This window comes from Lacihabitans sp. CCS-44 (assembly GCF_024343735.1).
In the GTDB taxonomy this organism is placed as follows: Bacteria; Bacteroidota; Bacteroidia; order Cytophagales; family Spirosomataceae; genus Leadbetterella.
The window spans coordinates 57,033-114,703 of the sequence record NZ_RJUE01000063.1; the positions used below are offsets into that span (position 1 = coordinate 57,033).

Genomic DNA, 57,671 nt, shown 5'->3' on the forward strand with positions numbered 1-57,671 from the left:
GGAATTATTGCCAGTCGCAACCCGAATACAAAGACAAAACCACGTTTATCATCACGACCGATCACGGTAGAGGAGACAGAGACAAGTCGGAATGGACCAGCCATGGTCAGAGAATCAGAGATGCCGCACAGATTTGGATGGCAGTAATTGGGCCAGATACACCCGCGACGGGAGAAATAGCCACCAAACAAAATCTTTTCCAAAACCAGATTGCCAAAACATTGGCGGATTTACTCGGATATAATTTTGAAAATGGAAAAGAAATAGGCAAAGAAATTGAGAGTGTCAAATAGATACATTTAGCATAATGTTTTGACGAAAGAATTTAATTATACGCTTAAAGAATTATTTTTAAAATCAGAGGTTTTACCTCTGATTTTCCTTTCAATCTATTCTGCAAGCATGGTTACTCTCAATTCTTTTGATGGCTTCAAATGCCACTTGGTGCTCTACTACCCCTATAAGATTTTCTGGAATTCCTACACATGAGCAGTTTACTTCACTCAAAACATAAAGGTCTTTCCCCACATTATTTGTATCTAGAATAAAATCAGCCGTCCAAATTAGCGGTAATTGGCTCATTGCCAGTTCGGCTTTAATAGTAGGTAGGGACTTTATTAGTAATGTAGCCAAATCAATGTATTCTATTGGTGAGTGATAAGAATATGTTGCTCCAGAAAACAAGGTTGCTGAGAAAGCTCCCGTAGTGGCCACAGGTTTTTTGTGAATAATGTAGGATGGATGGTCACCGATCATTAATACTCTATACTCGCCCTCTTTTATGCGTGGCAAAAATGGCATATCTACCATTAAATCTTGTTCTCCAACAATGTATTTCTCACACATTTTCATAAAATAATCGAGCGTGTGGATTCTCGATTTGTTGTCTTTTGCTTCCGTATATTTCACTAACGTGTCTATCGGCAATTCCCCAATTGTATTTACTGTCGAATTGTCCCAAACCTGAACTTTCCAGATACCTACACCAGTAGAACCCCTGTTTTGTTTCAAAACTCTTTCGCCTTGGGCTAATGCAAAAGGAAATTTTTTTCTAAATTCTTCGATGGTAAAATATGCATGCGTGTCATTTTTAACAAGTGGCGTATTTTTTAGCTTTAGAAGAAAATATTTAGAGCCAAAGTTGAGCATTTCATCAGGATGCGACATGGCCGCAAGGCCTACCTTGTGTAGTGCCCTGAGGGTTTCGAGATATATTTTTTCGCCTTTGGGTAAGTTACCTGGGTTTATTCTGCTTATATAACCACTGAATATAGCTGATACATAGTCAAAGATTTCACTCTTCCATTCATCTCTAAAGTATATTATTTCACAGTCCCAGCCTTGTTTTTTTATGGCATTAACTATTGGCATTGTGTCTTTTCTTAGGCCATTGAGCCATTTATCAGAACCACCTTCTACTTCAAAAATCACAATGTTTTTTTTCATAATGTTTATAGTTTACCACTAGGCCGCAAAGACACAAGGAAATAATATTCCCTTGTATGTCTGTTTTACAGTACTTTCAGTTTATAGAGCAAAGTTTCTTTGAAAAAGGTAGTATTTTCCAGTTTCAAATTTTACGGTAAAACTATGCCGAGTTGTTGTGCAAAAGGTCCAAATGATGTTAACAAATCGTTAGTTGAGGGTTAAGTTTTTGGTACTGTTTTTTAGGTGCAGTGAAATATAATATTTAACAATACCATAATAGCCAAAGGCAACGTTTGTGTTCTATTTTATCGTTTATTTACCAAAACAAGCTAAACTCCTTTGATATGAAAATACACCTAGTTTCTTCCACAGATTTTATGGCTAAAGGCACAGGCGTACACAGTGCTTTTGTGGGTATGTTTGATTTATTAAAAGAGAAAAACGATGTTGAGGTTTTGAGAAATCAAGAAGGCTTCGGCGATATTTTTCACTCACATTCTTATGGTTTGTATTATTTTTTGAAGTCTCGCAAATACAAAGGCCGCCGAATTCATACCGTACACACCACGCCAGCAACCATTAAAGGCTCGGTGGTTTTTCCAAGTTTAGTATTGCCTTTTGCCAAGCTTTATTTTAAAAAGGTTTTTAACCATGCCGATGTCTGCATTGCCATATCGCCGATGGTAGAAAAGAACCTTAGGGAGTTGGGAGTAACTTCCAAAATTATAAACATTGGCAATCCAATAGATTTAGACAAGTGGTATCCAAGTGTTGAAAAGCGAGTTTTGGGTAGAAAACTCATTGAGCTTGATATAGATAAAAAAGTGGTGCTGGGTGTGGGTCAGTTACAAAAACGTAAGGGTGTGGAGGATTTTATAGAATTGGCTGAAAAACATCCAGATATATACTTTGTTTGGGCAGGAAGCAGGCCTTTTGGAGCGATAACGGAGGGCGTTAGACGTATCAATCAGAGAATAGAAGAAGCACCCGAAAATGTGAAATTTATCGGACAAGTTGACCTCGAAAATATGCCGAATCTCTATGCTGCTGCTGATGTGTTTTTGTTTCCTTCTTACCAAGAAAACAGTCCATTGTCGCCCATAGAAGCCGCGGCCACGGGTTTGCCTGTTTTGTTTAGAGACTTGAGCGAATATGAGATGTTGTATGAGTCGGATTATCTAAAAGCAAAAAACAACCTAGAATTTTCACGGTTGATTAGCAATGTTTTTGAGGATAAAAAATACATGCAATATGCTAAAGAATTATCGGCTACCTTGGTTAAACAATTCGATAAAAATGCTATCCGAAAAAAACTCATTTCGTTGTACGAGAATGTGTATAATGGGCTGGATATAGCGGTTTAAGGTGGAAATTTCTATGATTATGTTTTGCTACTCTTTAAGCATTGCATCTTAGCCAGAAAATGTAAAAAATGACAAAAAAGAGAATTTGGACTTGTGTTTTGCTAGGTATTTCGGTGTTACTGATGTATTATGTTTTGCGAGATGTGAAATACAAGGACTTTATAAAGCAAACCTCTAAAATTGACCTAAAAATGGCGGGTTTTGCTGGTATTTGCATGTTGCTTTCTGCTTGGTTTAGAAATCTACGATGGCTGATGCTTTTTTCACCTTTGGGCTATCAGATCAAAAAGAGTCAAGCATTTTCGGCACTGCTGTTGAGTTATCCTGCAAATCTCATCATTCCGCAATCCAGTTTTTTTGTGAGAGCCGGCTATTTGAGAAAAATAAGTGGAGTGCCGTTTACTGAGTGTTTGGGTACCATCATAGCTGAAAAACTTATGGACGGCCTAGTGGTTTTTGGCTTATTTTTCGTGTTTATGTTTTCTAACTTCTCTTTTCAAGTCTCAATTTTTCAGAATTACAAATTTTATTTAGGTATAATACTTTTTGGCTTCGTGGTTTTTAAGTTAGCCAGTTTTTTCTTTAAAACCTATCTTAATGTCCGTTGGCAAAGTATCATGACCGCAATAAAAAACCAGTTGTCCAATTTCAAAATTGGATTGATGACCGCCCAAAAAGTAGATAATAAACCCTTGTTTGTGTTTTACACTTTGGCCATTTGGCTACCTTATTTTGCGATATTTTATTTTCTGCTTAAAGGCTCGGTGGCAAGAGATTTCATAGATATAAAACTCCCTATAGAACTCGCCGTGATGGCCAATATTGGTTGGATATTCCCCACCCAAGGTGGTTTAGGGTCATATCATTTCCTTATTACTCAAATTATGCAATCTCACGGCTTTGAAAATCTCCAAGCTGTATTTTTTGCTTTTTTTAGTCACATATTTATTATTTCTAACGATCTTCTTTTAGGCCTTTATGTAATATTATTCAATTACAGAACTGTATTTGGTTTCTACAACGTAGTTCAAAACGTATAGGTTTTCGAATTTTATTTAACGGCAATCAATCTGATAGTATAAAATGCAAGCTTTTTGGCTTACATAGCTTGGTTGCTTTCGTCTATATTGTTTGATGAAAATTATCTATTTCATATACCCTTTAGTCGTTGTAAGTGGTTTAAAATTAGTTAATTGTATTTCTTTAAGATGCTTTTAGTTTATTAATTATAGTGTTTGTATTTCTTAATTTGTGATTCTTGAACTGCATTTCATTGAAAATATTAAATTTTGAATCAATTCAAATAAAAGTTCCTAGCTTGGATAAAGGCTTATCTGATTCTGTAGAGACGTTGGAACGAACCGATTTTATTATAATTTTCAAACTTAATTCTATGAAGACTTCAGGAATTTTGATTGCTTCATACTTTTTTACTTCATTTACTTAACTCTGCCATGAAAAAAAAAGCTATTTACGGGCGTCAATTCTTATTTGCTGTTTTGGGAATATTCTTGTTTTCTTTAAATCAAATTTTACTAAAACAGCCATAGACTTCAACCTATTTTTTTATTTCTAATTGCCTTATTTACTTTTAACTTTATCGAAATCAAAAAAATAAGTGAAACTATTCAGTTTCTAAGAAAAGCTAGTAATGATGGATTGTAGATTTGCTTAACATATAAGCAATAAGCGGTTGGTTTTTTCTTTTGGGGCACGGTGTACACAGGGTAGAACTTTACTTTCAGGATGATCAATCGCCAACCTCCATAGGTGGCCTAGTCCTAAGCTTGTAAGGTGTGCTTTGGGTTTAGCTTGATAGTGCAAATCAAAGAAATTTTCAACTAAAAAAGATTCAAAACCCTCATCATCTCCACCATATAGTTTTTTGAGTTCATCAAGAATTTCAGGTATCAATACTTTTTTTATGGCATCTGAGTTTGGTAATATTTCGCTCGGATCGCCATAGTAAGTACACAAAAAGGTGTCTGCAGGTACAGGTGAACGATCTACATGAAACGAATAAACATCTGTTGGGAAAAATGGATAATCCTCATCTCTATCATAATTTTTGATTAAGTTAAGAACAGGAGCAGCTCCATGAGCAGTCAGTAGTGTCAAATCATTTAAAAGAATTTCACGGGCAAGCTGTCCGTCAAAGCTCAGCGTAAGGTCACGAAGTTCTTCCTCGCTTATTACAGTTATGTTTTTGTTCAGCTCTACCTTATTCACGATCTCAGCAAAATCACCTATTAGATTACGTCTCCAACAAATAGCATTTGTTTCACCTTGGAATGGCTTTGATACGAGGTCTTGAAAATGTCCGACTTGTAGAATTTGACGGTCAGCATGAGATAATTTTATCATAGTGGCGAAAGTACGAATAAAATCAATTTAGGAATTTGAAGTAGTTAAATTTAAGCTATTATTTCTTCCAAAGGATTTCGGGTTTTTCTAAATAGTTTAAAACAATTACGATAATTACATTAATAAGGGGAAGTTTTTAAGAATTTCCTCACCTTATAGTTTATAATTTAGTAGAAACACTCAGACTGAACCCTCTACCATCTGATGACCAAATACCAGGACCTGGATAAAACTGAGGGCGTTTGGTAAAATACATTTTATTCAAAGTATTGTTTAGATTCGCCTTTATCAACACCATATTGGAAAGTCTGTATGAAGCATTTAAGTCTAAAACACCATAAGAGGGCACCAAACCAACGCTTCCATTTGCACTTGGTTTTTCGGTATTCAGAGCATCTGAGTAGCTTTTGGCTGTATAGCTATATAATGTGGTAAGACTAGCTTTTTTGTATCTAAGAGTCAGCCTGTTTCTTGATATAAGCCTTGGTGTACTTTCCACAAAATTGCCTTCAATATCCATATTTTTTTCACCTGCTCTCACAGTAGCCTTCTGATATCGGGCATCCATGATGGAGGTAGAACTGAATACAGAAAAGTTCAGCTTGTTGGTTATTTTACCATAATACTCTACAAAACTTTCAAGTCCTTTAGTAAAAGAAGTACCGATGTTGGTTCTAAGAATCTGGAAATTTCCGTTCTCGTCGGTTTGAGCCAATGTGCCTAATCTGTTTTTGTAAAGCAATTGAAAATAAGTAAATTCTACCTTCCATTTATCAAAATCGCCTCGATAGCCAGCTTCTAAATTATACCCAAACGCATCTTTTAGATTATCATCAGACTTCTCAAAAACAGAACCTGGAATGATGTCTTTGAATATCACAGGACGAAAAGCCTGAGAAAGGCCGGAATAGAATTTTTGATTCTGACTCAATTTATATTCGCCACTCAAGCCAAACAATGGAAACTTATGATGAATCTCATCAGGAAATTTACTCGAGTCATAGTAACTTATGGTACCACTCATCTGAGATTCACCAGACTCTAGCCTAAAACCGGGGTTTAAAGTAAGTCTTTTACCGATAGCCAGATGATTTTCGAAGAAAATAGCCAAGTTTTGGGTTTTAAAATGCAAATCTCTACCCCAGTTGCCTATTATACTCAAATCATAGTTAGAACCAGTGGTGCCTTTACCTTGCTGACGGCGATGTAGATCGTTGTTCATATACTGTACACCACCAACTAAAATTGATTTTACGCTTCCAATATTATAGAAATGCAACATCCTAAGCTCATTGGTATAGCTGTGATAATTATCAATATCCACTTGCCTGTTGGCATATTGGAGCGTTTGCGAGTTGATTTTATCCACGATATCAGCGGTTTTGTCAAACATCACGCTATTTCTACTTCCTAAAACCGCCGAACTGACAAAAGAGAACTTGGTTCTGCCAGAAAATTGATAGTTCAAGCTGATGGAAGGAACATAGATATCTGGACTATAGAAATTTCTGGACCTAGTAGCCATTCTTGGATTGGCATAAAACATACTGTCATTTACTTGACCGGCCAGTTGAATTACATATTTCGACTTTGAGAAATCAAATTTCGCACTCAACTTATCAGTCATTTGGTAATTGACAACCACCGAAAAAGCCTCATAGTCGGTTCTAGAATTGTCTCTGAAACCGTCAGAGCCTCTTTTGCTATAATATGCGTAATAATTGATTTTGCCTATTTGCCCGCCAACGGCGTTATAAGTGCTCAAAAGGCCGAATGAACCCATACTATTGATGCTTTCAAGCGAAAATTTACGAGTAGAATCGCCCGTCTTACTGATATAATTGAGCATACCACCAAACTGTGATCCATATTGGAGCGAGCCTGTTCCTCTTAATATTTCAATGTTTTGTACCGCCTCCATCGGCATCGAATAGTGGCTCGCTGGGTAACCATAAATATCCGTATTAGTTACTACACCGTCTTTTCTAACATTAAATTCCCATCCTCGATGTGGATCGAGGCCTCGTGTAGAAATGTTTACTTGGTTACCTGTGCCATCCATGTCATAAACAAATACCCCCGGCACTTTTGCAAAAATCTGTCTTGGCGTTTTTTCAGCAATATTGGCATCTAGACCAAGTACATTTATAACCTCAGTTTTTTTGCCAGAATATAAGTAAGTCCCCTTGGTTTGCGGTAAAGAAAGGGCATTGAATTTGTTTTTTTGTTCGCTCACATCAAGAGCTTTGAGGTCAAAAATCTTTGTAGAATCTAGAACTACCTGGCCAAAAGATTTTAGACAGATCACCAGACCTAACAAAGAAAAATATATCGTTTTCATCATTAAGTTTTGATTTTGAGTATTTTAAGAATGTTTCAGAGATTGTGCCAAATCAAAAAAGACTGATTCAGTACAATGAAAATATTAAGAAACTTTCAAAACAGGAGGCAACTTCCTGGCTTCAGGTTCAGGGTTTTTATAAAATGAAGCAACATAAAAGTATTTTTGAAGTTGATAATCATTCCAAAACCAACTATTTAAAATCATCTTTCCCGTGAAATAATTTTTGGATATTTTCTTGAAAAACTCTATGGTTTCTTGAGAAGAACGATTCTTTTCTTTTGAAAAATCAAGCGTTAAACTATCGCTAAAATTTCGAGCAATTTCCAGAACGTTTTCGCTTGTATAATTTACTTGTATATAGTAGGTTAGCAATGTGTCATTGCGGTATTCTACCTTTTGCGATTGGTAAAACTTTCCTTCAAAAATAGCAGTTTGACCATTAGGAAAATACCTTTCAAAACTGTTGCTGTAGGGAAGCGAAATTTGGTATTTATGAATCAAACTATCTCCTTTTATTTGTATTTGTTGGTTGGGAACAATCGTGTTTTCTGACTCCCAACTACTCAAAAAGGTCAACAGCATAAAACCCGCAACATGTAGTAGCAACAAGCCTAAAAACAATAAAGAGGAGAATTTTCTCAACAACTAATCAATAGATTTTAAGCACAAAGATACGATTTTCAAAAAGTAAAAAAATGATTATTGGCATCTTTAAGGTTTATTAAAGGAGTAAACCGTTAGGAGTTACTCTTTAATAGGTACAAAGATTTTAACTAATTTCTGTGATTTTATATGACGATGTGATTGGCTAAGTTCAATCAAAATGGTTGCATTTTGTTCAGTAGTGTTAGCCTTATTCATTTATTAGTTGGACAATCATATTCGAGTAAGCATTGCTTCCCCAAAACCGCATAAGTGGGTTATGAATGCATACACCATTGAGTTTGATGGTATGTGTACCCGCTCCGACAGTGGCCAAGTAAGTTCCACTTATGGTAGCCCATTCGCCATTCGGAATATTCTCTGTAAAACTCATCTGATATACATCGTTGAGAAACACTTGAACAGAGCCTCGGGAGAAACCGCAAGCAAAACAAGCAACAGACTCAGTGTCAATGTTGAAAGTGAGCAAGAGTTTGGCATTTCCTGTGACAGTGAATGTATGTGTCATGTTTGGCAGATCTATTCCACCACCATTTTGGTCGTCTTCAACAATCGCAGACTGGAATTTTTGTTCTATGTTATTGTAAAACGAATATGGAATTTTCCACTCAGGAATGGCATTGGCACCTTTACTTGTAAGTACTTGCCCATTATTACCCATGTTGCCATTTACGGCAATGGCACCATTGGCTTTAACAGAAAACCTATCGGTAAAAACACCAGCAGCATCATAACCAAGCGAAACTTGGGCATTCGGATTGTCTGAGTAAATTTTTAGTTGATTGCCACCTACTGCAAAGCCTACATCACCTGTGGCACCTGGATAAAGCGTTATTTTCTTTTCTAAATATGGCCCAAATGCCAAAGGTGCATTGGGGTTATGGTTGGCTATTCCTACCCTGCTATTGACTGCATCATACGTAAATCCCCACTCTCTAGTACCTCCATAAAATCCGATATTTTGATTATTTTGGGTACCCATAAAACCCAATGGAGCGGTATTGTCGCCGCGATATAACCACACACCAGGCCCATATGCAGGATTGTTGGGTACAGTTCCGTTTCTCAAAGTGATTCGGCCTTTTAGCAACATGCCTTCTCCACCAGTATTATAAATGGTCATTCTTTCGTTGAAAGAATTGCTACTGCCGGAGCCAAACGAAATATTGTCTGAAGGCTGATTGGCATACATCTGCAGCAAGCCTCCTTGAATACCAAACCCATAGTGAGCACCATTGGCGTCACCCCAAAGAGCTATTTTGTTTCCCGGCGTACTAGCAAAACTTAATGGAGCTGTTGGTGTGCTTATACCTATGCCTACTTGACCATTGCTGTAAGAAATATGAGAGCCATTTGTCGCCCACTGATTACCAGAGCTGGCTTCCTGCCACGACGTACCGTCATAGTAATTAAATTTGTTGCTATCGGTGTTGTAAATCATTAAACCTGATGCAGGACTTGCTACGCTGTTTCTTGTAACTGTCGACATTTTCGGAATCAAAATTCCCCTATCGGGTTCTATACTTAGGTTTTGGGCAAATAGCTCTGAATTGAAAAATAGAATAAAAGATAAGATGGTTAGTATCTTCATGACTTAAATATTTAATTGTTGATAATTAAATCTTTACCAAAGATATTATAATAATTTATTCAACAAAATGTAACGGTTTTGAAAATAAACGATTGGTAGAATTCTTTGTGTGAATGGTGCAGAAATACCTGCCAAGTACTTGTCTATTTGAATGAAGGTTTAGTAGTATTCTAATTGTATTATCTTGATCTAAGGAGGAGGAATATAGTTTGGGTATTCTGTTTGGTGAATAGATAAAAAATTCACAACCATGTAAAAAAACTAATAATAGGAGAACAAAAAAAGGTCACCAAAATGGTGACCTTCCAAAGAATTAAGCTGCGGCACTGGCTTGAATAACTCGCTTCGGTTTTTTCCTGAGCGATTTCTTAGTGCCTCCTGCCATCTGATACTGATTGGAGTCTTTGCCATACTTGGCACCGACACCTATGAGCATCCGCTCCGAAAAATCTTTGAGAACCGTTTCTTTTTCAGTGATACGGTTTCTCAATTCACCCAAAAGAGCCACTTGGGTGTTGAATGTATTTACCAAAGTGTCCACTTCTGAAATGGCAACTTGGTAACTTTCTACGGTAAGACCATTTCCAAGGTCTAAATCGGCCGCTATCGATCGCACTCCCGCGATTCTTGTAATAGCAGAGGTCAGAGTACTACTCTGAGTCGTTTTCATTTTAAATAAAATTTAAAATGTGATTTTTGGCCTCGGAACTTGATAAAACTCAAATAATGACATAAATTGAAATCGCAAAATTTATTCTATGTCATTGGGCCTCTCCTTTTTAGGGGAGGCCTTTTGATTTTTATGGTAGGCCCGAGAGCCTATCTAACTGTTAACCAGTTCTATCTCAATACTGTGCGAGCACAGTTCTTCCTGGTGGGTTCGCTATTTAAGGGCAAACTCGCCAAAGTTTTTTGCTTCTGACAAGGTGGGCTTCCCATTACAAAATCTAATTTGGGATAAATTAGATTTTATGAAGCCTTGTCTTTAAACCCAATAAGGTTTTACTAATTCAGAGGACGAAACAGGCAATGCCTGAAAAAAAATACTTATAGGTAGGGTTGTTTTGATTTCTTCTCTACAAAGCTAAATAAAAATCAAGGGAAAAACCAAAAAATGTGATTCTTGAATTCATGGATCATAAAAAGTATGTTTTTTTAATTGATTAAAAATCAATTGATTGTGTTTTTATTAGTTCATTTTCTGTGGAAAAGTTTTATTTATTTTAGATTTCGTTTGTATTGAATTGTTTAGAAGTTGTTTATTAAAGAGTTCTTGATAAGGAATCATTAAGTTTATCAACAAATAAATTTATGTTTTCAACTAAGTCCTTTTTGTGATTCTTGTTTTTAAGAGATATTTCCATCAACAGGATCTTCTTCATTGTCATGTTCATCATCTTCAAGAATAATTGAATTATCTTTTCTACGTCTGGAGATTCAAACTTTTTTTCAACCTGACTAATCTGCATGCAAATCTTGTATTCTTTCTTTCGAGTATGAAATTCCTTTTCAAAAAAATCAATAACAAGTTCAGGCATTATTTCAAGGTTTTGTAGTTTTAGCATCTAAAGCTCAAAAGGTTCCTTAGATCATTTTCTAAAAAGTAATCTTAATACTCGCCTATTGAATTTATTTTCGAATGAATCAAGGTATTTAGAAAAAACATTAATTTCTGCAATTCAAGGTATATGTTTTATAAAGCAACGTATGTGTCTTTCTTTGTAGCGTACATGTTTTGTAAAGCAACGTATGTGTCTTGCTTTGTAAGGTATATGTTTTATAAAGCAACGCATGTGTCTTTCTTTGTAACGCATATGTTTTGTAAAGCAACGCATGTGTTTTGCTTTGTAAGGTACATGTTTTGTAAAGCAATGCATGTGTCTTGCTTTGTAACGCACATGTTTTGTAAAGCAATTTATTTTGCAATCAAAGTTCGGTGTGGTTGAATCATTTCTTTATTGTGTGGAAATCAAGATGTTCTGTTTTTTTTGTAATTTTTTACGCACAGAATCTTGTGTCTACATCCTATCCCTTTGTGGATTTTGTGTCTTCTTTGTGCTTCTTTTGGAATAGCCATTTCACGGAATTCAAAAGTGGATGATGAAAAATTCATAAATTCTTATTTAAATATCACTTAAACCGTACTGAAAAATGGTTAAATTATGCTTAGTATTGCACAAAAAAACTCTTAAAACTATCGATTAAACCAAAGCGTGTAAGAAATATTATCAGCGTTTAGCTTAAAAATCCTGTTTCCAGAAACTACCACTTTCAGAAGAACAACGGGAAATGAAGCGATAAACGCCTGCGGTCAAGCGTGGGCGTTGCTTTATTTTGTTGTTCGGGCTGTGGTAGGCCTCTGGAGACGAATAAATGCGACGTTCCACGTTTTTTTATTTGTAATGACCGTATGACTAAATTAAAAGAAACCCTGCTCGACCTCCTCAGAAAAGATGAAAGACTGTTTGACGAAGAGGGAGAACTCAAAGAAAATCTGCTCAGGGAACTCATTGACCAACATGACCCTCAACTCATTGAGCTACTGTTAAACGACGAAACCGCCCAACAAAAATTCTTCGTACCTGTCGGTAAGGCTATGATTTTCAAAGGCAACGACCTTAAGTTTTTTGTAGACGAAAACAAACTGGACAATAGCTACACCCAATTTGAAAACAAAATCGGACTTAAAGTTGGAAGTAGACTACTGAGAGAATATAGGGATGTGGTATTGAATTTTCCATACAAAGACTGCGTGTTGGAAGGCGGACAAAGCACCGAGGAGGGTACAGATTCCTATTTTGAATACAACAAAGAAGCAGGCGACTATGATGAAAAGAAGGCTAGGCGAAAAGAAGTATTTTTTAACCAAATATTGGCTAAAGACGAAATAGACCAGCTTTTTGAGCCCAAGGCATTTGCTAAAGTACGGAAGTATCAAAAAGATGAGAATGACAGCATACTCGAAAGCGAAGCTAAAGAATTTTCCAGAAACGAAAATGGTGATATAAAAGATAACCTCATCATCAAAGGCAATAATTTACTGGCCTTGCATAGCCTGAAAGAGCAATTTAGAGGAAAAGTGAAACTGATTTATATTGACCCACCATATAATACGGGCAATGATAGCTTTGCTTATAATGATAATTTTAACCATTCTTCCTGGTTGGTTTTTATGAAAAATAGGTTTGAGGTTGCGAAAGAGTTATTAAAAAATGAAGGTACAATTGCCATCAGTATTGATCACAATGAACTTGGATATATGATTGGCTTACTCGATGAAATTTTTGGTAAAGAAAATAAAAAAAATATCATAACGATAAAACGTAGTTCAGTATCTGGAGCTAAAGTTATAAATCCTGGTGTTGTAAACGTTAGTGAATTTCTAGTATTCTATTCAAAAACTCCAAATGTTTGGACGCCCAATAAAGTTTTTCGGTCAAAGGATAGGGACGATCGATATAATAATTTTATCATAAATATAGAAAGCAATCCTGAAGACTGGAAATATCAAAGTGTTTTGGATGCTTTTTCGATATTCAAGGGAGTTCAGAAGAGTAAATTAAAAAATCAACTTGGATCTGAGTATGAAGTCGAATTAGAGAATTTTTTTATCGATAATAAAAATCGAATTATTCGATTTGCAGGGTTGGACGATAAAAGTATATCTGAAGGAGTTAAAAAGACCAAGTATTTATCAAAAATTGATACCTCAAAAACGTTTGTATTTGAGAGAGAAAATCATAATAATTACTATTTATTCAATGGCAATGCAATTTTATTTTTTAAGGATAGATTAATTAATGTTGAAGGTCAATGGAAATTTGGCGAAATGATTTCAGACATTTGGGATGATGTTTTACCAAATGATATACACAACGAAGGAAACGTTACACTAAGGAAAGGAAAAAAACCTGAAAGGCTTCTAAATAGAATATTGGATTTGTGTTCGAATGAAGGAGATCTTATTTTAGATTTCCATCTAGGAAGTGGTACAACAGCTTCGGTAGCACATAAAATGAATAGGCAATACATTGGTATTGAGCAATTAGATTACGGTGATAATGATTCCACAATAAGGCTTAAAAACGTAATAAATGGAGAGCAATCAGGCATTTCAAAGACTGTAAATTGGCAAGGTGGTGGTTCGTTCATCTACTTCGAACTTGCCAAAAACAACCAAAATGCTTTTGAAAAGATAGAGGCCGCAAGTTCTTACAAAGAATTGGCGACGTTTTTTGATGAAATGTATGAGAAGTATTTTCTGAATTATAATGTCAAAATCAAGGATTTTAAAGAAAAAGTATCACAGGAGGCCGCATTTAAAAGTCTTTCATTGGTAAGGCAAAAGCAGATATTTGGCAAAATGCTAGATCTCAATCAGCTCTATGTCAATCGTTCTGATATGGAAGACGGCCGCTTTCAACTCAGCGAAAATGATATTGTTGCCACCAATAATTTTTACGGTATCTAATCCCACATTACAATGAATCTTTTTCCTGAAAAATATCTGTTTGAAGAAATTAAATTAAAGGCCTATGAATTAGGCATAACCAAACTCAAACTTTCTGACTATGGCTATATTACAGACAATCTGAGATTTCCGCTTTTCAAATGGCAGGAAGATGCCTTGCTTAATTTTTTAACTTACGAGGCTATCAAAGAAGCTGAAGAGGATAGTGGTGCGACACACTTGTTGTTTAATATGGCGACGGGAGCAGGTAAAACGCTCGTAATGGCGGCTACAATTTTATATTATTATAAGAAGGATTACAGGCATTTCATATTTTTTGTGAACCAAAACAACATAGTGGGCAAAACTGAAGAAAATCTTTGTAACACAGCCCATAGCAAATATCTATTCCAGAAAAACATTGTCATAGATGACCGCCTAGTTAATATAAGACAAGTCAATACTTTCGATGACTTCAGCGACGATATTCAGATAAAATTCACCTCCATTCACACCCTCCATAATGATGTGTACAAAGTCAAGGAGGATAGTGTATTTTTAGAAGACTTGCAAAAACGCAAAATTGTAATGCTGGCTGACGAGGCCCATCACCTCAATGCAGACACCAAAAAGGCCAAGATTAACCAGCTTGATTTTTTCGGGGCTAATGAACTTAAACAAAATGCAGGTCAAGATGAAATTGAAAAAAGTTGGGAAAATACGGTAATACATTTACTTCTGCATAGAGGTAAGCCCAATCAACAACACAATGAAAACGTTTTGCTTGAATTTACAGCTACTATACCTGAGCATAAAGAGATATTAGCTAAGTATTTCAGAAAAACCATTATCAAGTTTGATTTAAAAGATTTTCTGAAAGCTGGTTACACAAAGGAAATCAATCTGGTGTCATCAAGTTTTGACAAAACCAAAAGAATTTTACAAGCTCTACTATTTAATTGGTATCGTCACAAAATAGCTTTGAAATACAATATTCCTCATTTTAAGCCAGTCATATTGTTTCGTAGCAAAACCATAGATGTGGCCGATAGCAACAATTCTAAGGAAGATTATATTTTCTTCAGGAATCTAGTGGAAAATTTGAGTGTTGTTGATTTTGACTTTCTGAAAGAAATAGATGAACATAAGTTTATGGACATCACAGAAACCTATCAAAAGGGACAAAGTCGTATTATAGATGTAAAGAGGTATTTGGCAGAAAATAGCTTGCAAATCAGGGAGATAATTGATTACATTCAGTATCATTTTGCTGAACACAATTGCATTATTACCAATTCGAAAACTAACAAGTCTAAAAAAGAACAAACAGATGCCGAAACAGAGCGGCTTCTCAATAGTTTGGAAGACAAAGAAAATCATGTAAGAGCCATTTTTACGGTGCAACGACTTACGGAGGGTTGGGATGTACAGAATCTTTACGACATTGTAAGGCTTTATGAGGGTCAAAATACAGGTGGGTCAAACAAGGGAAAAACCGGAGGAGCCACCACTTCCGAAGTTCAGTTGATAGGTCGAGGAGTGAGATATTATCCATTTGAATATGAAAATAAAGAAAGAAACTGCAGGAAATTTGACAATGACCTAAACCATGAACTGAGAGTATTGGAGGAGTTTTATTTTCATAGCGATAACGACGAAAGGTATCTCAGCGAACTCAAAAAAGAACTCAAAGACAAAGAGTGGCTCAGCGACAATAAGAAATTGAAGACATTTAAGGTTAAGCAGCCTTTTTTAAAAGAGCCAGCCTATCAAAATATTTTTGTTAACACCCGTCTTGATAACCCTAAAAGAAAGAAAAGTACTTTAGAAGAAATACGGAAAGATTTTAATTTTGAGTATAGAGTAGGTGCATTTAATCTCAATGAAACCGCACTAAATCTGGAACTAGGAGAGACTGACAAGACCAAATATGCTACTGTGGCTAGCGAATTAGGTACTTTGAAGATGAAATTGAAAGAATTTGATTTGCATCTAATCCGAAAAGCCATCAATAAAGTTTCGGTCAAAGAAAATGCTGTTTTTAGATTTCAGAATCTCAAAAATGAACTTAATATCAATTCCTTGGATGATATATTAAAGGAAGAGTTTTTGGGTGCATTTCCATTAAATCTTAAACTTCCTGTAGAATTGTATTCCCAAATATTGGAAGCAAAGAAAGACCTTTCCATAATCGAAGCTGATGAATTATTAAGAATCCTCATGAGGTTTTTTGAGAAAATTGCCTCAGAGCTGAAGCTAATTTCCAATCCTTATATTGGTTCTGAGTTCGGGCAAATTTCACTCGAAAAAGTTTTTGGTACTCCCAAAACCAAATCAATTATTGAGGATGAAAGAAACAAAGCGTTGGAATCATTAATTAAAGAAAAACATTGGTATGTTTTGGATGGATTTCATGGCACTACTGAGGAGCAGTCACTCATAGAATTTTTAAGTGGTATAATAGGCAACTTTGAAAGTCAATATGAAAAAGTATCGCTGCTAAGGAATGAAGAGGTTTATAAAATCTACGATTTTGAGCAAGGCCGTGGCTTTATGCCAGACTTTCTTTTGTTTTTGAAAGAGAAAGAAAAGAATCTACATTACCAAATTTTTATAGAACCCAAAGGCGACCAATTTAAGGATGCCCAAGGTGATTTTTTTGGCTCTAAAGAAGGCTGGAAAGAAGTGTTTTTGAGACAGATAAGTGAAAAATATGGAAATGAAGAAATAATTAAAGCTGAAAATAAAGATTTTAAATTATTTGGCTTGCCTTTGTACAATAAGAAAAATGAGACTTCTTTTTATTCTGAATTGGAAGTGACTTTGGAGTTGTGATTTTCTTCAGCTACCCTGTTGTATATTAAGCCTACTTAAGCCATCCGCATTTGTTCGATTGGTGATTTTACTCATTTAGATTTACCTTTGTTTGAAATTGTAAATTCATAAATAAAAATTACAAGGGCTGGTCAGACTCCTAGATAGAAACTCTACAGTTTTACAATGTAGGAACTTATGCTGTTTTAGGAAAAATGAGGCCACGAAGATTTTAGAACCGCATTATTATTTTCAGAAAATGAAACCAAAAGAAACCATTATAAAAAGAAAACAGTTTGAGTCGTTCATCTGGATTGACATCAGCCATCCAGATCTCAACAACCTCAACAAGTTGGCGGAGGAATATCAACTGGATTATTTTCAGATAAGGGATAGCCTAGAGCAAGGCCATTTGCCGAAGTTTGAAACCCACGGCGACTATAACTTTATGATATTGAGGGCTTTTACGGCAAATGTGAATGATAGAATTACCAATGTCAGCGAGCTTTCGAACAAAGTGGCGTTCTTTTTTAATGAAACCAAGCTCATAACGGTACATAGAAACGAGTTTGATTTTCTTAACAAACTTGAAGTAAACTGTAAAACCTCTGAGGAACTTTTGATAGCTATCATGCACAAGATGATAGATACCTTTGAGGAGCCATCTAGTTATTTGAGCTCACAAGTGGATAATTTTGAGAAGAACATTTTCCTAAAAAATGATGCTAAAATCTCGTTAGAAGATTTGTATTATCAGAAATCCCAAACTCGGATTTCGAAGAAACTTTTGCAGATAACTCAAGGTGTAATCAACGAAATGGTGGTAAGTCCAGCATCGAAGTCGGCTTTGCAAGACATAAAGGATAGACTGTTGAGCCTGATACTTACTTATGATGAGGTAGCAGACGACTCCGTGAACCTCATGAACACGTATTTGTCAGTCAGTGCCCAAAAAAGCAACGACGTTATGAAACTACTGACTATTTTCTCTGCTTTCTTTTTGCCATTGACATTCATAGCGGGTATATACGGCATGAACTTCGAAAACATGCCAGAGCTAACTTGGCAGTCTGGATATTTTCTTACTTTGGGTGTAATGGCTGCTGTGGCCGTGGTTATATTTGTGTGGTTTAAGCGTAAACGAATCATCTAAAGGATGTTTAGAATCATTTATTGGCTGTTTCTACTAGCATTGGGTGGATGTGCCACTTTGCAAAATCACTCAAAATATCAGCTTTCAAGCGGTGCGTACAAACTTAAAGTTGAAGGTAACAAGGGAAATTCTTATATTTATACTGAAAACGACACCATAAAAATATTTGATTTAAATAGTAAAACTACTAAACCAATACCGCCGTATTCGCCCACCAAACCTGTTTCTAATCTAAAAATAATAAAACCTTCGCTTGATATAGATGTATTGACAGCCCTGGTAAAACTCAGGCCAGCCGCTAAAGATATTGGCGTTCAGATGAACGGTAATATCAATGGCAACCTTTATTTGGGCTATAGAACAGACATTTATAATATTAGCTTCAAAGAAAACCCCGTCTACAAATATCAAAGACAAGTCAATCATTTTGGATTGAGCGGTGGTGTCTTTATGGGTTTTGGCAACTCCAGCATCAATGCTTCCACAGCTCCCGCCCAGGTTTTAGAGTACGACGGGATAGTTTTTCAAAAAGGTATAGCGGGCATAATTGCCATCAACAAGTTAACGGTAGGCTTGAGTATTGGATCGGATATACTCCTAGACAAAAACAAAATCTCATGGGAATATCAAAATAAACCTTGGTATGGCCTGATGTTGGGACTGAATTTGAATTGATTTTTTTGAATACATTGCACTAGAATTGAGTTTTTGTTTTTTAAATAAATAGAATTTATTATTAGTAGATATTACTAAAAATAGATTAGCAAAATAAGTTTTAGCCCTATAAATAGATAGATTACTTCACATTCTATTGAGCCCTCTTCTTCTCAGATTTTACCATAAATTCAGCTATCAAGTCGCCCAATTTTTTGGTTGATTTTAGGAGCATTTTGTCGAGTTCTTTGCTACTGTTATCGCCAATGATGGGCTCAATGGCTTCTTTGAGTTTGGCTTTAATGTCTTTTTTATTTGCTTTCATTGGCAAATAGGATGTTTCAATCTCAAAACTAGAACATTTTCGTTTAAAGTATGTTAAGTTATTGTAAATAAGTATCTTGATAGGTTAGTGCTTTGGATAGACCTCATGGTTTTGATAGTTCAGGCTCTTCACAATAATCATTTCTTCAAAAACTCCTTTATCCAATATCCCGATTTTTTAATGGTGCGTTTTTGAGTGGTAAAATTGTTGTAAACGATTCCAAAACGTGGTTTGAAACCATCTGCCCATTCAAAATTGTCTACCAAGGTCCATATAAAATACCCTTTGAGGTTTATGCCTCTTTTTATGGCTTTTCTGCAAATTTTGAAAGTTTTCTTGAAATACTGAATCCTGTTTTTGTCGTTTACTTTTCCGTCTATCAGTTCCTCGTCAAAACATACCCCTGATTCTGAAATGTAGATTTCTTTGACACCTTCGTATTGGCTAAATTTATCCAACATTTTCATCAGACCTTTGGGGTATATTTCCATGCCCATGTTGTTGGTTTTTACACTCCGATTTTTGGCAGGTATTTCATTTGCAAACAATACGGGTGGCCACAGGCTGTGCTGGGCTACAATTCGGAAGTAGTACTGAATGCCTATAAAGTCGAAATCAAACTTCATCCTTTCTTCATCACCGGGTTCGAAATACTTTTCGATCCGTTTCAAGCCAGGAATTATGTCTGTTGGATAACCCAAACCCAATGCAGGTTCTATGAAAAAACGATTCAAAAGTGCATCGAGGCGTTTTGCGGCATTTACATGTCTTCTCCAGATATTCTTTGGACGTACTACAGAACATGAGAAAGTTGTGCCTACTTGGGCATCTGCAATATTTTTTCGGAGAATTCGCCCTCCTTCTGCCTGACACAATGTGGCATGATGGGCAGCAGATAGGAAGTTCTTGAACCCTTTTTTGCTTGGTGCATGCATGCCCATAAAATAGCCGAGCCCCACAAAACTCATGGGTTCGTTGAGTACAAACCATTTTTTGACTTTTGGGCCATATTCTTTCGAACAAAACTCTGCATATTGGCTAAACCAATTCAGTATTTCTCTATTGGTCCAACCTCCAAGGTCTTGCAAAGCCTGGGGCAAATCCCAGTGATAGAGCGTTACCCAGGGTTCTATATCATTTGCTAAGCAACAGCCTATTACTTTGTGGTAGTATTCCACACCTTTTGGGTTGGGTTCGCCTATCCCCGTTGGAAAAATCCTCGACCAAGAAATGGAAAACCGAAAAGAATCGAGATTAAGTTCTTTTATGAGTTTTATATCCTTTTCGTATTTGTGATAAAAATCGGTGGCTTTGTTGCCATTGCCTTTTTTGAATTTCCTCGAATTGGTAAAAGTATCCCAAATAGAATCTTGTTTACCACCAAGATTTCTTGCACCTTCGGTTTGGTAAGCAGAGGTGGCAACGCCCCAAATGAATTTTTTCGGAAAATGTTTAGCTTTTACTTTGCCAAAATCCATTTCGTGAGATTGAGGTGTATTTTTGAATTTGCAAATTTACATCCATAATCTTCCTCAAGAAACCATGTTTTGTTTCCTGAATGTTAAGTTTTTGTGAAGAAACTGTTTTTTTCTGTATCAGAAAGGAATCCTTGAGCTATTTCGGTTTGCTTTTCTAAATTGAATACAGGGTAGGTGTTTACAAAATTGCTTTTCAGCAAAATAGAAATCAAGCTTTGTTTTTTACAAAGTCAAAAATTGCCCCTAAAGCCACACCAACAGCCAATCCTAAGGCTATACTTGAAGATATATTTCCAGAAGAAGTGCCATAAGCCGCACCGAATGCTACTCCCAGTGCTGCTCCTACACCGATGCCATTTCCTGATTTTTGGTTTTCTGCCATGACTAAGGTTGAGGTTATCAAAGGTTTCTTTTTTAAAGACGCATTGTCTCTACAAATATACCAGAATTAAATGCATAGCCTCCATGTTTTAAGATTAGTTTACCTAGTTATTTATCATTTTTTTTTTGGCCCAATCCCCTCAATAGGCTATCAACAATAGAAAAAAAGTACTTAGGATTCTTCCAAAAATAACCAAGTATTAACGCCTCCTTAACGCTATGATAACTTTCAACTCGGACTTTTGCGGCTCAATAAAACGCTTTATTATGAGATTGAAATTTTTACTTTTATTACTTATTACTCATTTTGCTTTTTCTCAAAAGGCAAGCATCGAAGGCAAAGTAGCAGATGCTGCGGGCTATTTGCCTGGGGTATCTATCTTACTTAAAAACTCATCAAGAGGCACAGCCACAGACCTCAACGGTGCTTTTAGATTTGAAAACCTGGCCACTGGTAAGAGCACGATTGTTATCACATACATAGGATATGCCATTAAAGAAGTTGAGCTTGAACTAAAAGAAGGAAAGAATGACCTCAATACCATAACGCTTACAGAACTAGACCAAACTTTGCAAGAAGTAGTGGTAAAAGCTGCCATGGCACCTTCGCAAATGAAAGCCATGAGCATAAAAAGAAACGCACTTGCCATTATGGAAGTGATTGCGGCCGATGCCATAGGTAAACTGCCCGATAGAAATGCCGCCGAGGCTGTTCAACGTATGCAGGGTGTTTCGGTGGCTCGCTACCATGGAGAGGCCGACCAAGCCACCGTAAGAGGTACGCCTTTTAGTTGGACATCGACTTTATTTAATGGCACTCGCATGCCTAGTGCCAGTGTTTATGGCAACAGAAATTCTATATTGGATGCGGTGCCTTCGGAGATGATTCAATATGTGCAACTTTCAAAGGCCATCACGCCAGACATGGAAGGCGATGCCATTGGAGGTTCCATAAATTTTGTGATGCGTACGGCTCCCGAAAACCGTACGTTTAGTATTTCGGGTGCTGGTGGATACAACCAAAGGTCCGAAAACGGCACTTACAATGCCTCATTGGTTTACGGCGATAGGTTTTTTAAGAATAAATTGGGTGTAATTGTAGCAAGCTCTATTTGGGATAGAAATTGGGCGACGGACGAGTTGGCGATAGCCTACAACACACAGTTGACTGGTAATCAGAGGAATTCTATCAATTCGGTCAATGCCAAAAGGTATTTTGGCAAACGCCGAACTTACGGAGTAAACGCTGGTTTGGAGTATAATTTTAATTCTTCAAACAAGATATATGCACGCACGCTTCTAGACAAATTCGATGATATCCGCCCCGTTTATGAGTCTTATTATGAGTTCAATGCCAACAGGTACAGGTTCAGTTATCGTTATTCTCAGTACGAAACTTCTATCAAAGGTTTCGAAATTGGGGGTAATCATCAAGTAAGTTCAAAATTAAAAATAGATTGGAAAGCTTCTGATTATATAATGAAGTTTGCCATTAATACTCCACCTAATTTTAAAAACAATGGCTTGCCGATTGCACAGTTTAATCAGTCCTTGGTGGGCAAATTTGGGAATCTTTCGAGCGATGGTAGAAAGTATCTCTCTTTTGATTCGCCAAATGGGGTGGGTGATGATCCACTGAATATCCAACCTGCACTTACCAATGCAACAGATATTTTAGACCCCAATAAACTATTGCTACAGCAATTGATAGTGTATGAACTTGATCAGCAAGAGCATGATAAAGTTGGACAACTGGATTTTACGATAAATGCAAATGATAAGCTGACCTTCAAAGCAGGGGGTAAATACCGCACCAAGGAGCGTTTTGGCGAGGCCACTCCCAATGTCTATTTGCCAGCTTTGGCTCTCAGAGTACCCAATGCACCGCCGTTTGTAAAATTGAGCGAATTGGCTACTGAGCAGTATCCTTTGGGCAATAATTTTTTCCCTGAGATTGGAAAGCCTTTCGACAATCTCATTTCTACACCTATTTCAAAACAACAGCTGTTTGATTTTTTTACAAATGATTTCTTTACCAAAAATGGTATTACAGAAGTGGCACAAGCCACAAACCCAACTACCAAACACGAGGGTACCGAAAACGTAGCTGCCGGCTATGCCATGGCGATTTTTGATGCCACGCCAAAACTGAAACTCATAGGTGGTTTTAGAGATGAATATACCAACTTGACAATGAAGGGCAAAAGTGTGGACATCAAAAACAAGACTGTGAAAGACGTAGTAACGGAGAACAAGTACAACGCCTTTTTGCCTATGTTTCATTTGAAATATGCCATCACGCCAAAATCTAATATCAGAGCGGCATTTACCAAAACTTTTGTAAGAGCAAACTTTACTGACCTAAATGTTTCAGAATCAGTTGACTTGTCAAAGGCTATTCCTACAATCACGAAAGGAAACCCAGCTTTAAAGCCTACTTTTTCAAACAATTTTGATTTGATGGGTGAGTATTTCTTTGATAATATTGGATTGATATCGGGTGGTGTTTTTCACAAAGAAATCAGCAATGTGATTTTCTCTGACATTGCCAACGAGAGTATCGACGGCATAAATTATTTGGTAACACAACCCAAAAACCTCAAAAACTCTAGCTTGACAGGGTTCGAAATCGGCATCACACGAAGGTTTAATAAACTGCCAGGCTTCTTGAGTGGCTTTGGAGTGGAGGTGAATTATTCGTTTGTAAACTCTTCAGTTGAAGTACCCCGACTGATTGACGGCAAAATCGTAATAGAGAAGTCAGGTCTTCCAAATCAATCAAAAAACATGGGCAATGCCATTCTGTTTTATGAAAAAAATGGTCTGAGTTTGCGTTTGGCTTCTAACTTTAGAGGCAAGTCTGTGGAAACCATCAATCAACAGTTGGGACCTGAGTTTTATGTTTGGTCAGACGATAACCTGACGCTTGATTTCTCAGGCTCTTACACGATTTCTAAAAAAATAAGGACTTTTGTAGAGTTAAATAACCTGACCAATTCTTATGTAGGATTGTATATGGGCAACAACAAAAATCGAATAACCTCACGTGAGTGGTATTCTATCAGAGGACAGGCAGGTTTCAAAGTAGACATCTTCTAATAAACCCTATACATATAAACTACGCTGGTTCTGATTTGTCGGAACTGGCGTTTGTTTGTTTTAAATATTTAAAAAAAATGAAAAAAATAGTATTATTTGTCTTAGTAAGTTTGGGAGCATTTTCTCAAAACGCCCACCTCAGCACCGAGGTGGTTTGGGCCGCGAGAGTTTCAGCATCAAAGTATGTATTGCACAATACCACAAAGAAAAAAATTAAGATTTTTGCAGGAAATACACAAAGAGAAATAAATTGGAAACAATCTTCTCGTATTTTGAAAGACAGCTTAATAGTCAATGTCAATGCGGATAACCGATTGTTTTTTGGCACAATCATAAAAAAAGATACGGTGGTTTTTTCAGAAAGAAGACTTTGGATGGAAAACGCCCCAAACTTCAGAGATTTGGGAGGACTAAAAACAACGGAAGGCAAAACGGTAGTCTGGGGCAAATTATTTCGTTGCGGAGATATGGGCAAACTTTCAGAAAGCGATTTGGCAGCCATAAAGCGTGAAAAAATCAGGAATGTAGTGGATTTTAGGAACGAACAGGAAATAAAACAAAGCCCTGATAAATACCCAGCTGAATATGAAATGAACCGGGTTTGGACATCGATTTCGCCAAGCAATGGAGAAGCTATGAAACAGTTCTATGCCATTATTGGTAACCCGAATACCACTAAAGAAGATGCCAGCAAAGTTTTTGAAGGTTTTTATGCCAAAATGCCCGAGAATATCAAAAACTACGAACCGTTCTTCAAAACTCTTTTAAATAGTAAAATGGACGAAGCATCGTTGTTTCATTGCACTGCTGGAAAAGACCGCACTGGGCTAGGTTCGGCATTGATATTGTCGGCATTGGGTGTGCCTGAAAATACTATAATCGAAGAATATTATCTTTCAAACCGTTACACGCAATATTTGGCAAAATCGGGCATGATGGGTCAGCTAAAGCCCGAAATAGCAGCTGTGTTGGCGGGAGTAGAGCCCAAGTACATTCAGTCGTCGCTGAATGCCATAAAGCTTAAATATGGCTCGGTACTGAAAATGTTGGAAACTGAGTTAGGAATTGATGAAGCTAAACTTAATACTCTGAAAGCTAAATATACCTATTGAAGCGTAAAGGATTGATATTCTTAAAGAGGTTAGACTATGTTTAGCCTCTTTTTTTATTCTATTTCTGTAATCAAATACCCATTTTTGGTTTCGAGTAGGGTGTTTTTTTGAAAAGTTTTGTCTCCTTTTTGTAATGTGGCTTTTATTGTAAACACCTTTTGTGCATAAAAAGAGAGGCTGGGATTGTAGTGGTCTTTCATGAATACTGTTTCATTGTTTTTTCTCAACTTTAGTCCTGTTTCTTTCACAAATCCTTGTTGCAGTGTAGCGAATTTGTAAATAAATAAAGTCGTGGCCATGAAATAAATAAGAACCAAAGGAAACATTTTTTCTTTTGAAAAACGAAATATACCAATGGCCGAAATCGAAAGCATGGTAATTGTTCCAAAATAATATTTGTCGAAAATTGTGGAGGAAGACGCTAGCATGGTTGTTACAAAAATGTCGTCTATCCTAATGTTTTTTATAAAAATAGGTGCTGCTAAAAACAATCCAAGCAAAATAATAATCTGAAAGAAAACTGGTGTGATTTTGAGGTTTTTCATTTGTCCCATCAAAACTATGAGCGGCATATAACCAATGCTTATATAGTGTGGCAGTTGGGTTTTTGAAAAGGAAAAAAGCACGAATGGAAAAAGAAACCAAATGAGGAGGAATAGGTTTTTCTTATCAAATTTCATGTCTTTGAAAGCAAAAAATAGCAAATGGCTAAAGGGCAAAAACGATAGCAGTAGAACAGGTAAATAATACCAAATATGTCCTCCGTGCGATTCCATGGTTTGAGAAAATCTGCCAAAATTGTGCTTGATGATAAAATCGGAAAACAAAAAATCACCCGATTTTTGATATGCCATATAAAACCATGGGAATGGAATAATGAACGCCCAGGCAACCAATAAAGGATGTAAGATTTTCAATAAGAGTTTTAGGTTTTTTGTCAATAGAAGAAATAGTAAAATAACTCCAAAAATGATAACAAATGCAATAGGACCTTTGGTTAGAAATCCTAAGCCTGCGAAAGTATATATCCAAAAAAGTGTCTTTATTTGGGATGTTTCTTGGTATTTGTAAAAACCAATCAATGCTCCAGCCACTAGTAAGTTTAGTAGATTGTCGCTTACAGCTGCCCTTGCCAAAACCTGAAACTGCACGATACCGATGGCTGTTGTGGCAACTAAGATTGCATTCTTTTCGGAGAAGTATTTTTTTGTAAACCCAAAAAACAAAACCAATGTAAAAAGAAAAAACACGAATGAGGGCAGCCTTGCAGCCAGCTCGTTTATCCCGAAAATTTTTAGAGAAAGGGCTGTAAACCAAAAAAATAAGGCTGGCTTGTCGTATCGTTGCTCGCCGTTTACATTTATGGTAATAAAATCTCCAGTTGCCAACATCTGCCTTGACGCTTCTGCGAAAAAGCCCTCGTCTTCGTCAAACAAAGGAGTGAAATACATGCCAACTAGGCTTATGAGGATATAAATACATATAAAACGGTTGAATGTTTTTCTCTCGTTTGCAAACCTTAATGTTTCCTTAACCACAGTTTATTATTGAAGTAATATTCGAAATCTAATTTTGGATATTATGAATGTCACAAACACCCTCAAATATCCATTTAAAATCAAAAATAGGTTGGCAAAAGTCAGTAAAGGAATTGTTAAATCTTTGTTTGCTTTGCTTACATTGGCCCTTGTTGCTTTGTATTACCAATCCGAAATTTTTAGTTTTTCACAAACTCCAATCAACCGCCCATCGTCATTTTATAATCCCTACCAAAACTGGATTAAAAAAAAGACTTTGAAAGCTAATTTTCATGCACATGGACAAGCTTGGGGTGGAATCACGAATGGCCATAATTCTGATGATGAGATAATTAAGGAGTACAAAAAGCTAGGGTTTTCCATAGCCGCCGTTTCTAACTACCACAGTATTTCTAAAATAAATGACACCAGCCTGTTATATATACCTTGCTACGAACAAGGGTTTAATGTTTCCAAAACACATTTGTTGGCCATCGATGCCACCGAAGCCTATAATCTTGATTTTCCGTTGGGGCAAAGTTTGTCTCAAAAACAAACTAGAATTCTGAATTTAAAGAAAACCGCTTCGCTTGTAGCTCTAACACATCCAGGCTTGGGGGAAGGCTTCAATACCCAAGATCTGAAATATTTAAAGGGCTATGATTTGATGGAAGTGCTCAGTCCTTATTTTGAGTCTTTTGACTTGTGGGATTATGCCCTCAACCAAGGCCATTTGTCGTGGATATTGGCCAATGACGACACGCATGATTTGAAAAAGCAACCACCTGGCCGTTTCTTTAATTTGATAATGACAGAAAACAAGACCAAGTTTGATGTTGTAAACGCCCTGAAAAATGGAAATCATGTGTCTTACTCTTCTGACAAAGGTATTGTGGACGTTTCTTTGGAAAAAATAAGCCTAAAAGGCAATACCCTTAATTACAGTTTTTCGGGAAATATCAATCGGGTAAAATTGGTAAGAAATGGAGAGGTGTTTATGGTTGACCCACACGGACAGGTGATTTTGCAAGAAACTGATAAATATGTAAGGTTTGAAGTGGTAGGCGAAAAGTCGGTTTTGTACACCAATCCCATTTACAGATTAAAAACTTCAGATGTCGCTGAGTTTTCCAAAATTCCCTATAAAATTGATATTCTGAAGACCTTCGCCTATCGGATATTAGTCTTACTTTCGGGTTTTGCATTCTTACTAATTCTTTATCGAAGAAAAGCAGCAACTCTTTCCAAACCTTTCTTGGTTAAACTCCTGAATTTCAAATTTCAACAAAGAAAGTTGGAGGAAATCTAAGTATTCTAATCGCTACATCTTAAACTTTTGGCGGATTTATTTTATGATGAAACATTAATGCTTTTGTCAAATAATTATTAATAATAAAGCCGCTCTATTACGTTTCGGTAAACAAATCCATCCACAACATTGAGTTAATATTTGATGCAGACTTTTGCGGCGTGAATTTTTTACTTAACCCAAAATGTCTTCATTTATGAAAAAAAGACTTTTACACTTTCTCAATTTTCAAAAGCTTACACTCGCATTAGTTCTGCTACTCAGTTCGGCAGTTTCGTTTGCCCAAATCGCTATTTCGGGTAGCGTTAAAGATCAAAAAAACGAAGTGATTCCCGGTGTAAGTATCCTTATCAAAGGTACTGGAAGCGGTACTACTACAGATGCTAATGGAGCATTTAAACTTTCTGTGCCTAACAAAAACAGCGTTTTGGTACTTTCTTCTATTGGTTTCAATAGCCAAGAAATCACCGTTGGGTCTCAATCTCAAATTGAGATTCGTTTGACCGAAGACACCAAGTCGCTTCAGGAAGTGGTGGTGACGGCCTTGGGTATCAAGAAAGACGCCAGAAGGATCGGTGTGGCGATTCAAACTGTTGACGGTGCTGCCACTGTAAAAGCCCGCGAACCGAATGCTGTAAGTGCTTTAGTAGGTAAAGTGGCTGGTTTGACCATAGGTATGCAACCAGAACTTCTTAGAAAACCCAACATTCAGTTGAGAGGAAACTCGGACATACTGTTTGTGATAGACGGCGTGCCTGTAAATTCTGATACTTGGAACGTAAACCCAGACGATATCGAAACTTATTCGGTATTGAAAGGAGCATCGGCATCAGCACTTTATGGATTTAGAGGTAAAAACGGTGCGATTTTGATTACAACCAAAAGAGGCTCAAAAGATAAGAGAGGTTTCTCGGTTGATTTTAATTCATCAACAATGGCAGACAAAGGATTTTATGCTATTCCAAAAGTACAAGATGAGTATGGCCCTGGCGATCACGGCAAGTATTCATTTGTAGATGGCAAAGGTGGCGGACTTAACGACGGTGATTATGACGGCGGTTGGGGACCGAAGTTTGAGGGGCAACCAATTTCGCAGTACGATTCACCTATCGACCCAGTTACTGGGAAAAGAACCCCTACACCCTATGTGGCTCGTGGTAAAGACAATTTAACGAGATTCCTTGAGACGGGTATATTGGCTACTAACAATTTGTCTGTTTCTTCAACAGGTGAAAAACACAATTTGCGTTTTTCTACATCACATATTTTCCAAAAAGGTATAACACCAAATACGAAGTTAAATATTACGAACTTCAACGTTGCGGCGGATTATAATTTTACAAAAAAGCTGAAGTTTGAGTCTAATCTTCAGTACAACAGACAATATACGCCAAACATTCCTGACGTAAACTACGGACCGAACTCTATCATTTATAACATGGTGTTGTGGGGTGCTGCTGACTGGGACGTGGACGATATGCGTAACTATTGGCAGCCAGGCAAAGAGGGTGTTCAGCAGATTTATGCAGAATATCAACGCTACAACAATCCTTATTTTATGAGTTATGAATGGTTGAGAGGTCATTACAAAACTGATATCGTAGGTCAAACTGCCCTTACTTACAAGTTTACAGATTTTTTAGACGTAATGCTTCGTTCGCAAGTAACCACTTGGAATTTGCTACGTACCGAAAAATTGCCTTACAGTGCGGGTAGCTACGGTCGCGACGAAAGAAGAGGCGACTATTCAGAAGACCGCAGAAACCTTTTTGAAAACAATACCGACATATTGGTAAGGTTTGACAAAGACATTGTGAAGGACTTCAACACCAAAGTTTGGTTAGGCGGAAACGTCCGGACTTTTGAATACAACTCCTTGTTTGGTAAAACGGATTATCTGAACGTTCCGGGTTTATACAATTTCAGCAACTCGGCCAATCCGGTGAAAATGTACAATTTCAACTCAGATATGAGAGTGAATTCGGCATATTATTCGGCTGACTTTTCTTATAAAAACATTGCTACACTTTCTACTACTGGTAGAGTAGACAAGCTTTCAACACTGCCAGCGGGTAGCAATACCTTCTTCTATCCATCTGTTTCGGTAGCTACTGCCCTTACTGATTATGTGAAGTTGCCAGAGTTTGTTTCTTTCTTGAAACTGAGAGCATCTTATGCCAACGTAAAGGATGGTTTAACGCAATCGAGCATTGGAGCAACACCATTTTCTTCATATCCTGTAGGTTATGGTGACCAATACGCATCGCCTTATGACGGTCCAACTTACCAAAACTCAGCAGCTTATTTTACGCCATTTGCATACAACAACCAAACGGCCGCCTATTATTCAAACACTTTGACCAACCCAAATATTGAACCTTCTACCACTGCTCAAAAAGAGATTGGTTTGGATTTCAGAGTATTGCAAAACAGAATTGGCTTAGACGCTACTTATTTTGTGTCTGACGAAGGTCCTAAAATATTCAACTTGCCAATTTCTAGTACTACGGGTTATACTTCGGCTTTGGTAAATGGTATCAAAACTCAGAAAAAAGGATTGGAGATTGCTATTACGGGCTCGCCTTTGAAAAAGTCAAATGGGCTTAACTGGGACATAGTTGCTAACTACTCAACTTTCCAAGAGAAACTTACTGAGATTTATCCTGGCGTGGATAACTTGAATACCTTCTTGAAAGTTGGAGACAGAGTAGATAAATACTATGGACGTGCTTTTGTGAGAACGTCAGAAGGTCAAATCATCAACGACGCCTCGGGTAGACCAATTTATGCTCCTGTGAATCAATATTTGGGTAACATGAACCCTGATTTTGTCTTTGGTATCAACAACAAGTTTTCATACAAAAACATCACTTTGGGCTTCCAGTTTGATGGAAGAATTGGTGGGGTGTTGTCTAATTATATCCAAAAACAAACTTTTAGAGGTGGTCGTCACATTGACTTAGTAACGGGTGCAATGGGTGAGGCCCGTTATCAAGATTATTTGGGAGTTAAATCTTATGTAGGCGAAGGTGTTCAGATCAACGGTACTTCGGCTTTGAAGTTTGATTTAGACGGAAAAGTGACCAATTACAGTGAGTTGACCTACTCTCCAAATACTACCAAGCAATACCTACAAGACTGGGTAAGTAGATACTACAACTCAGACGAAGGTAACTTGATGAGCCGTTCTTTTGGCATGTTGAGAGAATTGGTTATCGGATATTCTTTGCCTAAAAACATCATCGGTAAGACTTTTCAAGATGTTTCGGTATCATTGGTAGGTCGTAACTTATTCTATTTTGCAGAGAAAAAAGACATCGACCTTAACCAATATTTGAGTGGCGGAAGTTCTGGTACACAGACACCTTCAACTCGTAGATATGGTGTAAACGTTGCGATTAAATTCTAAAAAGCTCAGTTTTCATTTTAAAAAATTAAAGGATATGTTAAAAAATAAATTAAATATAGTTTTATTGTCATTGCTGATGGTGTTCAGCATGAGTTGCGAAAAAACTTTCGAAGAGTTGGAGGTAAATCGTAATAGCCCAGTAAGTGTTCCTGCTTCCTTAGTTTTGCAAGGAATAGAAGCTGATATGTATAACAATACAGGTCGTCCGTTTAGTGCCGAAATGCGTTGGAATCAGTTCTATTTGTCAAACTACAACTACTACGCTACCAATGAGTACACTTGGACAGCCGCTCCAGATCATTTTATGACCTTGAAAAATGTGGTAAAAATGGAAGAAGAGGCCATTAAGTTGGGAGCAGATGCTGTAAATCCTTATACTGCCGCAGGTAAGTTTTTCAGAGCGTTCTTCTATGATCAAATGTCGAAAAGGGTAGGGGATTTGCCTATGAGCGAGTCCCTTAAAGGTATTGAAAATTTGAATCCAAAGTATGATACCCAAAAACAAGTGTATGTGCAGATTCTGAAGTTGTTGGAAGATTCAAATGCGGAGTTTGCAACCCTTATCGCCAAAGGAAACCAAACACTTACAGGTGATTTTTATTACGGCGGAGATTTGAAAAAATGGCAAAAAGCGGTAAATGCTTTTCAATTGAGAGTATTGGTGAGTTTGAGTAAAAAAGATGCAGATGCCGACTTAGGCGTTAAAGCCAAATTTGCCGCTATCGTATCTAATCCTACCAAATATCCTTTGTTTGCTTCTAATTCGGAAAGTCTTCAGTTTGTATCTAATCTGTATAATAAGTATCCTTCAAACCCAGATAATTTTGGATTCGATGCTACTCGTCAAAACATGTCTAAAGCTTATGTGGAGCGTTTGACAGAGCGAAATGACCCACGTGTAATGGTCACTTGTGAGCCAGCAGGTGGGGCTTTGAAGGCTGGTAAATTGGCTTCAGATTTCAGTGCCTATGCAGGTGCGGAGGCAGGCGAAGACTTGGCCGACATGAGCTCTAAGGCGGGTGTTAACAATGGTTCGGACTTCGCTCCGGGTGTTTATTCTTTCCAAAACCGTAAACGTTATTACTCTAACTACGTTGGAGAAAATACCTTTATCGTGGGATATCCTGAAATGTGTTTCAACATTGCCGAAGGCGTAAACAGAGGTTGGGCCACTGCCGATGCCGAAAAATGGTATAACCAAGGCGTATCAGCTTCCATGGATTTTTACGGTATCAAAGACGGAGCCAATACCATGACGTATTCAAAAACCGGTAGCAGAGATGCCGCAGATGCCAGAACTTTCAATATCGATTTTAAAATGGCAGATTATGTTGGTCAAGCCAATGTCAAATACGAAGCTGGTGTAGCGGGATTAGAGAAAATCTTAACTCAGAAATATTTGGCGTTTTTTATGAATTCAGGAATGGAGGCGTATTTCAACTGGAGACGTACTGGTTTTCCTAAGTTTTATCAAGGTGTAGGAAATGGAAATTCAAACAGAATAGCTGTTCGTTGGCAATATCCATTGTCTGAAAGGACGACCAACGCTATCAATTACAAGGCGGCTTTAGCCAGCCAATTTAGTGGTAAAGACGACATCAATGATATGGTTTGGATGTTGAAATAAGAACTTGTCGTAGAGTTAAGTTTATAAAGTTAAAAATGAATACAGAAAGAAAACGGGGCATTTGCTCCGTTTTTCTTATTAAATATTATTAGTGTCTGACTAAATATTTAAAATTAAAGGTCTAAAATATAAATAACTGATACCCCGAAGGGGTGATATGATTATAATAAAAATGACCCCCTTTGAATTAGAAACCCTGAAAGGGTTTAATCTACAAATAGATATATTGATTTACTTTATTTAGTCGGAAACCAATAATTAAATATCAACACATGAAAAAATCTAACAAAGCTATTATTTCAGAAATCAAATATTTGTTTTTCAAAAATGGTGGAGATGAATATTTTGGTGAAAAAGTGAGCCAATTTGAGCATGCAGCTCAAAGTTTGATGTTGGCCATAAGTGAGGAGGAATCCATAGAAATGCAGGTGGCGGCGTTTCTTCATGATATCGGTCATTTGTTAGATACTGAGGAAGAAAATGCCATGGAAGTTTATGGAAGAAAAGACCACGAAGCTGCTGCCAAAGTTTGGTTGAAGGAGCGAGGCTTTTCCGAAAAAATCCAGACCGTTGTAGAAAACCATGTTCCAGCCAAGCGATACCTTTGCTATAAAAATCCAAGTTATTACCAAGACCTCTCCGAGGCAAGCAAAAAGACGCTTGCTTTTCAGGGAGGTATTATGAAAAAAACTGAAGCTGAAGAATTTGAAGGTCAATCTTATTTTGAAGAAAGTATAAAACTCAGACATTGGGACGATAAAGCTAAAATCGCTAATATTGAAGTGCCAAGTCTGGAGGATTGCTTGGAGATCGTCACCAAGTATTTAGAAAGAAAAAGAGTTGAACTTTAAACAAAATAGAATATTCAATCTATCATAAATGAAACATCCACGAAAAGTTTTTAGACAGACAATGGAATGATTATTTCTTTGCGTCTCTGCGACTTTGCGTGAAAATATAAACATAAATGAAAAACTTTAAAATCTTATTTTTGGCCTTTTTGTTCATCATAAATGGAAATTTATTTGCACAAAAAGATGACAGTTTTATCGTAAGGCCTTACTTGCAAATCGGGCCAAATCCCAATAGTCAATCCATAGAAATATTATGGCAAACTGCCCAAGTAGATGCCCAATGGAGCTTGGAATACAAAACAGCTGAAAATGGAACTTGGACGAAAGCAAACCCACCATTGATGTCTGAAATAAAAGCCAAAGGAATAAATCCAAGATATTTATTTACTGTTACTTTAAATAATCTACAACCAGGTCAGGAGTTTTTCTACAAAGTAATGAGAAACGGCAGCGATCAATTTGCCTCAAAAGGTAAAACTTTAAAAGCCGCTGACCAAGCCTATAAATTTATAGCATTTGGCGATATCGGTGCCAATACCCGTGAGCAAAAAGATATTGCGATGCAAGCATTCAAAACCAATCCAGATTTTGTGGCGGTTACGGGTGATATAGTTTACAATAGGGGATTAATTACTGAGTATGATTCAAAGTTTTGGCCGATTTATAATGCTGAAAAAGCAGACACCAATGGTGTGCCGATGATGAGTTATATTCCTTTTGTTGCTGCTCCTGGAAACCACGACATAGAAACCCGAAACTTAGATAGTTACCCTGAAGCTTTGGCCTATTATATGTTTTGGAGCCAACCTCTAAATGGCCCACAAAAACCAGAAGGAAGTGTACTTGTGCCTCATCTTATAGCCAATGACGAAAATCGGGCTTCTTTTTTGAAAAGTGCAGGAAGCAAATACCCCGCTATGGCCAACTTTTCTTTTGATTATGGCAATGCCCACTGGACGATTCTCGACTCCAATCCTTATGTCGACTGGACCAACAAAGAAATTCTCGATTGGGTAGAAAAAGACTTGGCGGCGGCCAAAAACGCCACTTGGCATTTTGTAATGTTTCACCATCCGGGTTTCAATTCATCAAGAGCACATTACGAACAACAGCACATGCGTTTGCTATCACCCATTTTTGAGAAAGGTGGCGTAGATGTCGTTTTCAACGGCCATGTACATAATTATCAACGTTCGTTTCCGCTTACCTTCAAGCCAGATGACAACGGAGACATAGTTGCCTCTGAGGACTTGAAACGTGTTCGTGGCAGAATAGTAAGTGGCAAATGGACTTTGGATAAAAAATTTGATGGCAAAAAAATAAAGTCTCCTCAGGGTGTTATTTATATAGTTTCTGGTGCTGGCGGAAATGATTTGTATAACGTAGACCAAACAACCGATACCGACAATTGGATGAAGTTCACGAGCAAGTTTGTTTCGGATGTTCATTCCTTTACCTTGGCGGAGGTAAACGGCAAAACGCTAGAAATAAAGCAAATAACCGCAACAGGGAAGGTTTTAGATAAGTTTGTGATAGAAAAAAAGTAGATTGAGCCTCAAAGAAATCTTGGTAAAGCATGCTTGAATTAACAAGCATGCCTAAACTTGATTGTTTTAGAAATGTCATTTGCTTACAAAAATGACATGTTTTTTTAAACTTTACTTTTTTTATCTAAATACAACTTTCCTCCCAGCCAAGCACTCGGGAGGGAAATCACGATGATAGCAATGTTGTACCATGGCAAAGCTTGATCCCACATGGCCGCCGCACCTGCAATACTCAATACTGTACCTATAATGCCTATTATAATTACATGTTTCATCGGCTTGTTTGGAGCCAATTTTGCGGTCAAATAGCACCCCATAACATTAAAAACGAAACGATAAATAACTACCAATGCTACTATTAAGGTAGAATTTTGTTTGAAGTTTTGCATCGACATTATACCCAACGAATTCAGTAAAAAGTCTGTACCCAACGACAAAACGGCTCCCAAAACAAATCCAGCAAGAATTGCCAAAGTGCTTTTCAAAATTGAGTTTTTCATATTTTGTTTTCTTTAAATAATACCACCAATTGCTCTATACACATCGATATGCCTTGTTCAAAGCCCATTTCTACCAATTGTAGCACTTCTGCTTCGGTCTGATAGCTGATTTTGAACTCCACCAAAGTCCCGTTTGATGTTTCAGTAAAAACAGTTTTACCTCTCGAAACCGGTAAGTCGGTGTTGACAACTCCGTTTTCGTCACAGAAACTATCCTCTAACTCAAAAAACTTCTGAGGTTCAATGGCCGTATAATTCATTCTTCCATAACTTTTCTCGTTTTCAGGACTCACCATGGCATACAACCAATATCCACCCACGACAAAATTCATGGTTTTGGTTTCAGCTCGCCAAGGCGATGGTCCCCACCAAAGGTCAAGCAGTTGACTTTCGGTGTAGGCTCGCCAAACTTTTTCTAAGAGAGCATTAAATTCTCGCGAAACCAAGATTGATTTTTCTTTGAGGTTTTTTACTACGTTTGTTTTCATATTGTTTTATTTTAGGGTGTTCAATACCTTTTCTAATTGGTCAAATTTGGTTTCCCACATTTGTCTGTAGGGTTCTATAAAATCTGCCACCTCTTTCATTTTTTCTATTTGCAAATGATAGAATATCTCTCGGCCATGGTGTTGCTGTTTCACGATTTCACATTCGGTAAGTACTCTCAAATGCTTGGAGACCGCCTGACGACTGATTTCAAAATGCTCCGCCATAGCGTTTGGCGTTAAAGCACCCAAGGCAACAAGGCCTATGATGGCTCTACGGGTAGGGTCAGCGATTGCCTGAAAAACATCTCTTCTCATCATAGAATATATTTACGAAACCATTTGGTTGCAAATATAGGCATATTATTAATTTCCCAAAATATTTTGGAAAATTTTTATGAAATCAGAAAGGAATGGAAAAACTAAATTTGTAGAATTTTTTCTGAATTGGAAGCAACATTGTTTAATCCCAATTCTCTCATAAAGATGCTTTCTGATTGATTTATCCAATCTTGATGGTTGCGAATTGTGTCTTGTTTTAGATATTCCATGAATAGGTTTACATCAATTCGTGGAGCATAAATTCCGGCTCCTGCACGTTCGGCATCGTGGGCATTGCAGAGTTGTTCGTAGTGTTTTTTTATGGGAACCATCAAGGCGGGTTTACCCAAATACATGGCCTCGCAGATAGATTCAAAGCCAGCGGTACTGATAATTCCGCTACATTTGGTCATTTTTTGAATGAAAACTGAAGATGAAATCGGATTGATATGGACGTTTCCTGGAACTTCGTTTATCACTTTATCCACAAAAACTTCAAATTGCACCTTTGAGTTTTCTTTGGCATATTCAAAAATTTCACTCACCAATTCGGCTTGGGTAAGATATACCAATATATAACCATGGTTTTCTGTAGAATAATATACCAGTTCGTTTCTTAACAGCGGTGGCACTGTTATAATACCTTTGTCGCTTGGAAATTCGCTAAAAGATAAAGCCAGTAATTTATCAGCTCCCAGAGCTGTAATTCTAGTATTAAAATTTACGATTTGTTTATCAAACCAATGATTTTTAGGATGGTTGAAGTTTCTGTTTAAAAGCAAATATTGGTGACCAATACACATTACTTGGGCTTTGGGATTACAAAAAGCGGTGTATAATCCTCCCAAAAAATCATAGAAATTGATGATGATGTCTGGCTGATGTTGATCAATTATTCTTTTGATTTTACGGATGCTCGAAATGTATTTTCGGAGATTTGGCAAGGCATTTTTTACCGTTTTGGGCAAACTGAGGGCTTTTGTCTTGGGGTCATAAACCAAACTAGGACTTTGAAAAGTCTCCATTTTGAAATTCCCTTTTTCCTCCAATAGTACGGGAAGTTTTTTTGGATTTATAGTGCCCACAAGTGCAACAGCGACCTCATGACCATTGCTCATGAGCATTTCTGCCAATGAAATAGCCTGAGTTTGATGTCCCCTTCCTTCACCCTGAATAATAAATGCAAATTTCATAAATGCTTTGGTTTAACCGCTAAGGCACTAATACGCAAGGGTTTATTCTTTGAATGCGTTTTAATAATTAGGGATGTTTGTTTACAAAATATTGGTTTTAAACTGCCTTTGGCCAATCTTCTAAAGTGATTTTTTCATTCTTAAGTGGGATTTCGATTTTGGGAACTGTGTAGAAATACACCAAACTCCACTCATGGTTGTGGTCTTCAACAAGAGCAGAGAGTGATTCTACCCAATCGCCCGAATTCATATAGGTAATGCCATCAAATGTCTTAATGTCTGGTTTGTGAATATGCCCGCAGATGATTCCATCACAGTGTCTGGCTTTGGCCAATTCCGCCAATTTTTCTTCAAAGTCTGAAATAAAATTGACCGCCATTTTTACTTTTTGCTTGATAGATTGCGAAAGTGAAAAATAAGGCAAACCTCTAAAACTGCGGTATTGATTATAAAACTTGTTGATCCAAAGCAGAAAAGTATAACCAATATCTCCCAAATAAGCCAGCCATTTCATGTGTGAAGTGATGGAATCGAATACATCGCCATGGGTTACAAAAAACTTCTTTTTGCCCGACCGCAACACATAATCGCGTCTGATTTGAAAGTTTTTGCCGACCACCAAAGGCATCACCTGATCCAGAAAATCATCGTGATTACCACGAATATAAATCACTTTTGTATTGTCTTTTTCCATCATGCGGAGTACCACTCTCAGAAAACCCGTATGTTTTTTCCTCCAAGTACCGTATTTTTTCAACTGCCAACCATCGATGATATCGCCATTCAGAATCAGTTTTTCGCAAGAAAGTTGTTTCAAAAATGTAGTAGCATCTTCAGCTTTGGAGCCGCTTGAACCAAGATGAACGTCAGAAATTACGACAGTTTTATATTTTTTTATTTCCTCCAAAACACGTAAAATTTAAATATTCAAAACTACGCTTGTTTTGTTATTAAATAATAGTCATAATATTAGGAAATAGTTATTAATCAGTGTTTTATGTGATTTCTTAATGAAAATAAAACAATTTCTTTACATTGAATACCCCTTATAAACCTACAGTTCATTTTAATTTTGCGAATGCTAAAATGTTCAAAATAATTATGGCCTTGTTGGGGAGTATCATCAAAAGAAGTATTGCTATAACAGCCAATATTAAAAAAATCAGGATTGTTAAACCCGCTAAGCATCAACGAAAGGTGCTTTTCAAATTGTTAAAAAAAGCACGGAAGACGGAGTTTGGACGGCTTTATAATTTTGAGAAAATTGCGGGTATTCGAACCCTAAAAAAAGAACAGGCCATTTATAAAGACTTCAAAGAAATAGTGCCGATTCATGACTATAACAAGATGTACAATGAATGGTGGGTAAAAGCCCGAAACGGCGAGAAGAACATCACTTGGCCAGGCAAAGTCAAATATTTCGCCTTGAGTTCGGGAACTTCTGAGGCTGCTTCTAAGGCCATTCCAGTGACCAAAGCCATGATAAAAGCCATTCACAGAGCCAGTATTGCTCAGATTGTTACGCTTGGTCATTTTCGAGATTTGCCCAAAGAAACTTTTGAAAAAGGGTATTTGCTCTTGGGCGGTAGTACCAGACTCAACCAAATTGATGACCATTTTGAGGGCGATTTAAGTGGAATTACGGTCGGCAAAATACCATTTTGGTTTGAGAAGTTTTTTAAACCCGGCAAAGCCATCAGCCAAGAAAAAAGTTGGGAGAAAAAATTACAAGAAATAACCCTTAACGCACCGAATTGGGATGTAGCTTTTGTGGCTGGGGTACCGGCCTGGATTCAAATTCTTTTTGAGCGAATAATTGCCTTCCATAAAGTCGAAAATATACACCAAATATGGCCTAACTTGGTTGCTTTTGGCTGGGGTGGCGTTTCGATAGATCCTTATAGAGAGGGATTTAATAAATTGCTGAACCTTACAAAACCTTTTTATTATTTAGAGACTTACTTAGCCTCAGAGGGTTTTATAGCCTATCAATCCCGACCAAATGGCCACTTACAAATGGTGCTAAACAATGGCATTTTTTATGAGTTTGTTCCTTTTACTGAAACCAATTTTGACGAAGAAGGAAACCTAAAACCCAAGCCAGAAACCTTGATGATCAACGAAGTAAAAGAACAAACAGAGTATGCTCTTTTGATGAGTACATGTGCGGGAGCTTGGCGATATTTGATAGGCGACACCATAAAGTTTATAGATAAAAAGACTGCTGAAATCGTAATTACAGGTCGTACAAAACACTTTTTAAGCCTTTGTGGAGAGCATCTTTCTGTAGAAAACATGAACAAGGCCATTATGGAAGTGGCCGAAGAAATGCAAATCACGATCAAAGAATTTACAGTTATTGGTAAAAAATATCCGCCTTTATTTGCCCATCAATGGTATGTGGGCAGCGACAATTGCTTAAACGAGAATGAATTGGCTCAAAAACTGGATGAGAAAATCAAGCTTCTAAATGACGACTATGCGACAGAAAGAAGTCATGCTTTGAAAAATATTTTTTGTAAAGTACTGCCAACTGCTGTGTTTTTAGACTGGATGAAAAGCCACGGAAAAGAAGGCGGACAGCATAAATTCCCACGTGTACTGAAAGGAAAAATGGCCGAAGATTGGGAGAATTTTCTTCAAAAAGTCGTTTGATTTTTTTTGTTTAATAATCTGCTTTTTATCATTTGTTAATTTTTGCCAAAATTAGGGCTTCTACATTTGTTTAAAATTTAAACATAATGGAAGCAATCAAAACTATTAATGTCAATACTTTACGTAATTGGATTGAAATCGGGCAACCGATTTTAATCCTCGATATACGTCCTATCTCGGAAAGAGCAGAATGGCATATTCCTAACAGTATTCATTTTAACGCTTACGACAAGTTAAAAAACAATGATTTTGGTGCCTTTAGTAGTTTACACCTTGATAAAAGTGTGCCCGTTGTCACTTACTGTGCAGGTGGCAAAATGAGCTTGGTAGCGGCTGAAATGCTTAAAACGCAAGGTTATGACACTTATTCATTGGAAGGAGGCTTAAAAGCGTGGAGTTTGGCTTGGAACACTGCAACCATTAATTTCCCAAATTTTGATGTAATTCAATTTCGGAGAACAGGAAAAGGATGTTTATCATACATGATAATTGCTAATAATGAAGCTATTGTAGTAGATGCTTCTTTGGATATAAACGTGTATGAGCAATATCTTAATGCCAATAATGCGGTTTTAAAATGTGTTATAGAAACCCACACACACGCAGACCACCTCTCTAGGTCGAAGGAATTGGCTGAGAAAAATAGTGCGGCCTTATTTTTACCCGCTAACAATAACCTACGTTTCGAGTATCAACCCATCGAAAATGAAACTGTTTTCAATCTTGGAAATATTACAGTTTCAGCCATTTCAACAGCAGGGCATACTTTGGAAAGTATGAGTTTTAACATTGATAATAAAGTATTACTAACTGGTGATACCTTATTTATAAATGGTGTTGGAAGACCCGATTTGAAGGCAGATAGCGAAGGAATGAAAGTAAAAGCAAAACTTTTGTACCAATCACTTCAAAAATTATTGAGCCTTGATGACGAAATAATTGTATTACCTGCCCACACAAGTCAGCCTATTGATTTTGATAATCTTTTGATTAATAGTACATTAAGAAAAGTAAAATCAATTCCTCTCTTGCAATTGAATGAAATAGATTTCATTGAAACTATCATTAGTCGAATTCCCGCTACACGAGCCAATTACCTTGTAATTGTTGAAAAAAATCTTCAAGGCGATTTTAGCGACATCAACCCAATAGACTTAGAAGCGGGAGCTAACAGATGTGCTATTTCATAAAATCATTATCATGGAAAATATAAAGTTTGGATTAAAAGAAAATTGGAAACAGTTTTCACTTTTGGTGGTCATCAATGCTTTTGTTGGCGGAATGATAGGTTTGGAACGTACTGTTTTGCCTGCTTTGGCAGAACAAGAGTTTGGTATTTCTTCCAAAACAGCCATTTTTTCGTTCATTGTGGCTTTTGGCATAACCAAGGCCATTTGTAACTATTTTACAGGTAAATGGGCCAATGTCTTAGGCCGAAAAAATCTCTTGGTCATCGGCTGGATTTTTGGTTTGCCTATTCCTTTTATACTGATTTTTGCCAATTCATGGAACTGGATTATCTTCGCCAACATATTGTTGGGTATCAATCAAGGCCTCACTTGGAGCATGGCTGTAGTAATGAAAATAGACCTGGTAGGCAGCAAAAAACGAGGACTCGCCGTGGGAATCAACGAGTTTGCTGGTTATGTTTCGGTCGGAATTGTTGCTTTTTTGACTGGCTATATCGCTAGCCATTATGGCCTCAGACCTTATCCATTTTACCTTGGAATCATTTTTTCAGTATTAGGCCTGTTTTTAAGTTTGGTATTTGTAAAAGACACCAAGCAATATGTTAGAAATGAGGCAATTGAAAGTAAAATTGCTTTACTTTCCAATATTTTTATCGACACCACTTTTAGGCATAAATCGCTCAGCGGTATTACACAAGCTGGGCTTGTGAATAATCTCAACGATGGCATGATTTGGGGTTTGTTACCCTTAATTTTACTCAAATTGGCGTTTTCTTCCTCGCAAGTGGGCGTTTTGGCAGCCATTTATCCAACGGTTTGGGGTCTAAGCCAACTTTTTACTGGAAAACTCTCTGACATTTATTCTAAAAAATGGCTACTTTTTATCGGGATGTCCGTTCAAGCCTTGTCTATTTTAGCTTTGCTATTTGCAGATTTATTTTGGCATTTTGCGGCTATTGGCACATTGCTGGGGGTGGGTACAGCTTTGGTTTATCCTACTTTTATCAATGCCATTTCAGTGTTTACGCATCCTTCACAACGGGCCGAGAGTTTGGGTACATTTAGGTTTTGGAGAGATTTAGGATATGCGATTGGAGCTATAACAACGGGTTTGTTGGCAGATAGTTTTGGAATTAATTTTAGCATAGCCTTTATAGGGATTCTTACAGCTTTGTCGGCTATGGTGGTGGTTTTTAGGGTAAAGGATGTTTGATTGGTGGTTTAGAAAGTTTAAATTTAAACCATAAGGAGTTTTGAATTATTCTTATTTTTGAAAGGCAATTTAATTTAAATTTCCTTTTTGAAAACCTGTTGCACTGCTTATCCACCTACATTTGTTCATATAAAAACTTTCTGGCACATGGATTCGAATCATATACACACTTACGACGACCAAGGCAAGATGACCTGCTGTTCGGAAGAAGAAAAAATTAATAATTTGGCCAACACTTCTCCGACAAAAATTGGTGGCTGCTGTGCGGCGGACGAACATAATCATGAGCAAGAACATAATCATGTAGGAGCAAGCATGGGTGTTTCCAAAATGTTTATGCCAGCCATTATCAGTTTAATATTGTTGCTAGTGGCCATTGCCTGTGACTACTATTTCTCTCAATCTTGGTTTACAGGTTGGCTAAGAATCCTTTGGTATGCAGCTGCTTATTTGCCTGTTGGTTTTCCTGTGCTGAAAGAGGCTCTCCAAAGTATTCTAAAAGGCGAAATCTTCTCAGAATTTTTGTTGATGTCTATAGCTACCGTTGGGGCTTTTGCCATCGGTGAATATCCCGAAGGTGTGGCAGTGATGTTATTTTATTCGGTAGGGGAGGTTTTTCAAGGATTGGCCGTAAAAAGAGCCAAGGCAAATATTAAAAGTTTGCTCGATCAAAGACCAGATGAGGTTACGGTTTTGCAAAACAATGAAGCCAAAAGCATAAAAGCCGCCAAAGCAAATATTGGTGATATAATTCAACTAAAAGCGGGTGAAAAACTGGGTTTGGATGGCGAACTATTATCCGAAACGGCCTCATTTAATACAGCGGCTCTCACAGGCGAAAGTATGCCCGATACCAAATCCAAAGGCGAAACGGTGTTGGCTGGAATGATAAATCTCAATACCGTTTCTCAAGTAAAAGTTACGACTAATTATAAAGATAGCAAATTGAGCAAAATCTTGGAAATGGTGCAAAATGCCACAGCTCAAAAAGCCCCCACTGAGTTGTTTATCAGGAAGTTTGCAAAAATTTACACACCAATTGTCGTGCTTTTAGCGATTCTCATAACTGGATTGCCTTACTTCTTTGTAGAAAATTATGAGTTCGGTCAGTGGTTATACAGAGCATTAGTTTTCTTGGTTATTTCTTGTCCTTGTGCCTTGGTTATCAGTATTCCTCTGGGCTATTTTGGTGGAATTGGTGCAGCTTCTAAAAACGGAATTCTGTTTAAAGGAAGTAATTTTTTAGACCGAATAGCCAATATCCAAAATGTTGTAATGGACAAAACAGGAACCATGACGGAAGGTGTTTTTCAGGTTCAAGAAGTTGTTTTCATTTCTAATTTTGACAAAAATAAAATTTTACAAATGGTCAATGCTTTGGAAAGTCAAAGTACACATCCTGTGGCCACTGCCATTCATGATTTTGTGGGTAAAATAGATTCAAACATTGAACTTAAACAGGTTGAAGAAATAGCTGGGTATGGGTTAAAAGCCAAAGTTAATGGAAAAGAATTATTGGTTGGGAATTTCAAATCGATGGATAAGTTTGGTATTGGTTATGACTTTGACCCGAATACCATAGTGTATACTTTGATAGCCATAGCGTATGACAAAAAGTTTGCTGGCTACCTCACCATAGCTGATATTATTAAAGAAGACGCACAATTGGCTGTCAATAAACTCAAAAAATTGGGTGTAAATACCACCATGCTGAGTGGAGATAAAAGTTCTGTGGTAAAATTTGTTGCGGATAAATTGGGAATAATAAATTCGTTTGGCGATTTGTTGCCTGAAGACAAAGTGAACAAAGTAAAAGAACTCAAAGCCTTAAACCAAACGGTAGCTTTTGTGGGTGATGGCGTAAATGATGCACCAGTGGTGGCTCTAAGCGATGTGGGTATTGCCATGGGAGGCTTGGGAAGCGATGCCACCATTGAAACAGCCGATGTAGTAATTCAAGACGACATGCCATCAAAAATACCGATGGCTATCAACATTGGTAAACAAACCAAGCGAATTGTTTGGCAAAATATCACAATGGCATTTGTAGTTAAAGGTGCTGTTTTGGCACTTGGAGCGGGCGGTTTAGCCACCATGTGGGAGGCGGTTTTTGCCGATGTAGGGGTGGCATTATTGGCTATTTTGAATGCTGTCAGGATTCAAAATATGAAGTTTTAAATCGGCAGAAATTTGGACAAATTTTAAGTTTACTTACTTGATTCCGTTTCTAAAAAGTCTGTACTTTGTTTGGTTTTGTCTCAAAATGAGCATTTTGTGTTTTTATTAAGTCTAATTTGTGTATAATTAAAAATCATTTTAGAAATAATTAAAAAATAGAATTAGGTGAGATTTTGCAAATAAATGTGGATCAACAAAAATATCTGTTCGGCTTTTTCTAAATTATTGGAAACATTTTTTATTTTTGCTCGTTGTTCTTATTCAAATGACTAAATTTTTCAAAATACTGTTCGCACTTATAATTCTAGGGACTTCGTTTAGTTCATTAGACGCTGTGGCTTGCGGTAAAATGAAAGATACTTCTGAAAAAAAGTCTTGTTGTAAATCTGGAAAGAAGGACTGTTGTAAAACAAAAAAAGTAGCTGAAAATCAAAAAAAGCATGATGATTGTGGTGGAAATTGTAACCATCCATCTTGTAAATGTGGAGCCTTATTTTCCCTGTCTGTTTTACCAGCAACCTTAGAAATCAAATACGATTTTCAATTTTTATACAAAGAAATTTCGATTTCTTTCCTTCACGTTTCAGATACAACCGCTGGTTTTTACAGCAATTGGCAACCTCCAAAAATAAGCTGATTATTTCTTCTCATGGGATAATTACGTCTTTTTGAGACTGTTAACCCCTTTTTTTTACATTATTTTAATTTTTTCAAATGAAATCGATACCAAAAATATTGATAACAATCTTCATATTGTTGTCAGTTGTAGCATGTAAAGCTCAAATAAAAAATGCCTCTTCAGAAACTGTGAAAATTTATGGAAATTGCGAAATGTGTGAGGCAACCATTGAAAAAGCGGGCAACGTAAAAAAAATCGCAGAGGTAGATTGGAACGAAGAAACCAAAATGGCTACACTTACTTTTGATTCAAAAAAGACCAATCGAGATGAAATTTTAAAACGGATTGCATTGGCTGGCTATGACAGCGACAGCTATCTCGCTCCGCTTGATACTTATTCCCAGCTACCTTCTTGTTGTCAATATGAAAGGAAAGCAAAATTGACGGAAAACAAAGAATCTGTTGTAGCCACAGTTTCTAAAACTGACATGCATGACCATGCGGACATGCCGGCACAGAAACAGGAAATACAAACTTTGAAAGCAGTTTTTGATAATTATTTTGCTTTAAAAGATGCTTTAGTAAAAACAGATGGGGAGCTAGCATCAAGCAAAGCTGGCGTACTATCATCAGCAATTTCTGCTGTAAAAATGGAAAAACTTACGGCTGAAGAACATACTGTTTGGATGAAAGTGGTGAAGGATTTAGGCCTTGATGCTGGGCGTATTGCAGAGACAAAAGATCCCACTCACCAAAGAGAGCATTTTATTGCTCTTTCAAAAAGCATGTATCAGCTGACAAAAGTATCAAAGCAAGCATCGCCTGTTTATTATCAATTCTGCCCCATGGCCAACGACGGAAAAGGAGCCAATTGGCTTAGCAAAGAAAACTCCGTAAAGAACCCATATTATGGTTCTATGATGTTAACCTGCGGTAGTACAATAGAAACTATAAAATGAAAAGAAAAGATTTTTTAATGACCTTAGGATTTGGTTCAGCGAGTTTGCTCACATCTTCAGGTATTTTGTCCTCGTGTATGAGCGGCATGAACCATGGTGATGCCGTTGTTCCTCAAGTAAATGCCGGATTGTTTATTAATCCTTTAAAAATCCCCAAAACGGTTTCTGGAAATACATCTTTAGTAGCTCAAAATACTTCAGAGGCTCTTTTGTCGGCATCAAAAGTAAATGTGCTGGGTTATGGAGAGGGCATTTTAGGACCCACCATCAGGGTAAAAAAAGGAGAAAATGTGAATATCAATTTGCTCAATAAGTTATCAGACCATTCGAATATCCATTGGCATGGCCTAAAAATCCCTGCCGAGATGGACGGGCATCCCGACCAAATGGTGATGACAAATGAGACATTCAATTATAAGTTTTCCGTCAACCAACAGGCAGGATTAAATTGGTATCATCCACACTTACACGAATCTACTGGAGAGCAAGTTACGCAAGGCTTGGCGGGGCTTTTCGTTGTGGAGTCTGATGAAGAAAAATCATTGGCATTGCCTAGTGGCGAATTTGAAGTGCCTTTAATAATTCAAGACAAAAGAATAGCAAGCGATGGTACAATAAAATATAGCCCGACCATGATGGAAATTATGTCGGGTTATTTGGGAGAAAATATACTGGTCAATGGCACACATAAACCATTTTTAGATGTTTCCACCCGTTTTTATAGGTTCAGAATTCTAAATGGTTCTTCTGCAAGAATTTATAATTTAAGTCTCAGTAATTCGGCTGAATTTTATGTGATTGGTTCGGATGGCGGAATTTTGCCTCAGCCAGAAAAAGTAAAAAATGTCATTTTGGGTTCGGGCGAAAGGTTAGATATTCTGGTAGACTTTTCGACAATGAAGGTTGGAGAGGTGGTTTTCCTAAAAAGCGAGACATTTTTTACAATGGGAAACGCCCAAGGCAATCAACCTTTTGACATCTTGGCTTTTAATATTAAACGGCAAGAAAACAATACGTTCAAGCTGCCGAGTACTTTAATTCCAGTTCCGAAACTTCCTTCGACTAGCAATAAAAGGGTTTTTACGCTGAAAATGGATATGATGAGCAACGAGGGTATGCACAAAATCAATGGAAACGTTTTCAAATCAGGAAGGATAGATGAAACGGTTACTCTTGGTTCTACTGAGCTTTGGGAGTTTGATAATTCTACCGGTGATGAAGCCCATCCTATGCATGTTCATGGAGTTATGTTCCAAATTGTATCGCGATCTGGTGGAAGAAAGGCTATTCTACCGCATGAAAAAGGATGGAAAGACACGGTTCTGGTAGCTCCGGGTGAGAAAGTACAAGTTGCAATGACATTTGAAATCAAAGGAAAATTTGTACTCCACTGTCATAATCTGGAGCATGAAGACGATGGAATGATGTTAAATTTTGAAGTAAAATAGCATTTCATCTGTTTTTAATTATCCAGCAAAATAAAATAAACCAATATAATGAAGAAAGGCGAGTTTCAAAGGAAAATCAGGAAAGTACACCGTTTTTTAGGAGTTGCTTTAGGTATTCAGTTTCTGTTCTGGACGATGGGCGGTTTGTATTTCAGTTGGTCTGACATGGACGAAATTCATGGCGATCATCAAAAAGCTCATATTCATCCCTTGGGAGCTGACCTCGATTTAGCAAGTCCTCAGGCTATTATTGAAAAAATAAAAGTCAAAGACAGCATAAATTTTGTTTTTGACTTGAAATTGATTCAGATTTTTGGTGAGCCGCTTTACCAAATTACTTACTCCAAACTACATGATAGAGACAAGAAAATTCAGCTTGCAAATGCACAAACAGGAGAATTGCGGAATGCTTTAACTGAAAACGAGGCTGTAAATATTGCTAAAAATAGTTTTTCTAAAGAGGCTGAAATAAGCAAAGTTGAATATTTAACGACGACAAATGGCCACCATGAATATCGCGAGCAGCCCTTACCGGCTTATGCCGTTACTTTTGGACATTCTTCTGGTACCACTGTGTATGTGGCTGCTGAGTTAGGAACTGTCCAAAAATTCAGAAACAACAAATGGAGAGTTTTTGATTTTTTATGGATGATGCACACCATGGACTACCAAAGCAGAGACAATATCTCTAATTGGTTATTGAGAGCGTTTTCTGTGTTCGGTCTATTTTCGATACTCTCTGGATTTATTCTGTTTTTTGTAAGTCGTAAAAGAAAATAATATTTAAATACTAAAAAAATGAAAAAAAACATCTTAATCGTTTTGAGCGTAATTTTATCAAACTATGTGTTTGCTCAGCACGAAAACCATCAGCCCAAAGCCGATACTGCCAAAACAGCCGCAAAGCCCAAAAGCCCCAAAATGACTGCCATGGCAATGGTGGGCGGCAATCATGTACATATTGAATACGGCTCACCAAGTGTAAGAGGGAGGTCAATTTGGAACGGACTGGTGGCCTACAACCAAGTATGGGCAACGGGAGCCCACCATGCTACTTGGATTGATTTCTCGCAAGATGTAATGATTCAAGGCAAACATATTCCAAAAGGGAGATATGGCTTTTTTACTATTCCCAACAATAAAACGTGGACGATTATTCTTAGCAAAACTTGGGATATGCACCTTGCGGATGATTACAAACAAGAAAACGATATTTTAAGATTGAGCGTGAAACCAAGCAAAAGTAAGAAAATAACCGAGGCATTGACTTATAAAGTATTGGCTACAAATGACAAAAAAGGAAAAGTAAAAATGAGTTGGGAATATTTAAGTGTAGCCTTTGATTTTGAGAATATGTAGTGAAAGAAATTGCTATTCTAGGAATGAATCTTTATTTATTTTGATTTTCTAAATAGCCGAAAATTAATAACCCCAGAGGGGTTAGATTATGTTAATTGTAAATAACCATAAGAAAACTAGAACCCTGTAAGGGTTCAACTTACTGCCATTGCGATAATTTAGTCGGATGCCAAAAAAAAATTCAGACCAGTTCAAATAGTTTTTTAAGAAAATCTTTATCAAAAATCGTTGTAAATAATTGAAATGAAAAATTTAATAATTGTTGCCTTAATATTAGTGCTGGGGTCTTGTAATTCAGCCAAAAACGAATCTACAAAAGTGACCCAGTCTTATTCTTGCCCAATGCATCCCGAAATCATTGGCAAAGAAGGCGAAAAGTGCTCAGATTGTGGAATGGATTTAACCGAGCCTGTTACTCAAAATCCAGATTCCACTTCGGTTAAAAAGTAAATCATGAAAGCTAAATGTCTGATCGTTTTGTTGTTATTTTCAATTGCGGTTGCTGGTCAAAAAGTGGTTCGGTATGATTTGTATGTCAGAGACACCATTGTCAATTTTAATGGTAAGGAAAAACGTGCAATTGCTGTAAATGGACAAATACCTATGCCCACACTCACTTTTACAGAAGGTGACACGGCAGAAATCCATGTCTATAATGAGTTAAAGAAAACCACCTCGCTTCACTGGCATGGTTTGTTATTGCCCAACAAAGAAGATGGTGTGCCGAATTTGACACAAATGCCCATAAAACCCAATACCACACATATTTATAGATTTCCAATTATTCAGCACGGCACACATTGGTACCACAGCCACAGCGGTTTGCAGGAGCAAATAGGTATGTATGGAAACTTTGTGATGCTAAAAAAACCAAAAGACCCAACATTTAGAAAAGGTATAGATGATTTGCCAACCGTTCCGATAGTACTGAGCGAATGGACAGACTATAAACCTGAAAACGTGCATAGAATGTTGCATAATGTCACGGATTGGTTCGCAATAAGAAAAAATGCCACACAAAGTTACGCGGAGGCTATTAGAGCGGGGCATCTAAAAACCAAACTACTCAATGAGGGCAAACGAATGTTGGCCATGGATGTAAGTGATGTCTATTACGACAAAATTTTCATGAATGGAAAACCATCAACTGACATAAAAATCATAGATGGAAAGCCTTTGAAAGCTGGAGATAAAGTACGCTTGAGAATTTCTAATGGAGGAGCATCTTCTTATTTTTGGCTGAAATATGCTGGAGGTAAAATGACGGTAGTGGCCAACGATGGCAACGATGTAGAACCTGTAGAAGTAGATAGATTCCTCATTGCGGTTTCAGAAACTTACGATGTGGTGATTAGCATTCCAGCCGAAAGTACGGCTTTTGAATTTTTGGCTACCACCGAAGATCGAACAAATTCGGCATCTATATATTTTGGAGATGGAGTGAAACAACTCATTTCGCCCATGCCACGACTCAAATATTTTGAGGGAATGAAGATGATGAATTCTATGATGAAAATGAATGGCAATTTGGATGATATGGGTATGAAAATGAGCCTCAACCAAATGGATATGAACGTTGTAATGTACCCTGAAATTACTGGAAATTCTAAACCAAAACAGACAGAGGATGATCCAAACAGGTACAATGCCAACAGCCTTGCAGACATCGTTACCCTCAACTATGCAATGCTAAAATCTCCAACAATAACCAGTTTGCCCGATAATGTGCCTGTCAAAGAACTAAAGTTTGAACTCACCGGCAACATGAATCGGTACGTGTGGAGCATGGATAACAAGGTTGTTTCTGAATCAGACAAGATATTGGTTAAAAAAGGGGAAAACGTAAAAATCATAATTTACAATGGCTCTATGATGCGTCATCCTATGCATTTGCATGGTCATGATTTCAGGCTTTTGAATGGAAAGGCAAATCATGCACCGCTGAAAAACATCGTGGATATAATGCCTATGGAAACAGATACGCTTGAATTTAATGCCAATGCTGAGGGGGACTGGTTTTTTCATTGCCATATTTTATACCACATGATGAGCGGAATGGGAAGGGTTTTTAGCTATGAGAATCAAGCTCCAAATCCTTTAATTCCAAATCCTAAATTGGCCCAAAGAAAATTATTTGCAGACGATAGAGGGTTTCATCTAATGGCCGAAAACGATTTTGCTACCAATGGCAACGATGGCATGTGGATGATTCAAAATACCCGGTGGATGCTGGGAACAGAATGGAGACTCGGATATCATGATCAACACGGCTATGAGACCGAAACGCATTTAGGTCGATATTTGGGCAAAATGCAATGGGTAATGCCATTTATAGGATTTGATTGGCGGTACCGAAAGTTTGACATGGATGAAATGGGTATGATCAAGTATGAAAAGAATGTATTTGGGCAAACCAATACGAAAGACAATCGCCAACAGTTTAGCTTGGGTTTAGCCTACACTTTGCCCATGTTGTTTATTTTGCAAACCGAGGTTTACCACGATGGAAACCTGAGGGTTCAATTGATGCGTGAGGATATTCCGATTGCTAAACGTCTCAGAGCCAGTCTGATGGTAAATACAGACAAAGAATATATGGCTGGTCTCAAATATATTATAAACAAAAATTTAGGAACAAATTTACATTATGACAGCGATATGGGGCTTGGAATTGGTGTGGTTTTAAATTATTGAATCTGTTTAGAAAGCTAAATAAGATACAGTTGTTTTAAAATTTGGGATTGTAATTTTGTCAAAAATACTATTGATTTAACCAGAGATTTTTTTTGACGCTCCTTAAATGGGTTTAGAATTGAAATTGAAAAAAAATAACTATTTTCGTATTCCTTAAACAATTCAACCAAAATAAAAATATGAAATTCTTCTTTGGAATTATTCTTTTCCTATGTGTTTTTTGTGCCTGTGAAAAACAATCTTCGCCATCTTTAGAAGGTACGTGGCAACTGATATCAGCCACCTCTACCGAAAAAGACTCTACTTTTTCAACTTTCAATCCGAAGGTGAAAATGATAAAAATAATTAATGCCAGCCACTTCGCTTTTTTGAGTCACGACATCACTGGTGCCAAAGATTCCACCAAAGTAGCTTTTACATCTGGTGCGGGAACTTATACATTGAAGGACAGTACTTATACCGAGAATCTTGAATATTTCATTGACCCGCAATGGGAAAATCACAAATTTGAATTTGTGGTAAAAGTCCAAAATGACACTTTGGTTCAGAAAGGCGTAGAGAAACTAGAGAAATTGGGCATTGATCGGATAATCGTTGAAAAATATGTGCGAGTTAAATAATCAAAACTGCAAATATTTTTTTAACCGAAATAAATCAAACTGAAGATGAAAAAAATATTTTTGACCTTAGTTTCTCTATGCGTTTTTGCACAAGTTCTTCTGGCTCAATCATTCACTGTTAGTGCCAACAAACGATATCTTTTAAAAGATGGAAAACCGTTTGTTTGGGTAGGGGATACGGCTTGGGAATTGTTCCACCGATTGGATAGAGAAGAAGCTACTTTCTATTTGGGAAAGCGTGCCGTTCAGGGTTTTACGATAATTCAAGCAGTGGCATTAGCTGAAATGGACGGTGTCAATAAACCGAATGCTTATGGCGAAAAACCATTAATAGATAATGATCCAACTAAACCGAATGAGACGTATTTTAAGCATGTAGACTTCATAGTCGATAAGGCCAATGAACTTGGTCTAAATATTGGACTTTTACCTACTTGGGGCGACAAGGTTTTTAAAGACAGATGGGGAGCTGGACCCGAAATTTTTAATGAAGGTAATGCCAGAATCTATGGTAAGTGGATTGCCAACCGATATAAAAATAGAACAAACATTATCTGGGTAATGGGTGGCGACAGAAACCCAAGACCTGGAACTTCCGATGAGGCAATTTGGAATGCAATGGCAGTGGGTGTGGTAGAAGGTTTGGGAGGAAACGATAAAGGATTGCTCACCTATCATCCACAACCCAACAAGGAAGGTTCTAGCGAATGGTTTCACAACCAGACTTGGTTTGATTTCAATATGTTTCAAACGGGCCACTGTCGAGATGCGGCGGTTTTTGATCGTATAAAAAGCTCTTATGACAGATTTCCCATCAAGCCAGTTATTGATGCTGAACCCATTTATGAGGACCATCCCGTTTGTTTTAATGCCAACGAAAACGGTACAACCAATGCTTATGATGTTCGAAAAGCCATTTATTTGGATGTTTTCGCTGGGGCTTTTGGCTTTACTTACGGTTGTCATGATATTTGGCAAATGTATTCTCCAAGAAACGAAGGCGTGAACGGGCCTAAAACTTACTGGCATTTTGCTTTGGATTTACCTGCGGCTAAGCAAGTCAAGTTTTTGAAAAAACTCATAGAATCAAGGCCAATTTTGGAAAGAATTCCAGATAAAGATTTGATTTTGGAGAATGATTTGACGGCTTACGAAAGAATTCAAGCTACCCGTGGCAATGATTACGCTTTTGTTTATAGTATTATGGGTAAGCCATTTACCCTACAATTGGGGAAAATTTCAGGAGAACAGAGCACGGCTTTTTGGTACAGTCCTCGAAATGGAGAAATAAAGGATGCAGGAAAGTTCGAAAATAAAGGCTCTAAAGTTTTCACTCCTCCAAGCTCAGGATATGGGCAAGATTGGGTGCTCGTGGTGGATGATGAAGCTAAGAAATATCCTAGAATTTGAATTAGAGAATAGATCCTTTTTATTCCTTCACAGTTTATTGACTATCTCAAAAAATAGAGGCTATGACTTTCTATATTTGAATAGATTGGATTTTTGTTTTCCAACCCTCGTAGCCTATTTTCACAATTTCATTGGAGTGATTGGGTAGGATTTTTTGAGTTTTAGATTGATTAAGTTTCTTCAATTGTTCGATGTTATCGTAAATCCCACTTTGCAAACCTGATAAATAAGCCGCACCCAGAGCTGATACATCAGGGTTTTGTTGTTTTTTTAATTCAATACCCAGTAAATCAACTAAAAACTGCAAAACGAACTGGTTTTTTGTTAATCCGCCGTTTACCGAAATAAACTTTAAAGGAGTGTTCATATCGTTTTCCATGGCGGTCACCACATCTTTTATTTGGTAAGGAATACTCTCTAGAGCGGCTCTCACTATATGATTTTTTGTTGTGCCAAATGTCATTCCTTCTATTGAAGCTTTGCGGTTCATTTGCCAATGAGGAGCCCCCAAACCACTGAAAGATGGAATTAAATATACGCCAGCATTGTCGGGAATTTCTGTGGCCATTTTTTCTGTTTCGGTTACATCTTCAAAAAGATTTAGGCTATTTTTGAGCCACTCGATGGTTGAGCCACACGAGACTATGGCTCCTTCCAAGGCAAAATCAACACGATTTTCAGTACTCCAGCAGATGGTGCTGAGCATCCCATGTTTTGAGTTAACTGGCTTCGAACCTGTGTTCATCATTATCGAACTTCCAGTGCCTAGGGTTACTTTTGCTGTCCCTGCCTCAAAGCATCCTTCACCAAATGCCGCAGCGTGGGAATCGCCAATCATTGCATGAATTGGGAGTGGGGAATTTGGAATTCGGAATTTAGAATATTCGTTTGCTATTAATTCCCAATTCCAAACTCCGAATTCCGAACTCGATGGGCAAACTTCGGGTAAATTGAGTTTTTCTAAACCCCAAAGTTTCAGAATTTCTTGGTCCCAACTTAATGTGTGAATATTGAAGAGAAGCGTTCTATGGGCATTGGTATAGTCGGTTTTGTATGATTTGCCATTGGTCATTTTGAACAATAACCAACAATCAATTGTACCAAAATACACCTCTCCTTTTTCAACTTTTTCTTTCAGAGAAACATCGTTTTCTAATAACCAAAGAAGTTTTGTTGCGGAAAAATAGGGGTCAATGATGAGCCCTGTTCTGGTATTTATAAAATCATTTTGGCCTTTTTCTATTAGTTTCTTACAAATGCCAGTTGACCTTTTACATGCCCAAACCACGGCCGGTGTCAATGCTACTCCTGATTTGTCCCATAGTACGAAAGTCTCTCGCTGATTTGAGATTCCGCAGGAAGCTATGTCATTGACATCATGTCCTTTATTTTTGAAATCAATCAAACAGACTGAAACAGAATCAATTACGTTTTCATAGATATCTTCTGCATCTTGTTCCACTAATCCATTGTCGAAATAATTTGTATGTAAATCTACATGGCCTTTGGCTACAGCATTGCCTTCATTATCAAAAATAATAGTTTTGGTAGATGAAGTTCCTTGGTCAATGGCCAATACGAATTTTAAAAATGAAGGAGACTCTGACACGTTTTGATTAATTAGAATAGCTTTTGATATTATGTCTGAACAGAATAATTATTTTGCATTATTTAATGTTATAATTATTACTCCATTAGAGCCTCTGACACCATAAATTGCTGTGCTGCCAGCGTCTGTAAGTGCGGTTACTCTTTTTATGTTTATGGGGTCTACAGCTGAGTAAGCAGAAGAATAACTAGCCATCGGCGATCCATTTACTACAAAAAGAGGTTCAAGCGACCCAGTTTGAAACGAGTTTACTCCTCTTACTCGTATTGTGGCCCCAGAGCCTGAGCCGGTAACATTCACCCCAGCTAATCCACGTAAATGATCTTCTAATGGCAAGATGGTTTTTTTGTGCTCGACAGAATTGCTAGCTCCGGTTTTATTACGTGCTGAAGTAGTTGAGTAACCATCAGTTATAGTTTCAATTTCATCCACCGTTTGCGGAGGAGCAACTTGTCTAGAACAAGAACATAGAAATACACCAAACGTAAAAACTAAAATTAATACTGAGTTTTTCATGATTAATAATTTAATTAGTGTTTAAAAAATTTATTTCCTCTTACTTTTTTGATCAATAATAACTGCCAATAATATAACTAAACCTTTCACCACTTGTTGCCAAAATGGCGAGACATTGAGTAGTACTAGTCCATTGTTCAAAACTCCAATTATCACTGCACCTATCACAGTGCCAGTAATAGTACCTAAGCCACCCGAAAGTGAAGTGCCTCCAATAACTACTGCTGCGATAGAATCCAATTCATAGCTCGTGCCGGCATTGGGTTGAGCAGAGTTTAATCTTGATGAGACCAAAATCCCTCCAATCGATGCCATAACTCCTGAAATGCCATATACAAGCCATTTTACGTTACTTACGTTTACACCAGAGAGTAAAGCAGCTCTTTCATTGCCTCCTATGGCGTAAATATGTCTTCCAAAGGTAGTTTTTTTTGTGATAAAAAGTACAATTAACACCACAAATGTCGAAATCCAAACGGGTACAGGAATACCCAAAAACCAACCAGAACCGATAAATTCGAATGATGAGCCAAGGTTGGAAATTGGAATTCCTTTTGTATATAACATGGTGAGGCCTCTTGCCATGGTGAGCATGGCCAAAGTAGCAACAAATGGAGGCAAAGAGAATTTGGTAATAACCCATCCGTTAAATAGTCCGAGGGCGAGCCCAACCAAAAGGGTAATCATTATACTACCCAAAACGGTAAAGCCCATAAAGGTGTCGAAACTACCAAACTCAACGCCGTTTTTGAGTAATCCAACTCCCAACGCAGAGGAAAAAGCGAGAACAGAACCCACAGAAAGGTCTATGCCAGAGGTGATTATGACAAGTGTCATACCGACCGAAATACAGACATTTACGGATATTTGCCTGAGGACATTCCAAAGGTTAGTGCCTGTTAAGAACTTATCAGAGAGCAAACTGAGCAATAAGCAAAGTATAAAAAGCCCTATAAGTGATTGCGATTTTTTGAGTATTTCTTTATTCATAGTTTTTTTTTTGGGAAGTATTTAACTGTGAATTATGAATTTGGTGCGACGTTTCGCTGAGATATCATTCAAAATTCAAATTTCATAATTCAACATTCATAATTTATCATTCAAAATTCATAATTCAAATTTCATAATTCACAATTCATCATTCATAATTTATCATTCATCATTAAGCGTTCATCATTCATAATTAAAATTATCCAATTGCTGCTTTTAATAATTTTTC

Annotated in this window: 47 protein-coding genes (2 of these 47 cut by a window edge); 27 read left to right on the top strand and 20 right to left on the bottom strand. The window is 37.2% G+C overall.

Features of this window, described 5'->3' with window-relative positions; all coding sequences use genetic code 11:
• Positions 1 to 293: the 3' end of an alkaline phosphatase family protein gene (locus EGI26_RS19175; RefSeq protein WP_255080688.1), read on the top strand. 775 nt of this gene lie to the left of the window's left edge; only the last 293 of its 1,068 coding nucleotides appear in the window; its start codon lies off the left edge, out of view; the stop codon is at positions 291 to 293.
• Positions 294 to 384: 91 nt separating this feature from the next.
• Here the strand turns inward: EGI26_RS19175 and EGI26_RS19180 are convergent, their stop codons facing one another.
• Positions 385 to 1,446: a Cj0069 family protein gene (locus tag EGI26_RS19180; protein WP_255080689.1), complete on the bottom strand. Its 1,062-nt coding sequence runs from the start codon at positions 1,444 to 1,446 to the stop codon at positions 385 to 387.
• Between the two features lie 326 nt (positions 1,447 to 1,772).
• Between EGI26_RS19180 and EGI26_RS19185 the strand changes: the two genes are divergently transcribed.
• Together EGI26_RS19185 and EGI26_RS19190 are read left to right on the top strand one after the other, a co-directional pair.
• A complete protein-coding gene (locus EGI26_RS19185; protein ID WP_255080690.1) occupies positions 1,773 to 2,792 on the top strand; it encodes a glycosyltransferase family 4 protein in 1,020 nt (339 codons plus the stop codon).
• A 68-nt stretch (positions 2,793 to 2,860) separates the two neighbouring features.
• Positions 2,861 to 3,832 carry a lysylphosphatidylglycerol synthase transmembrane domain-containing protein gene (locus tag EGI26_RS19190; RefSeq protein ID WP_255080691.1) on the top strand — a complete coding sequence of 324 codons (972 nt, stop codon included), beginning with the start codon at positions 2,861 to 2,863 and terminating at the stop codon, positions 3,830 to 3,832.
• Between the two features lie 631 nt (positions 3,833 to 4,463).
• On the opposite strand, the gene EGI26_RS19195 is transcribed toward EGI26_RS19190, so the two are convergent.
• From EGI26_RS19195 to EGI26_RS19220, 6 genes are all read right to left on the bottom strand, one after another.
• Positions 4,464 to 5,156, bottom strand: coding sequence for a hypothetical protein (locus tag EGI26_RS19195; RefSeq protein WP_255080692.1), 693 nt, complete (start codon positions 5,154 to 5,156; stop codon positions 4,464 to 4,466).
• Between the two features lie 160 nt (positions 5,157 to 5,316).
• A complete protein-coding gene (locus EGI26_RS19200; protein WP_255080693.1) occupies positions 5,317 to 7,500 on the bottom strand; it encodes a TonB-dependent receptor domain-containing protein in 2,184 nt (727 codons plus the stop codon).
• 81 nt (positions 7,501 to 7,581) lie between these two features.
• Positions 7,582 to 8,142, bottom strand: a complete 561-nt coding sequence (locus tag EGI26_RS19205) for a hypothetical protein (protein ID WP_255080694.1) — start codon at positions 8,140 to 8,142, stop codon at positions 7,582 to 7,584.
• Positions 8,143 to 8,353: 211 nt separating this feature from the next.
• Positions 8,354 to 9,754, bottom strand: a complete 1,401-nt coding sequence (locus EGI26_RS19210; RefSeq protein ID WP_255080695.1) for a hypothetical protein — start codon at positions 9,752 to 9,754, stop codon at positions 8,354 to 8,356.
• Between the two features lie 313 nt (positions 9,755 to 10,067).
• Positions 10,068 to 10,424 (bottom strand): DUF2379 family protein, encoded by a 357-nt coding sequence (locus EGI26_RS19215; protein WP_255080696.1) that lies wholly within the window; start codon positions 10,422 to 10,424, stop codon positions 10,068 to 10,070.
• 592 nt (positions 10,425 to 11,016) lie between these two features.
• Positions 11,017 to 11,292 (bottom strand): hypothetical protein, encoded by a 276-nt coding sequence (locus tag EGI26_RS19220; RefSeq protein ID WP_255080697.1) that lies wholly within the window; start codon positions 11,290 to 11,292, stop codon positions 11,017 to 11,019.
• 872 nt (positions 11,293 to 12,164) lie between these two features.
• Between EGI26_RS19220 and EGI26_RS19225 the strand changes: the two genes are divergently transcribed.
• The 4 genes from EGI26_RS19225 to EGI26_RS19240 all read left to right on the top strand — a co-directional run bounded on the left by EGI26_RS19225 (position 12,165) and on the right by EGI26_RS19240 (position 18,846).
• Entirely contained in the window at positions 12,165 to 14,225 is a 2,061-nt protein-coding gene (locus EGI26_RS19225) for a site-specific DNA-methyltransferase (protein ID WP_255080698.1), read from the top strand.
• 12 nt (positions 14,226 to 14,237) lie between these two features.
• Positions 14,238 to 17,039 (top strand): DEAD/DEAH box helicase family protein, encoded by a 2,802-nt coding sequence (locus EGI26_RS19230; protein WP_255080699.1) that lies wholly within the window; start codon positions 14,238 to 14,240, stop codon positions 17,037 to 17,039.
• A gap of 238 nt (positions 17,040 to 17,277) precedes the next feature.
• Positions 17,278 to 18,171 (top strand): CorA family divalent cation transporter, encoded by an 894-nt coding sequence (locus EGI26_RS19235; RefSeq protein ID WP_255080700.1) that lies wholly within the window; start codon positions 17,278 to 17,280, stop codon positions 18,169 to 18,171.
• 3 nt (positions 18,172 to 18,174) lie between these two features.
• Positions 18,175 to 18,846 (top strand): hypothetical protein, encoded by a 672-nt coding sequence (locus EGI26_RS19240; protein ID WP_255080701.1) that lies wholly within the window; start codon positions 18,175 to 18,177, stop codon positions 18,844 to 18,846.
• 133 nt (positions 18,847 to 18,979) lie between these two features.
• On the opposite strand, the gene EGI26_RS19245 is transcribed toward EGI26_RS19240, so the two are convergent.
• From EGI26_RS19245 to EGI26_RS19255, 3 genes are all read right to left on the bottom strand, one after another.
• Entirely contained in the window at positions 18,980 to 19,150 is a 171-nt protein-coding gene (locus tag EGI26_RS19245) for a hypothetical protein (protein WP_255080702.1), read from the bottom strand.
• A gap of 137 nt (positions 19,151 to 19,287) precedes the next feature.
• On the bottom strand, positions 19,288 to 20,628 hold the full coding sequence (locus EGI26_RS19250; protein WP_255080703.1) for a GH1 family beta-glucosidase: 1,341 nt from the start codon (positions 20,626 to 20,628) through the stop codon (positions 19,288 to 19,290).
• Between the two features lie 208 nt (positions 20,629 to 20,836).
• Positions 20,837 to 21,010: a hypothetical protein gene (locus EGI26_RS19255; protein WP_255080704.1), complete on the bottom strand. Its 174-nt coding sequence runs from the start codon at positions 21,008 to 21,010 to the stop codon at positions 20,837 to 20,839.
• Positions 21,011 to 21,276: 266 nt separating this feature from the next.
• Between EGI26_RS19255 and EGI26_RS19260 the strand changes: the two genes are divergently transcribed.
• Entirely contained in the window at positions 21,277 to 24,108 is a 2,832-nt protein-coding gene (locus tag EGI26_RS19260) for a TonB-dependent receptor (protein ID WP_255080705.1), read from the top strand.
• 77 nt (positions 24,109 to 24,185) lie between these two features.
• Positions 24,186 to 25,220 carry a tyrosine-protein phosphatase gene (locus tag EGI26_RS19265; protein ID WP_255080706.1) on the top strand — a complete coding sequence of 345 codons (1,035 nt, stop codon included), beginning with the start codon at positions 24,186 to 24,188 and terminating at the stop codon, positions 25,218 to 25,220.
• A gap of 53 nt (positions 25,221 to 25,273) precedes the next feature.
• Here the strand turns inward: EGI26_RS19265 and EGI26_RS19270 are convergent, their stop codons facing one another.
• Positions 25,274 to 26,671 carry a glycosyltransferase family 39 protein gene (locus EGI26_RS19270; RefSeq protein WP_255080707.1) on the bottom strand — a complete coding sequence of 466 codons (1,398 nt, stop codon included), beginning with the start codon at positions 26,669 to 26,671 and terminating at the stop codon, positions 25,274 to 25,276.
• Positions 26,672 to 26,801: 130 nt separating this feature from the next.
• Here EGI26_RS19270 and EGI26_RS19275 point away from each other — a divergent pair, with 130 nt between their 5' ends.
• From EGI26_RS19275 to EGI26_RS19295, 5 genes are all read left to right on the top strand, one after another.
• Entirely contained in the window at positions 26,802 to 28,046 is a 1,245-nt protein-coding gene (locus tag EGI26_RS19275; protein ID WP_255080708.1) for a hypothetical protein, read from the top strand.
• Between the two features lie 196 nt (positions 28,047 to 28,242).
• On the top strand, positions 28,243 to 31,455 hold the full coding sequence (locus EGI26_RS19280; RefSeq protein WP_255080709.1) for a SusC/RagA family TonB-linked outer membrane protein: 3,213 nt from the start codon (positions 28,243 to 28,245) through the stop codon (positions 31,453 to 31,455).
• 34 nt (positions 31,456 to 31,489) lie between these two features.
• Entirely contained in the window at positions 31,490 to 33,082 is a 1,593-nt protein-coding gene (locus EGI26_RS19285; RefSeq protein ID WP_255080710.1) for a SusD/RagB family nutrient-binding outer membrane lipoprotein, read from the top strand.
• Between the two features lie 272 nt (positions 33,083 to 33,354).
• Positions 33,355 to 33,933, top strand: a complete 579-nt coding sequence (locus EGI26_RS19290; protein ID WP_255080711.1) for an HD domain-containing protein — start codon at positions 33,355 to 33,357, stop codon at positions 33,931 to 33,933.
• Positions 33,934 to 34,049: 116 nt separating this feature from the next.
• Positions 34,050 to 35,483 (top strand): metallophosphoesterase family protein, encoded by a 1,434-nt coding sequence (locus tag EGI26_RS19295; protein ID WP_255080712.1) that lies wholly within the window; start codon positions 34,050 to 34,052, stop codon positions 35,481 to 35,483.
• A gap of 104 nt (positions 35,484 to 35,587) precedes the next feature.
• Here EGI26_RS19295 and EGI26_RS19300 read toward each other — a convergent pair whose 3' ends face one another.
• The 5 genes from EGI26_RS19300 to EGI26_RS19320 form a co-directional block, all read right to left on the bottom strand.
• Positions 35,588 to 35,983 carry a hypothetical protein gene (locus tag EGI26_RS19300; protein WP_255080713.1) on the bottom strand — a complete coding sequence of 132 codons (396 nt, stop codon included), beginning with the start codon at positions 35,981 to 35,983 and terminating at the stop codon, positions 35,588 to 35,590.
• Entirely contained in the window at positions 35,980 to 36,471 is a 492-nt protein-coding gene (locus tag EGI26_RS19305; protein ID WP_255080714.1) for an SRPBCC domain-containing protein, read from the bottom strand. The genes EGI26_RS19300 and EGI26_RS19305 overlap by 4 nt, the downstream gene beginning before the upstream one ends.
• A 6-nt stretch (positions 36,472 to 36,477) precedes the next feature.
• Positions 36,478 to 36,786, bottom strand: a complete 309-nt coding sequence (locus EGI26_RS19310) for a helix-turn-helix transcriptional regulator (protein ID WP_255080748.1) — start codon at positions 36,784 to 36,786, stop codon at positions 36,478 to 36,480.
• A gap of 104 nt (positions 36,787 to 36,890) precedes the next feature.
• Complete coding sequence (locus EGI26_RS19315; protein WP_255080715.1) at positions 36,891 to 37,982, bottom strand: glycosyltransferase family protein; 1,092 nt, start codon at positions 37,980 to 37,982, stop codon at positions 36,891 to 36,893.
• A 97-nt stretch (positions 37,983 to 38,079) separates the two neighbouring features.
• Positions 38,080 to 38,889: a UDP-2,3-diacylglucosamine diphosphatase gene (locus tag EGI26_RS19320; RefSeq protein WP_255080716.1), complete on the bottom strand. Its 810-nt coding sequence runs from the start codon at positions 38,887 to 38,889 to the stop codon at positions 38,080 to 38,082.
• A gap of 179 nt (positions 38,890 to 39,068) precedes the next feature.
• On the opposite strand from EGI26_RS19320, the gene EGI26_RS19325 reads away from it, so the two are divergent.
• The 13 genes from EGI26_RS19325 to EGI26_RS19385 all read left to right on the top strand — a co-directional run bounded on the left by EGI26_RS19325 (position 39,069) and on the right by EGI26_RS19385 (position 54,327).
• On the top strand, positions 39,069 to 40,637 hold the full coding sequence (locus EGI26_RS19325; RefSeq protein ID WP_310587975.1) for a GH3 auxin-responsive promoter family protein: 1,569 nt from the start codon (positions 39,069 to 39,071) through the stop codon (positions 40,635 to 40,637).
• 86 nt (positions 40,638 to 40,723) lie between these two features.
• A complete protein-coding gene (locus EGI26_RS19330; RefSeq protein WP_255080717.1) occupies positions 40,724 to 41,827 on the top strand; it encodes a rhodanese-like domain-containing protein in 1,104 nt (367 codons plus the stop codon).
• 10 nt (positions 41,828 to 41,837) lie between these two features.
• Positions 41,838 to 43,040: an MFS transporter gene (locus tag EGI26_RS19335; RefSeq protein WP_255080718.1), complete on the top strand. Its 1,203-nt coding sequence runs from the start codon at positions 41,838 to 41,840 to the stop codon at positions 43,038 to 43,040.
• Positions 43,041 to 43,187: 147 nt separating this feature from the next.
• On the top strand, positions 43,188 to 45,218 hold the full coding sequence (locus EGI26_RS19340; RefSeq protein ID WP_255080719.1) for a heavy metal translocating P-type ATPase: 2,031 nt from the start codon (positions 43,188 to 43,190) through the stop codon (positions 45,216 to 45,218).
• A 265-nt stretch (positions 45,219 to 45,483) separates the two neighbouring features.
• Positions 45,484 to 45,855, top strand: coding sequence for a hypothetical protein (locus tag EGI26_RS19345; protein WP_255080720.1), 372 nt, complete (start codon positions 45,484 to 45,486; stop codon positions 45,853 to 45,855).
• Between the two features lie 77 nt (positions 45,856 to 45,932).
• Positions 45,933 to 46,796: a DUF3347 domain-containing protein gene (locus tag EGI26_RS19350; protein ID WP_255080721.1), complete on the top strand. Its 864-nt coding sequence runs from the start codon at positions 45,933 to 45,935 to the stop codon at positions 46,794 to 46,796.
• Positions 46,793 to 48,244 carry a multicopper oxidase family protein gene (locus EGI26_RS19355; RefSeq protein WP_255080722.1) on the top strand — a complete coding sequence of 484 codons (1,452 nt, stop codon included), beginning with the start codon at positions 46,793 to 46,795 and terminating at the stop codon, positions 48,242 to 48,244. The genes EGI26_RS19350 and EGI26_RS19355 overlap by 4 nt, the downstream gene beginning before the upstream one ends.
• A gap of 48 nt (positions 48,245 to 48,292) precedes the next feature.
• Entirely contained in the window at positions 48,293 to 49,024 is a 732-nt protein-coding gene (locus EGI26_RS19360) for a hypothetical protein (RefSeq protein WP_255080723.1), read from the top strand.
• A gap of 18 nt (positions 49,025 to 49,042) precedes the next feature.
• On the top strand, positions 49,043 to 49,603 hold the full coding sequence (locus tag EGI26_RS19365; RefSeq protein WP_255080724.1) for a DUF2911 domain-containing protein: 561 nt from the start codon (positions 49,043 to 49,045) through the stop codon (positions 49,601 to 49,603).
• 243 nt (positions 49,604 to 49,846) lie between these two features.
• Positions 49,847 to 50,053, top strand: coding sequence for a heavy metal-binding domain-containing protein (locus tag EGI26_RS19370; RefSeq protein WP_255080725.1), 207 nt, complete (start codon positions 49,847 to 49,849; stop codon positions 50,051 to 50,053).
• A 3-nt stretch (positions 50,054 to 50,056) separates the two neighbouring features.
• Positions 50,057 to 52,297: a multicopper oxidase family protein gene (locus EGI26_RS19375; protein WP_255080726.1), complete on the top strand. Its 2,241-nt coding sequence runs from the start codon at positions 50,057 to 50,059 to the stop codon at positions 52,295 to 52,297.
• 179 nt (positions 52,298 to 52,476) lie between these two features.
• Positions 52,477 to 52,917, top strand: a complete 441-nt coding sequence (locus EGI26_RS19380; RefSeq protein ID WP_255080727.1) for a hypothetical protein — start codon at positions 52,477 to 52,479, stop codon at positions 52,915 to 52,917.
• A 45-nt stretch (positions 52,918 to 52,962) separates the two neighbouring features.
• Positions 52,963 to 54,327 carry a glycoside hydrolase family 140 protein gene (locus tag EGI26_RS19385; RefSeq protein ID WP_255080728.1) on the top strand — a complete coding sequence of 455 codons (1,365 nt, stop codon included), beginning with the start codon at positions 52,963 to 52,965 and terminating at the stop codon, positions 54,325 to 54,327.
• Positions 54,328 to 54,397: 70 nt separating this feature from the next.
• Here EGI26_RS19385 and EGI26_RS19390 read toward each other — a convergent pair whose 3' ends face one another.
• From EGI26_RS19390 to EGI26_RS19405, 4 genes are all read right to left on the bottom strand, one after another.
• Positions 54,398 to 55,936, bottom strand: coding sequence for a glycerol kinase GlpK (locus EGI26_RS19390; RefSeq protein ID WP_255080729.1), 1,539 nt, complete (start codon positions 55,934 to 55,936; stop codon positions 54,398 to 54,400).
• Positions 55,937 to 55,984: 48 nt separating this feature from the next.
• A complete protein-coding gene (locus tag EGI26_RS19395; protein WP_255080730.1) occupies positions 55,985 to 56,452 on the bottom strand; it encodes a TonB-dependent receptor plug domain-containing protein in 468 nt (155 codons plus the stop codon).
• A gap of 30 nt (positions 56,453 to 56,482) precedes the next feature.
• Positions 56,483 to 57,442, bottom strand: a complete 960-nt coding sequence (locus EGI26_RS19400) for an ABC transporter permease (RefSeq protein WP_255080731.1) — start codon at positions 57,440 to 57,442, stop codon at positions 56,483 to 56,485.
• A 199-nt stretch (positions 57,443 to 57,641) separates the two neighbouring features.
• A protein-coding gene (locus EGI26_RS19405) for a sugar ABC transporter ATP-binding protein (RefSeq protein ID WP_255080732.1) crosses the window boundary here: on the bottom strand, positions 57,642 to 57,671 show its final stretch. It continues 1,455 nt past the right edge of the window; 30 of the gene's 1,485 nt are visible here — the last part of the coding sequence; its start codon lies off the right edge, out of view — the gene reads right to left on this strand; the stop codon is at positions 57,642 to 57,644.

Excerpts from the sequence above, each read along its gene's own strand:
- EGI26_RS19210 (WP_255080695.1), bottom strand. The coding sequence starts at position 9,754 with ATGAAGATACTAACCATCTTATCTTTTATTCTATTTTTCAATTCAGAG.
- EGI26_RS19220 (WP_255080697.1), bottom strand. The coding sequence starts at position 11,292 with ATGCCTGAACTTGTTATTGATTTTTTTGAAAAGGAATTTCATACTCGA.
- EGI26_RS19385 (WP_255080728.1), top strand. The coding sequence starts at position 52,963 with ATGAAAAAAATATTTTTGACCTTAGTTTCTCTATGCGTTTTTGCACAA.
- EGI26_RS19350 (WP_255080721.1), top strand. The coding sequence starts at position 45,933 with ATGAAATCGATACCAAAAATATTGATAACAATCTTCATATTGTTGTCA.
- EGI26_RS19315 (WP_255080715.1), bottom strand. The coding sequence starts at position 37,982 with ATGAAATTTGCATTTATTATTCAGGGTGAAGGAAGGGGACATCAAACT.
- EGI26_RS19355 (WP_255080722.1), top strand. The coding sequence starts at position 46,793 with ATGAAAAGAAAAGATTTTTTAATGACCTTAGGATTTGGTTCAGCGAGT.
- EGI26_RS19245 (WP_255080702.1), bottom strand. The coding sequence starts at position 19,150 with ATGAAAGCAAATAAAAAAGACATTAAAGCCAAACTCAAAGAAGCCATT.
- EGI26_RS19230 (WP_255080699.1), top strand. The coding sequence starts at position 14,238 with ATGAATCTTTTTCCTGAAAAATATCTGTTTGAAGAAATTAAATTAAAG.
- EGI26_RS19180 (WP_255080689.1), bottom strand. The coding sequence starts at position 1,446 with ATGAAAAAAAACATTGTGATTTTTGAAGTAGAAGGTGGTTCTGATAAA.
- EGI26_RS19365 (WP_255080724.1), top strand. The coding sequence starts at position 49,043 with ATGAAAAAAAACATCTTAATCGTTTTGAGCGTAATTTTATCAAACTAT.
- EGI26_RS19330 (WP_255080717.1), top strand. The coding sequence starts at position 40,724 with ATGGAAGCAATCAAAACTATTAATGTCAATACTTTACGTAATTGGATT.
- EGI26_RS19280 (WP_255080709.1), top strand. The coding sequence starts at position 28,243 with ATGAAAAAAAGACTTTTACACTTTCTCAATTTTCAAAAGCTTACACTC.
- EGI26_RS19395 (WP_255080730.1), bottom strand. The coding sequence starts at position 56,452 with ATGAAAAACTCAGTATTAATTTTAGTTTTTACGTTTGGTGTATTTCTA.
- EGI26_RS19200 (WP_255080693.1), bottom strand. The coding sequence starts at position 7,500 with ATGATGAAAACGATATATTTTTCTTTGTTAGGTCTGGTGATCTGTCTA.
- EGI26_RS19215 (WP_255080696.1), bottom strand. The coding sequence starts at position 10,424 with ATGAAAACGACTCAGAGTAGTACTCTGACCTCTGCTATTACAAGAATC.
- EGI26_RS19345 (WP_255080720.1), top strand. The coding sequence starts at position 45,484 with ATGACTAAATTTTTCAAAATACTGTTCGCACTTATAATTCTAGGGACT.
- EGI26_RS19295 (WP_255080712.1), top strand. The coding sequence starts at position 34,050 with ATGAAAAACTTTAAAATCTTATTTTTGGCCTTTTTGTTCATCATAAAT.
- EGI26_RS19260 (WP_255080705.1), top strand. The coding sequence starts at position 21,277 with ATGAGATTGAAATTTTTACTTTTATTACTTATTACTCATTTTGCTTTT.
- EGI26_RS19310 (WP_255080748.1), bottom strand. The coding sequence starts at position 36,786 with ATGAGAAGAGATGTTTTTCAGGCAATCGCTGACCCTACCCGTAGAGCC.
- EGI26_RS19270 (WP_255080707.1), bottom strand. The coding sequence starts at position 26,671 with ATGTATTTCACTCCTTTGTTTGACGAAGACGAGGGCTTTTTCGCAGAA.
- EGI26_RS19265 (WP_255080706.1), top strand. The coding sequence starts at position 24,186 with ATGAAAAAAATAGTATTATTTGTCTTAGTAAGTTTGGGAGCATTTTCT.
- EGI26_RS19400 (WP_255080731.1), bottom strand. The coding sequence starts at position 57,442 with ATGAATAAAGAAATACTCAAAAAATCGCAATCACTTATAGGGCTTTTT.
- EGI26_RS19225 (WP_255080698.1), top strand. The coding sequence starts at position 12,165 with ATGACTAAATTAAAAGAAACCCTGCTCGACCTCCTCAGAAAAGATGAA.
- EGI26_RS19190 (WP_255080691.1), top strand. The coding sequence starts at position 2,861 with ATGACAAAAAAGAGAATTTGGACTTGTGTTTTGCTAGGTATTTCGGTG.
- EGI26_RS19380 (WP_255080727.1), top strand. The coding sequence starts at position 52,477 with ATGAAATTCTTCTTTGGAATTATTCTTTTCCTATGTGTTTTTTGTGCC.
- EGI26_RS19370 (WP_255080725.1), top strand. The coding sequence starts at position 49,847 with ATGAAAAATTTAATAATTGTTGCCTTAATATTAGTGCTGGGGTCTTGT.
- EGI26_RS19325 (WP_310587975.1), top strand. The coding sequence starts at position 39,069 with ATGTTCAAAATAATTATGGCCTTGTTGGGGAGTATCATCAAAAGAAGT.
- EGI26_RS19375 (WP_255080726.1), top strand. The coding sequence starts at position 50,057 with ATGAAAGCTAAATGTCTGATCGTTTTGTTGTTATTTTCAATTGCGGTT.
- EGI26_RS19290 (WP_255080711.1), top strand. The coding sequence starts at position 33,355 with ATGAAAAAATCTAACAAAGCTATTATTTCAGAAATCAAATATTTGTTT.
- EGI26_RS19235 (WP_255080700.1), top strand. The coding sequence starts at position 17,278 with ATGAAACCAAAAGAAACCATTATAAAAAGAAAACAGTTTGAGTCGTTC.
- EGI26_RS19340 (WP_255080719.1), top strand. The coding sequence starts at position 43,188 with ATGGATTCGAATCATATACACACTTACGACGACCAAGGCAAGATGACC.
- EGI26_RS19195 (WP_255080692.1), bottom strand. The coding sequence starts at position 5,156 with ATGATAAAATTATCTCATGCTGACCGTCAAATTCTACAAGTCGGACAT.
- EGI26_RS19360 (WP_255080723.1), top strand. The coding sequence starts at position 48,293 with ATGAAGAAAGGCGAGTTTCAAAGGAAAATCAGGAAAGTACACCGTTTT.
- EGI26_RS19275 (WP_255080708.1), top strand. The coding sequence starts at position 26,802 with ATGAATGTCACAAACACCCTCAAATATCCATTTAAAATCAAAAATAGG.
- EGI26_RS19300 (WP_255080713.1), bottom strand. The coding sequence starts at position 35,983 with ATGAAAAACTCAATTTTGAAAAGCACTTTGGCAATTCTTGCTGGATTT.
- EGI26_RS19285 (WP_255080710.1), top strand. The coding sequence starts at position 31,490 with ATGTTAAAAAATAAATTAAATATAGTTTTATTGTCATTGCTGATGGTG.
- EGI26_RS19255 (WP_255080704.1), bottom strand. The coding sequence starts at position 21,010 with ATGGCAGAAAACCAAAAATCAGGAAATGGCATCGGTGTAGGAGCAGCA.
- EGI26_RS19185 (WP_255080690.1), top strand. The coding sequence starts at position 1,773 with ATGAAAATACACCTAGTTTCTTCCACAGATTTTATGGCTAAAGGCACA.
- EGI26_RS19240 (WP_255080701.1), top strand. The coding sequence starts at position 18,175 with ATGTTTAGAATCATTTATTGGCTGTTTCTACTAGCATTGGGTGGATGT.
- EGI26_RS19250 (WP_255080703.1), bottom strand. The coding sequence starts at position 20,628 with ATGGATTTTGGCAAAGTAAAAGCTAAACATTTTCCGAAAAAATTCATT.
- EGI26_RS19305 (WP_255080714.1), bottom strand. The coding sequence starts at position 36,471 with ATGAAAACAAACGTAGTAAAAAACCTCAAAGAAAAATCAATCTTGGTT.
- EGI26_RS19335 (WP_255080718.1), top strand. The coding sequence starts at position 41,838 with ATGGAAAATATAAAGTTTGGATTAAAAGAAAATTGGAAACAGTTTTCA.